General features: G+C 41.0%; 35 protein-coding genes and 1 pseudogene. 24 read left to right on the top strand and 12 right to left on the bottom strand.

What is annotated here, in order from left to right:
• Positions 1-111: 111 nt before the first annotated feature.
• Positions 112-390, bottom strand: coding sequence for a glutathione S-transferase family protein (locus tag L2764_RS11230; protein WP_248940306.1), 279 nt, complete (start codon positions 388-390; stop codon positions 112-114).
• A 201-nt stretch (positions 391-591) separates the two neighbouring features.
• Here L2764_RS11230 and L2764_RS11225 point away from each other — a divergent pair, with 201 nt between their 5' ends.
• Positions 592-1,158, top strand: a complete 567-nt coding sequence (locus L2764_RS11225; RefSeq protein WP_248940305.1) for a PhnA domain-containing protein — start codon at positions 592-594, stop codon at positions 1,156-1,158.
• Between the two features lie 127 nt (positions 1,159-1,285).
• Positions 1,286-1,738, top strand: coding sequence for a YaiI/YqxD family protein (locus L2764_RS11220; protein ID WP_248940304.1), 453 nt, complete (start codon positions 1,286-1,288; stop codon positions 1,736-1,738).
• Positions 1,739-1,838: 100 nt separating this feature from the next.
• Here L2764_RS11220 and L2764_RS11215 read toward each other — a convergent pair whose 3' ends face one another.
• Positions 1,839-3,110, bottom strand: a complete 1,272-nt coding sequence (locus L2764_RS11215; RefSeq protein WP_248940303.1) for a dicarboxylate/amino acid:cation symporter — start codon at positions 3,108-3,110, stop codon at positions 1,839-1,841.
• Between the two features lie 504 nt (positions 3,111-3,614).
• Between L2764_RS11215 and L2764_RS11210 the strand changes: the two genes are divergently transcribed.
• Complete coding sequence (locus tag L2764_RS11210) at positions 3,615-4,232, top strand: fumarylacetoacetate hydrolase family protein (RefSeq protein ID WP_248940302.1); 618 nt, start codon at positions 3,615-3,617, stop codon at positions 4,230-4,232.
• A gap of 21 nt (positions 4,233-4,253) precedes the next feature.
• Here L2764_RS11210 and L2764_RS11205 read toward each other — a convergent pair whose 3' ends face one another.
• Positions 4,254-4,943, bottom strand: a complete 690-nt coding sequence (locus L2764_RS11205; RefSeq protein WP_248940301.1) for a tRNA (adenine(22)-N(1))-methyltransferase — start codon at positions 4,941-4,943, stop codon at positions 4,254-4,256.
• A 73-nt stretch (positions 4,944-5,016) separates the two neighbouring features.
• Positions 5,017-5,244, bottom strand: coding sequence for a hypothetical protein (locus L2764_RS11200; RefSeq protein ID WP_248940300.1), 228 nt, complete (start codon positions 5,242-5,244; stop codon positions 5,017-5,019).
• Positions 5,245-5,455: 211 nt separating this feature from the next.
• Between L2764_RS11200 and L2764_RS11195 the strand changes: the two genes are divergently transcribed.
• Positions 5,456-6,184 carry a cytochrome b/b6 domain-containing protein gene (locus tag L2764_RS11195; protein ID WP_248940299.1) on the top strand — a complete coding sequence of 243 codons (729 nt, stop codon included), beginning with the start codon at positions 5,456-5,458 and terminating at the stop codon, positions 6,182-6,184.
• Between the two features lie 76 nt (positions 6,185-6,260).
• Complete coding sequence (gene rsmS / locus L2764_RS11190) at positions 6,261-6,455, top strand: pleiotropic regulatory protein RsmS (RefSeq protein ID WP_248940298.1); 195 nt, start codon at positions 6,261-6,263, stop codon at positions 6,453-6,455.
• 56 nt (positions 6,456-6,511) lie between these two features.
• Here the strand turns inward: rsmS and L2764_RS11185 are convergent, their stop codons facing one another.
• Complete coding sequence (locus L2764_RS11185) at positions 6,512-7,750, bottom strand: ArsB/NhaD family transporter (protein ID WP_248940297.1); 1,239 nt, start codon at positions 7,748-7,750, stop codon at positions 6,512-6,514.
• 502 nt (positions 7,751-8,252) lie between these two features.
• Between L2764_RS11185 and L2764_RS11180 the strand changes: the two genes are divergently transcribed.
• The 5 genes from L2764_RS11180 (at position 8,253) to aceA (ending at position 17,614) form a co-directional block, all read left to right on the top strand.
• Positions 8,253-9,479: an MFS transporter gene (locus L2764_RS11180; protein WP_248940296.1), complete on the top strand. Its 1,227-nt coding sequence runs from the start codon at positions 8,253-8,255 to the stop codon at positions 9,477-9,479.
• Between the two features lie 196 nt (positions 9,480-9,675).
• Positions 9,676-10,743 (top strand): glycosyltransferase family 9 protein, encoded by a 1,068-nt coding sequence (locus tag L2764_RS11175; protein WP_248940295.1) that lies wholly within the window; start codon positions 9,676-9,678, stop codon positions 10,741-10,743.
• A 550-nt stretch (positions 10,744-11,293) separates the two neighbouring features.
• A complete protein-coding gene (locus L2764_RS11170; protein ID WP_248940294.1) occupies positions 11,294-13,759 on the top strand; it encodes a zinc/cadmium/mercury/lead-transporting ATPase in 2,466 nt (821 codons plus the stop codon).
• An 810-nt stretch (positions 13,760-14,569) separates the two neighbouring features.
• Complete coding sequence (gene aceB, locus L2764_RS11165) at positions 14,570-16,204, top strand: malate synthase A (RefSeq protein WP_248940293.1); 1,635 nt, start codon at positions 14,570-14,572, stop codon at positions 16,202-16,204.
• Positions 16,205-16,273: 69 nt separating this feature from the next.
• A complete protein-coding gene (aceA, locus tag L2764_RS11160; protein WP_248940292.1) occupies positions 16,274-17,614 on the top strand; it encodes an isocitrate lyase in 1,341 nt (446 codons plus the stop codon).
• A gap of 192 nt (positions 17,615-17,806) precedes the next feature.
• On the opposite strand, the gene L2764_RS11155 is transcribed toward aceA, so the two are convergent.
• Positions 17,807-18,625 carry a M90 family metallopeptidase gene (locus L2764_RS11155; protein WP_248940291.1) on the bottom strand — a complete coding sequence of 273 codons (819 nt, stop codon included), beginning with the start codon at positions 18,623-18,625 and terminating at the stop codon, positions 17,807-17,809.
• Positions 18,626-18,819: 194 nt separating this feature from the next.
• On the opposite strand from L2764_RS11155, the gene L2764_RS11150 reads away from it, so the two are divergent.
• Together L2764_RS11150 and L2764_RS11145 are read left to right on the top strand one after the other, a co-directional pair.
• The gene (locus tag L2764_RS11150) at positions 18,820-19,038 is read left to right on the top strand and encodes a DUF3820 family protein (protein WP_248940307.1); all 219 of its coding nucleotides are present in this window, start codon (positions 18,820-18,822) and stop codon (positions 19,036-19,038) included.
• Positions 19,039-19,108: 70 nt separating this feature from the next.
• Positions 19,109-19,612 carry a GNAT family N-acetyltransferase gene (locus L2764_RS11145; protein ID WP_248940290.1) on the top strand — a complete coding sequence of 168 codons (504 nt, stop codon included), beginning with the start codon at positions 19,109-19,111 and terminating at the stop codon, positions 19,610-19,612.
• A gap of 72 nt (positions 19,613-19,684) precedes the next feature.
• Here L2764_RS11145 and L2764_RS11140 read toward each other — a convergent pair.
• The 3 genes and pseudogenes from L2764_RS11140 to L2764_RS11130 form a co-directional block, all read right to left on the bottom strand.
• Positions 19,685-21,368, bottom strand: a pseudogene (locus tag L2764_RS11140) (bifunctional metallophosphatase/5'-nucleotidase).
• Positions 21,369-21,714: 346 nt separating this feature from the next.
• On the bottom strand, positions 21,715-23,466 hold the full coding sequence (locus L2764_RS11135) for a bifunctional metallophosphatase/5'-nucleotidase (RefSeq protein WP_248940289.1): 1,752 nt from the start codon (positions 23,464-23,466) through the stop codon (positions 21,715-21,717).
• 152 nt (positions 23,467-23,618) lie between these two features.
• On the bottom strand, positions 23,619-24,665 hold the full coding sequence (locus tag L2764_RS11130; protein ID WP_248940288.1) for a CNNM domain-containing protein: 1,047 nt from the start codon (positions 24,663-24,665) through the stop codon (positions 23,619-23,621).
• 168 nt (positions 24,666-24,833) lie between these two features.
• Between L2764_RS11130 and rlmN the strand changes: the two genes are divergently transcribed.
• The 8 genes from rlmN (at position 24,834) to der (ending at position 33,695) form a co-directional block, all read left to right on the top strand.
• The gene (gene rlmN, locus L2764_RS11125; protein ID WP_248940287.1) at positions 24,834-25,955 is read left to right on the top strand and encodes a dual-specificity RNA methyltransferase RlmN; all 1,122 of its coding nucleotides are present in this window, start codon (positions 24,834-24,836) and stop codon (positions 25,953-25,955) included.
• A gap of 35 nt (positions 25,956-25,990) precedes the next feature.
• A complete protein-coding gene (pilW, locus tag L2764_RS11120) occupies positions 25,991-26,746 on the top strand; it encodes a type IV pilus biogenesis/stability protein PilW (protein ID WP_248940286.1) in 756 nt (251 codons plus the stop codon).
• A 61-nt stretch (positions 26,747-26,807) separates the two neighbouring features.
• On the top strand, positions 26,808-27,743 hold the full coding sequence (locus tag L2764_RS11115; RefSeq protein ID WP_248940285.1) for a RodZ domain-containing protein: 936 nt from the start codon (positions 26,808-26,810) through the stop codon (positions 27,741-27,743).
• 15 nt (positions 27,744-27,758) lie between these two features.
• Positions 27,759-28,871 carry a flavodoxin-dependent (E)-4-hydroxy-3-methylbut-2-enyl-diphosphate synthase gene (gene ispG, locus L2764_RS11110; RefSeq protein ID WP_248940284.1) on the top strand — a complete coding sequence of 371 codons (1,113 nt, stop codon included), beginning with the start codon at positions 27,759-27,761 and terminating at the stop codon, positions 28,869-28,871.
• 156 nt (positions 28,872-29,027) lie between these two features.
• Entirely contained in the window at positions 29,028-30,302 is a 1,275-nt protein-coding gene (hisS, locus tag L2764_RS11105) for a histidine--tRNA ligase (RefSeq protein WP_248940283.1), read from the top strand.
• Between the two features lie 14 nt (positions 30,303-30,316).
• On the top strand, positions 30,317-30,937 hold the full coding sequence (locus tag L2764_RS11100; RefSeq protein ID WP_248940282.1) for a YfgM family protein: 621 nt from the start codon (positions 30,317-30,319) through the stop codon (positions 30,935-30,937).
• 11 nt (positions 30,938-30,948) lie between these two features.
• Complete coding sequence (gene bamB, locus L2764_RS11095; RefSeq protein ID WP_248940281.1) at positions 30,949-32,136, top strand: outer membrane protein assembly factor BamB; 1,188 nt, start codon at positions 30,949-30,951, stop codon at positions 32,134-32,136.
• A gap of 86 nt (positions 32,137-32,222) precedes the next feature.
• Positions 32,223-33,695, top strand: coding sequence for a ribosome biogenesis GTPase Der (gene der / locus L2764_RS11090; protein WP_248940280.1), 1,473 nt, complete (start codon positions 32,223-32,225; stop codon positions 33,693-33,695).
• A 73-nt stretch (positions 33,696-33,768) separates the two neighbouring features.
• Here der and xseA read toward each other — a convergent pair whose 3' ends face one another.
• A complete protein-coding gene (xseA, locus tag L2764_RS11085; RefSeq protein ID WP_248940279.1) occupies positions 33,769-35,115 on the bottom strand; it encodes an exodeoxyribonuclease VII large subunit in 1,347 nt (448 codons plus the stop codon).
• A 123-nt stretch (positions 35,116-35,238) separates the two neighbouring features.
• On the opposite strand from xseA, the gene guaB reads away from it, so the two are divergent.
• Complete coding sequence (guaB, locus tag L2764_RS11080) at positions 35,239-36,702, top strand: IMP dehydrogenase (RefSeq protein ID WP_248940278.1); 1,464 nt, start codon at positions 35,239-35,241, stop codon at positions 36,700-36,702.
• 137 nt (positions 36,703-36,839) lie between these two features.
• Positions 36,840-38,417, top strand: coding sequence for a glutamine-hydrolyzing GMP synthase (guaA, locus tag L2764_RS11075; protein ID WP_248940277.1), 1,578 nt, complete (start codon positions 36,840-36,842; stop codon positions 38,415-38,417).
• 310 nt (positions 38,418-38,727) lie between these two features.
• On the opposite strand, the gene L2764_RS11070 is transcribed toward guaA, so the two are convergent.
• Together L2764_RS11070 and L2764_RS11065 are read right to left on the bottom strand one after the other, a co-directional pair.
• Entirely contained in the window at positions 38,728-40,185 is a 1,458-nt protein-coding gene (locus L2764_RS11070; RefSeq protein ID WP_248940276.1) for a hypothetical protein, read from the bottom strand.
• A gap of 284 nt (positions 40,186-40,469) precedes the next feature.
• Entirely contained in the window at positions 40,470-41,009 is a 540-nt protein-coding gene (locus tag L2764_RS11065; RefSeq protein ID WP_248940275.1) for a helix-turn-helix transcriptional regulator, read from the bottom strand.
• Positions 41,010-41,786: 777 nt separating this feature from the next.
• Between L2764_RS11065 and L2764_RS11060 the strand changes: the two genes are divergently transcribed.
• On the top strand, positions 41,787-42,545 hold the full coding sequence (locus L2764_RS11060) for a class I SAM-dependent methyltransferase (RefSeq protein ID WP_248940274.1): 759 nt from the start codon (positions 41,787-41,789) through the stop codon (positions 42,543-42,545).
• 422 nt (positions 42,546-42,967) lie between these two features.
• Positions 42,968-43,690 (top strand): hypothetical protein, encoded by a 723-nt coding sequence (locus L2764_RS11055; RefSeq protein WP_248940273.1) that lies wholly within the window; start codon positions 42,968-42,970, stop codon positions 43,688-43,690.
• Positions 43,691-44,534 lie beyond the last annotated feature (844 nt).

Genomic DNA, 44,534 nt, shown 5'->3' with positions numbered 1-44,534 from the left:
CAGTTCCGTAGAGTGGCTACGCGCTATGAGAGAAAGGCTAAGTACTATTTAGGGACGCTTCAATTAGCTGCTTCTATGATTTGGTTAGCGTAATTGTCAACGCCCCCTAGTTTAAGGAAAAATGGAGTGTTTATACGGTATTATTGATGACGTGGATAGCTGATCTTTGGTTGATTTTTTTATACCAATCATAACGGTAAGAGAAGGTGATTGATTCTCTAATGGGATATTGATTCTTTCTATAAAATTTATCATGACATAGGCTGCGATATCTGCCATAGGATAAGTGTGTCCAGCAAGAAATGCAGAGTGGGATAATCTTTCTTCTAATGTGAGTAAAAAGCTGACGAGATTTATCCCTTCAGGTCTCGATGCCGTTTTATCTGTCATCGTAAGTTTTAGTCTTTCAGTATCTTAATACCCCGCTTCGCGTAGCGAAGTTGAGCCAAAGGCGAGATAGCTTGATCTGCCACATTTCGATTGTAGCAATGCTAAAGCATTAGTAGAGCTGCTTAGCTTAGTTGAGTATTTCAAGTCCCTCAGTGATACGTTATAATACACATTAATTTTGTATGGATAATCGAAGATAGTATGACAACTGAATTACTTAAACGTTGTGAGCATAAATGCGAACTGTGCGGTGCAGCATCAGAATTAGCGGCATTTTCTTTACCCCATTCGGGTGATAATCATGAGAATGAACTTATGATTTGTCATACTTGTAACGAGCAAATCATGTCACCCGAAAAGATGGATACAAACCATTGGCGCTGCTTAAATGACAGCATGTGGAGTCCGGTATCAGCGGTACAAGTCATGGCTGCACGTATGTTGAAACGTTTAAATGCAGAAGGTTGGGCACAAGATTTAGCCGAAATGCTTTATTTAGATGACAATTTACAAGCATGGGTCGATGCTGAAGCTAACAATGTTGAAGAAGAGACCGTCGTGACTGTAGACAGCAATGGTGCTGTTTTAGAGGCGGGTGACAATATCGTTATTATTAAGGATTTAAATGTAAAGGGTACCAGTTTTGTCGCCAAACGAGGTACCGCGGTACGTAATATCGCATTAACCAATAACCCTGAACATATTGAAGGGCGCGTAAATGGTACCCGTATTGTCATCTTAACCTGCTTTGTAAAAAAATCGCAATAAAAGCAAACGGTTACTAAGGTGTAGGCAAGGCTTCATACTAAAGCCCCTCTCTTTATTATGGTCGGGGCTTTTCTATGATTATTGATAACATAAACAATATTGGTTTTAATTTAAAGAAGGTGCACGAATGAAAATTTGGGTTGATGCAGATGCCTGTCCAGCAGTCACGAAAGAGATTTTGTTTAGAGCTGCCGATAGAACACGGACTCATACCACATTAATTGCTAATCATGGGGTACGGATCCCCCCTTCACCTTATATCAACATGATCACTGTTTCGTCGGGATTTGATGTTGCTGATGATGAAATTGTGAAGCGTTTAGTGGTCAATGATTTGGTTATTACAGCTGATATTCCTCTTGCTGCAGAAGTGATAGATAAAGGGGGGCTGGCGTTAAATCCCAGAGGTGAGCTGTATACTCCCAATAATATTAAAGCCATTTTAAATATGCGTGACTTTATGGATACGATGCGCTCAAGTGGAGTTCATACTGGCGGTCCAGCGGCAATGAGTCAGGCAGATAGGCAGCAGTTTTCTAATCAGTTAGATAAAATATTAACTGCAAATAGGAAGAAATAAAAACGTCAATCAACTTGATTGACGTTTGATGTGTGCCAGTAGAACTGAATTGAGTGCTCAAGCCTTAAGAATAAACTCAAGGAGTTATCAGATTGGTCACTTAGATTATTTCAGCATTTGCCCGAGTCGTTGCTGCGGCTTGTTTTTGTTCTGTCGTTTTTTCTGAATGGTCCACTATGCTCACAACGGCGGAATCACCGACCACATTGGTACTGGTACAGAACATATCAATGACTCTGTCTAGTGCGGCAACGAGTGCAATGGCTTCGATAGGCAGCCCAAGTTGATGAATAAGCACACCTATCATCACAATACCGCCACCAGGTACGCCACCTGCGCCAACAGATAATAAAAAGACACTAAAGGCTAAAACAGGAAGCTGACTGACGGTGATGGGATGACCAAAGGCATTACCCACAAAGAAAGCGGCAACAGTTATATAAATGGCAACACCGCTCATATTCATGGTCGCTCCCATAGGCACGCCAAACCCAGCAATACTCGATCTTACGCCTAATTTCTCGGTAAGGGTTCGCATGGTAACAGGGATGGTAGCATTTGAGCTTGCGGTAGATAATGCAAACAGGAACTGCTCACGTGTTTTGCGACGAAACTCTGCAGCAGAAATGCTGGTGGTGAGTCCCACGACGATGGGGTAAACCACTAACGCCCAGAAAGCGAGTAGTGCAATAATTAATGCCATATAGCTAAACACGCTAATAAAGGCATCGGGCTCAAACGTGGCACCTAATTTTACCATTAAAGCAAAGACACCCAGAGGAGCAATACTCATCACCACAGTGATCATTTTAAGCATGACCTTATTGGCGTGTTGGAAAAAAATGACCACGGGCTTAACGTCATCACCTAAGGATTTGATGATCCCACCGGTGAGTAATGCCATGAAAATCACTTGCAACATATTACCTTCATAGAAGGCTTTAACGGGGTTACTTGGGATGATATTGACTATCATGTCAATGAAGCCGGGTAATTCAGTCGCAGACAAGGTGGCATTTTTAGCACCGGATAACATCATGCCTTCACCCGGTGATAACCAAAGCGAAAACGCGATAGCAACCACAATGGCTAACATCGTATTTACTAAATATAGGGCAAATGTTTTGCTGCCTAAACGGCCAAAGGATTTGAGATCTTGCAGTTCACTTATTCCTGTGACGATACTGCAAAAGACGAGGGGAACGACAAGCATCATGATAAGTTGAACAAACATGCTCCCTGCACCAGAGGCGATATGGATAAGTGTACCACTTGCAAAACTATTGTGAGGAAAGCCATATTGAATAATCGTGCCGATTATTAGGCCGGAAAACAATCCGATAAAAATGCGTGATGATAATGATTTAAACATGAGTTCTATGCCTTCAATTATGTTGTGTATCTCTTTCCCTAGAGGGTAATGTCCTTCTTTAATGCTAAAAATACTCTTCGATATCTCCCTTATTAGCAAGTCACTTTAACTATATTCAGCTAAAAAACAGGATAGGAATGATAAAATCATCCATTTAGCTCATTATTGTTGCGATAATGTTTTTAATTATTTATTTAAGTTGCACGTAAGGGTTGCATTTTTTTAGTTTGTAATCAACTTATTGTTTGTTTAACATTTTTACAATTTAAACACGAATGTTGGTCGCGACTTTAGTCTTGTTTTGAGTTTTTTATTGGCTGAAACTTGATTTATCTTCAATAGTGACCTCTTTCTTCTTTACTTCCTTCCTTTTGTTATTTCACTTCAGACATCAATTATTGGCTGTCTCTTCTTGAGACTGAGGTTGCACTTTGGGAACTTGCTTGTTACTGATTTTTAATGGATGATTTCATTTTTTGTTCAACCACTTTCAAGGGAAGCATTATGAAGCAGGTACAGTTAGGTCGATATTCCATCACGCCTTCTAAAATAGTGTGTGTAGGACGTAACTATGTCGATCATATAAAAGAATTAAATAATGACATTCCTGATGAGATGGTCATTTTTATGAAACCTAATTCTGCCATATCGACCCAATTATTGGCGTATCATGATGAAGCTTTACATTATGAAGCTGAATTGTGCTTTATGTACCAATCAGGACGTTTTTCTGCGGTCGCTATAGGACTAGATTTGACAAAAAGAGCATTGCAAAGCCAATTAAAAAACAAAGGACTTCCTTGGGAAAAAGCAAAAGCATTTGATGGTTCAGCTATTTTCAGTGATTTTGTGCCTATTAATGACATCGATGAATCTCTTTCTTTTTCATTATCAGTTGATGGTGAATTAATACAAGAAGGTCATGTCGGCCTGATGATCCATTCCCCTCAGTCAATTCTAGCGCATGTATTAACTTTTATGTCTTTAGAAGAGGGGGATATTGTGATGACGGGTACCCCAAAAGGGGTAGGGCAAGTGACGCTAAACAGCCATTACAGTGTGCAGATGCAGTCTAAAGGTGAGACCGTCATGACAAAAGAATGGATGGCTGTGAGCTCTTAAGTTAAATTAAAGAAGGTGGGGCTATTTAACGTTGGCATAAAGGGCTTGATAAGCATCAATAGGGTTATGTTTTCCTCGCTCTGCACCGCGAGCGATATTTTGATAGTGCTTAAGTGTTTTCGCTAAATAGTCTTGATGTGCTTTTAAGCTTAGATCCCACATACTACTGCCGACTGAGGATAAGGGTTTTTGATGTTGGGTGGTGACATGAATGATTTCATAAAAGCGCTGATTGTCTTGGATCAATGTTTCTTTGATTAACCCCAATTTGTGTTGTATTAACATCTGTCTGACCTTGTAATGATGATGAACGGGGCATAATATAAATTCTAATGGATGATCCGGATGGGCTTTTAGAATGGTGTCCATAATTTGAATAGTGAGATCGCCCCCAACACCGGCAATGATAATTAGCTGAGATTGTGATGGCGCGGCGAGCTGTAGAGCTTTAGCATTCAGGCAATGCAGTTGCCATGAGTGTGGTGCTTGGGGCTGCTGATAGGCTTCTTGCTGAGGAAAGAAGTGTTCAAGTTTACGGCGCAGCGATGCCATTAAATGAGGTACTGTATCAACAAAGTGAATAATAGAACCCGTTTGTTGTTTGAGTAATGCTGCACCGAGTAATCCATGATCACAACAGCAATCCCATATATGGTCGTAATGCTGACTTACCATGGTATTGATATGGGCTAAACGTTGACTTAGTTTCAATGAAAATACTCAATGTAGGACGAAAGTGATATTGCTTGTTAGCATGTCATCTAATGAATTGACTCATTAAAGGCTAGTTAACGTGTTCCATATCAAGTTCAAGATCGGTACAACCCTTTTTACAATATATCCCTGACAGGGTGGAAGGCTGATGGGCGACGGGTAATTTGAGCAATAATGCTTGGCCACAGACTTTACACAAAACACTTTGTCCTTTAAAAACGCGTTTAATCATATTTTTTTGTTCATTGTATGATTGGGTGGTTGTTTTATTAATAGTGGAGAAATCCATTTTTGTCATAATGTTTAGCCTTAACAACTCAGTTTTAGACTCTAGTGTGAATCTATAGCAATATTGAATGATGAAGCTGATTATACCTAAACCCGCTTTTATCTCACAAGTAGAACTCAATTTTAAATATTCATGTTTGTGGTTCGATTTTATAGGCATTAACAAGTAAGATGATCGCCGAAAAAAATATGCAAGATTAAGATCTATAGGAACAAATCTAATGAGTAGTCGTTCAGAAATACAGCAAACTTACACCGTCTGGGATCTACCTAGTCGAATTTTTCATTGGGTCAATTTATTGTTAGTGGTGCTCTTACTTTTTGTGGGTTTGATCATGCTATTTAAACCCGAATTAGGGATCACTGGCTTAGCGGCAAAAATAAAATTAAAAGAATTACATATTGTCATAGGCTACGGGTTCGCGATTAACTTAGCCATGAGGTTGTTATGGGGCTTTATCGGGAATAAATTTGCGAGGTGGGGAACGTTATTTTTTAACAAAGAAGATTTAAAACAATATATTAATGCAATGAAGAACAATAATACACCTCAATATATCGGTCATAATCCTTTTGGGAAAATAGCGATTATTTTGATATTATTAACCTTGCTTATCATTAGTATAACAGGGCTTATTCGAGCCGGAACAGATGTATATTATCCCCCCTTTGGCGGAATAACTCAGGAATACATTGCTCAGAAAAATGTCGATCCAGCAAGTATTAAACCTTATGATAAGACTGGGGTGGATGACAAAAAATATGCTGTGTTAAGTCCCTATAAAGGACTGGCGGGAAAAGTGCATCTTTATAGTGTTTATTTTTTGATATTATTAATTCTACTCCATGTTGTTGGTGTTGTGCTTGCTGAGATTAAGCATCAACCAGGCATAGTGTCGGCGATGATTTCAGGAAAAAAGTCTTTAAAATCATCAGACAAAAATGAGTAGTTAACCTAGTTATTTTATTGATATCAGGTTTAGTATCAGAATAAACCGAAATTCCACCCTTAATTTGAGCGATATAATGAACCAAAGTAATGATAATGAAGGCGGTGAGGAGGATGGTATATCTCATTTAGATTCTGCTCCGGCAGAAGTACAGTTAGCAGTTGATTTAATATTTTTATTTGAAAGTAATCACATTGATCCTAAAGTGGCCTTACTTGCTTTGGATATTGTGAAGCAAGATTTAGAGGTTAAAATTAATAAAAAAGCGTGATGTTACATATGAGGCTTAAGTGACTTGAATTTAACGTTTCAAGTCGCTTGGCTTGCTTAAGACATGACGTAAACTATCCATAAATAGCTAAAAAGCAAAGAGACGACTGTAATGGGGAGTAATACTAAAGCAAACTCCCAGAAACTAAAGGGTTTAGCGTTAAACTTTTCTGTTTGCTGTACGACAATGACATTACTTGCTGCACTAATAATAAACAGGTTCCCTGCTAAGGTACTGGTTGCAGAGAGTAGCATCATGGTTGAGAGCTCTTGCTTGGTCAAAAGTTGCAAATAAATTTCAATTAACGGCACATTTGAAAACAGCTGACTGCCCCAAAAACTGATAGTGGTTAATAAAGGTGGGTGGTCGAGTTCGTGTAACTTAGGGCCTAACCATGTTTGTAAATCTCCCGATGCAAGAACGGCCCCTGTCACCACAAACATAGCGACAAAGAATGTGAGTGTGGCCCAGTCGACTTCTTTAAAGACCGTTTTACGGTGGGGGTTAAAGAGGTAAACAGGTAAGCAAGCAATTAAGGCCATGATCCCAATAGGCAGATGATAATTGGGGTTGATGCTAATGAGTAGGCTATCGCCTAAAATCATACCAATTAATAAGCATACACTCAAATAGGCTGGCCAAGTACTGCCATGATTGGGTTGAGGTAGACTGACGTGTTGATGACACTCTTGCCCCCATTTTTTTTGAACATATAGTAACCAAAAAAAGGCAAACACCATTGAAAATAGGGTGGGGACGATTAACCACAGGGCAAAGCTACTCATGGGGTTAGTAATATGACCTTTGGCAGCAATTAAGATATTTTGTGGGTTACCGACTGGAGTCAACATACTGCCGATGGTAACGGAAGCACACAGAGCAATAAGCAATAATGTGGGGCGAATTTTTAATAATCTTGCTAAGGTGAGCGCGATGGGAGTACCAATGACGGCAGCGGCATCATTGGTTAAGACTGCAGCAGTGATACCAGAAAAAACCATGAGGAAAAGCAAAGAAAAAGGGATGCTAGGATGGCGTTTATTAAGGTAATCACACATGCGATCGGATATACCACTATCATACAGTGCTGCAGCAATAGAGAAAACACCAAATAAATAGGCGATAACATTCCAATCTATACCTAAAAAAGCGGCTTTAAGGCTAATTTCGCCCATAATTAAAATGGCGAGAGCCCCCATAGACATAATATGCCAGATCCGTAACCATGCTGGTAGCCATTGGCGCATAGAGATTAAAATAAAAATAAGAATGGTAACAATTAGACTAAATGACATAATGGAAAGACCTATTTATGTTTCATAATGTTTTTTATTAATGGTCATTATGTTAAGCGTATAAAGGTTCTGTTTATATATTTTTAATGATTATTGAAGTTATTTACTTAATATAATGTTTCTATTGTTTCTATTGTTTCTATTGTTTTAAATGGGTTTATTAATTAATTCTTTTACTTTCAATGTATTGCGGGGGTCTTGTTTAGCGGTGTTCAATACATGTTTTTCAGGGAAATGACTTGTTCTCTAAATAATTTTTTATATCAATTATAATTAAATGAGAAAGATAAATAAATTGTTATTTGTTTAAGATATTAATATATACCATAGTCATACTGGTTTTCTTTTGCAAGTCGAGCAGAATGAAATTTAATCACTATACTCATAGGTAAGTATTAGTGTAGTCGTTTTATCAGTATTAATGTTTATTCATGAAGTATGTATTTTCAATATTGTATGATTAGCCACTTATTTATTGCCCACTATAGGATTAAAATAATCTATGCATAAACCCCTACTGGGTATTAATTTTTTTTTAGGTGATGTGGGTGCCGGCCTTGGGCCCTATCTTGCTATTTATTTAATGTCTATTTTGCAGTGGGACCCAGGAAAAATTGGAGTCGCGTTAGCAATCACGTCTATCGCGACGGTTATTATGCAAACGCCTGCAGGCGGTTTTGTCGATACCACTCATCGTAAGCGATTATTGTTGATCGCCTGTGCAGTGATTATTGCGTTATCCACCGTGACCATCGCCTTGAATAATACCCCTTGGATTATTTATTTATGCCAAGTGTTAATTGGTGCCGCCGCCGCATTTTTAGGGCCAACTATTGCCGGCATCACTCTGGGAATAGTGGGTTCGCGTCGTTTTACTCGACAAACCAGTGCTAATCAGGCTTGGAATCATGGTGGAAATGTTTTTGCGGCTATCATTTCTGCAGTGCTGGCCTTGTGGGTCTCGGCATTAGGGGTTTTCTGGCTGGTGGCTATTATGGCTGTAGGTTTGATTATATGCACATTGTTAATCGACCCAAGGGAAATTAACCATGAACGGGCACGCGGAGCGATAGCTCAATCTCAAGAAGAGAACAAGCAACCGTCAGGATTGAAAGTATTACTGCATGATCGTCGTTTAATGATTTTTGCCTTCAGTATATTACTGTTTCATTTTGCGAATGCGGCTATGTTGCCTCTAGTGAGCCAAAAGCTCTCTTCGGGAAGTAATGCTGAGCAAGGTATTGCATTTACTTCTGCTTGCATTATTACGGCACAATTTGTGATGATTTTTATGGCGATTTTTTGTGGAAGGAAAGCGGATACTTGGGGACGAAAGCCACTTTTTCTCATTGCATTTGCTATTTTACCTATTCGCGCAATCTTATTTTCATTGACTGATACCTCTGTTTATTTAGTCATGATCCAGGCGTTGGACGGTGTGGCTAATGGTATTTTTGGTGTGCTTTTTCTGTTAATTGTTGCTGATCTGACCAAAGGTTCGGGAAGGTTTAATATTGTGCAAGGTGCGTTAGCCACATTATTGGGGATTGGTGTGTCACTGAGTAATTTAATTGCGGAGCAGATAGTCGAGATCAGTAATTTTGATACAGGTTTTCTTTTTCTTGGTGCGGTAGGTTTAGTGGGGCTATTTGTTTTTGCTGTCTTTATGCCTGAAACCTTGGATAAAACAACGGAACCGAATGTGAGCGTCGAAACTGAATTATCTTAATAAAAATGTAGATGAAAAAATAAAATATTGAGATCACATTATTTTTTTAGTCTTCTTAGTTAAATTAAAATCAATCTTGGGGTAGAATATCGTGATCATATGGCTATGGAATGCTGTAACTCTTTTATGAACATAGGGTTGAAGTTTAAGCATTGGAGGCTTATATATTTATTCATAGAGGTTTATCAAGTCGAGTATGAAACGAAAAATCATTAATAATAAAGATGTTATGGGAAATGTTTTAGTGGTGTTACCTAAATACATTGGTGATGCTATCAATACGACTCCAAGCATTGGAATGCTTAGGGCACATTTTCCGGATAAAAAAATCATTTTACTGGTAAGAGCTTATTTAGTACCATTATTTGAACGAGATGATCGCTATGATGTGACGGTTTTAGTTGATCACCGTTATACCGCCAAAAGCCGTTTGAGTTTGCTTAATCAAGCTCGGCTGATTAAAGGGCTTAATTGTGAATTGGCGATAGTGATGCGCAATTCATTTTCAGATGCCTTACTTTGCTGGTTATCGGGTATTGATAATCGAATTGGTTATGCAAATGAAGGACGTTCATTTTTATTAACGCATTCTTATCCTTTTAACTCTAATAGACATTACTTGCAACGATATGCTTATTTAGCCAATGAACCTTTTGGACGTCCCTTTAATCATATGCCTAATACTTATTTGTATTCGGACAAAATAAATACAGATAAGTACGCTAATAACATTAAAATAGGTGTGTATTTTGGCGGTAAATATAAATTGGAGAGGCATTATCCAAGTGATTTAGCTATTCAATCCCTGTTAACGATTGCAGCTGAGATATCTTGTGAGTTTTGTATTTTTGGCGATCAAAGTGAAGCTGACGATAATGCCATTTTAACGCAATCATTAGAACAGAATAACATCGAGGTTAGGGATTTATCTGGAAAAACCAGTCTATCGGGATTGGTCGATGCTATTGCAGCTGTTGATGTGATATTAACAATAGATTCGGGTCCTTTACATATGGCTGCCGCTATCGGAACGCCTTATGTTGCTATTGTCGGGTTGGGGACAAGCCCTTGGAGTTTAGTCGAACCGAAAACGTCTTTAGGGGTGAGTTTATTTGCTAATGGCCGCGGGCTGATTGACGCCGAGTTGATCCGTGAGATCTCTCCAGAATGTATTTTAGCAGCAATACTCTCTTTAAATTTACCTTTTAAAGAAAAAGAACATGCCGAAGAGCATTGGTTTCAAAAGAGACAATCTATCGGATAATGAATGTCATCTTCAATGTTAAATTTTATTGTACGACTCAAATGTGAGGCCGCTGCTTAACCTTAACTCAGGATGATGAGTTGTCATTCCTCTAAGTCTTAATTCCAGTAGAGTCTTGATAGACCCTACTGGTACTCTTCATGTCAATTTAGTCTTTCCGTTTTTGTGGGAAAAAATGCAATGTTTACGTTGACCTTAGACTGTACTCTAAGGTTTATAGTTAAGCTATAGAAAGTATTTAACCTGAACTCGGGATAATCCGCGTCGCTGAATACCGCTATTTTTTCCCCTATCTGTGTTGGAATGACGAGTAATAGCGGGCTATTACGGTCGAAACTCCGCCTTGATATCGACAATAATGTCGGCTCTCAGCAGGAAATGGGCGGGTAAACTCACTAGGTAATCCGTAATAGTATGATTTATAAATGAATAAAAGTAAGCCGGACACTCATTATCCCGAGTTCAGGTTATTTATGTAATGATTTTTTGGATCTCGTTTTATTTGGATAGACTTTATCTGAATAATAAGAGTGCTTTAGGAGACTAATAGATGTCTGTTAACAATTGTAATAGAAAAGAATCCCATATCCACCTTAAAGGGGATAAAGCTGAAATGGTGAGCAATAATGGTTGTTGTAGCCCTTCTGCCTCAGCAGAAACAGACAGTATTGAAACTCAGGCTTTGAGCGATTCAAAGGCGTTGAGTGAAAAAGAATCCTTTGGACAATCATCAGTGAAGCCTGTATTTCTTGTTCCTATTCATTCCTCATCTCAGGGGGATAAAGTACTTCAAGCCCCCCCTTTACCGGCGCATAAACATAGCCACGATCACAGCCAGAGTTGTGGAAGCGAAACGACGACTTTATCGGATACAAAAGCAGAAGAGCAAGCGTTAGAGGCAGCACTTAGTCAAATTAAATCTGGATACTCTCAAACGTGGACGGTGCTTGGAATGGATTGTCCAAGTTGTGCCAATAAGCTAGAAAAAGCCTTGATGTCGTTAAAGGGAGTGGATAGTGCAAAAGTCATGTTTGCCACTGAAAAACTCATCGTTCATTGCCAGTCTGAGAGTATGGTTTCGCAAATTGAAGCAAAGGCAATGGAAACGGGCGTAAGATTGGCTTCGGGTAAAGTATCAAAGGATAAAGTCGAACAGAGTTTTATGAAACAGAATTTGTCCGTCATTGTCATTGCTGTGATGATGCTATTCTCTTTTATTATTAGCCAATATTTTGTGGCTTTTGGCAGTATTGCTTTTACGATAACAACGGTGCTAGGACTACTTCCTGTTGTTAAGAAAGCCACTCTTTTGGCCCGATCTGGTACCCCTTTTTCGATTGAAACCTTAATGAGTGTTGCAGCAATCGGCGCACTGTATTTAGGCGCAACAGCTGAAGCTGGGATGGTGTTGCTACTCTTTTTGATTGGTGAGCGATTAGAAGGTTATGCCGCCGCCAGAGCACGCAGTGGTGTCAAAGCGCTGATGAATTTAGTCCCTGAAGAAGCCGTTGTCATTAGAGACGGTGGCAGTAAAGTCAATGTGTCTGTTGCTGATCTGATCAAAGGAGATGTGATTGAAGTAGCTCCGGGTTCTCGTTTACCCGCAGATTCACAATTAATTGATATTATTGCTAGTTTTGATGAAAGTGCATTAACGGGAGAGTCCATTCCAGTAGAACATGTCCCCGGTGATAAGATTATGGCGGGGTCTTTAGTGACGGATAAGGTGGTGCGATTAACCATTATCTCTGCTCAGGGAGAGAACGCCATTGATCGCATACTACATTTGATTGAGGATGCCGAATCACGTAAAGCACCGCTAGAGCGTTTTTTAGACAGGTTTAGTCGCTGGTATACCCCTGCCATGATCGTGTTAGCCGCCTTGGTTATTGTGATACCTCCACTATTTTTTGCACAAGTTTGGAGTGAATGGATTTATCGTGGGTTAACATTATTACTGATAGCGTGTCCTTGCGCCTTAGTCATTTCAACGCCAGCGGCTATCACATCGGGTCTTGCGGCAGCTGCAAGAAGAGGGGCACTGATTAAAGGGGGAGCAGCATTAGAACAGTTAGGGCGTATCAATACCGTCGCTTTTGATAAAACAGGGACACTGACGCAAGGTCAACCCGCTATGACTGACTTGGTTTGTTGGGATGGCGATGAAGATAAACTATTAAAGCAAGCTGCAGCTGTTGAAATGGGTTCCTTACATCCCTTAGCGATCGCGGTTGTCAATGCCGCCATTGACAAAGGTTGGCTTGTTGACGAAGCCGAAGAGCGAGAAGCATTACCGGGTTTAGGGATAAGAGGAATAGTGGCAGGTCAGCAAATTCAACTCTATGCCGCAGATAGACTTCCCTTACAAATAACGTTGACTGATAAGCAACAAAGTGAAGCCATTGCATTGGAAGCGCAAGGCAAAACATTAGTGATTGTATTAAGAGATAGCGTTCCTATCGGTATGATTGCTTGGCGAGATAACTTACGCAGTGATGCCAAAGAAGCGATACTGGCGTTAAAAGGCATGGGAATTAACTCACTCATGTTAACGGGTGATAATCAACGAGCTGCAGCAGCGATTGCAGCTGAGATAGGAGTAGATTTTCAAGCAGGGTTATTACCTGCAGATAAAGTCACTGCTGTGGAGCAAGCGAATATTGCGGCTAATGTTGCTATGGTTGGTGATGGGATTAATGATGCTCCCGCGATGAAAACGGCTTCTATCGGTATTGCCATGGGAGGCGGTACTGATGTGGCCTTAGAGACTGCTGACGCAGCATTAACGCATAATCGTTTGACGGAGTTGCCAGTAATGATTGAATTGTCTCAGGCGACGTTAGGTAATATTCGTCAAAATATTACCTTAGCGATTGGACTCAAAGCTATTTTATTAGTGACCACTTTACTTGGATTAACGGGACTGTGGTTAGCCATTTTAGCAGATAGTGGTGCCACAGCTTTGGTGACATTAAATGCCTTACGCTTATTACGATTTAAACCGAAAAAGCGTTAGTTTTTTAGACAAACAAAATCGGTAAAAAGCACCGAAAGGCAATGTGTCTTTTGGTGTTGTTGTTTATGGTGTTTATTGAATATTGCTAGTGCTTCTTAATTATTGACTCCCCCCCGAATTCAACATCATAAGTGCATCACAGAGGTTAACTTATTGAAGTGAGTGAGTCGACATAACGACTGTTAACTCAGTGATAAGCTTTGTGGCAAGAGTCATGGGGAAATAGAATGTTTTTTGACTTTTTTTAAATTAAACCAATATATTTTTTTGTGTTGATCGCTAAACATAATTCATATTTCATTTTTTTTATCGATACCCCTCGGTTATGTTGACGTAAACGTAAGCTTGAAACGATTGTTTACTTTTTTGCTGATTGTGATCATTTATAACATCTTGACTTTACGATATTTACTTTCTTTGCTTCGGCGGAAGTTCAAAACAAACCGTTAAATTAATAGACTGAAAAAAGCAATTTAAATACGTAACAAAATAATTACGCAATGTAATTTAATTACGTATTAACTTTCATTTCGGCATCATTGGTCAATTTGTCTGACAAATTATTAAAAACGGCTTTAAATCTAGAGTTATATATTAGAGTTATCTTGAAATATTATTATTTTTCAGTTTGTTGTTGGTTGATTTTTCTTTTGGTAAGACCAATTTAAATCTGGTTTTCGGGACTGAATTTTCTCTTGCAGTCATTACTTAGAAGGTTGCAATCATCAAGATTAAGCTTTAAGTTTTGTTGTAATTCAACATTTGGAAGTAAGTGCGCTTGCTGTCCCTTATTTATACGGAGCCGTCGAGATGGCAATAAATACAATAGATAAAATAACAACAGCTTCATCTCTTGTGATTAAAGGGAGCCATCAAGATCGGATCGTGGCAGAGCAGAGCGATGTGTTAATGCCGGGAACCTTCAGCTTAATTGAAAAAGTGTGTGAGAATTTTGCCGATGAAGTGGCTCATTTACTTAAAGCGCGCGCACAAAAACAATTGTCTATTGATAAAGGAGAGCTGCCTCATTTTTTACCTGACACCCAAAAGGTGCGTGGATCGGATTGGCGCATAGCGTCAATCCCTCACGATCTACTTGATAGACGGGTGGAGTTAGCGGGGCCGGTTGATCGTAAGAGAGTGATTAATGGACTGAATGCCAATGCCAAAGTCTTTATGGCTGATTTTGAAGATGCGTTAACGCCGAGCTGGCAGCAACTGATCAGCGGTCAAGAAAACTTACGTGATGCGATCAATGGCGATATGGATTATACCTGCCCAGAGACCAATCAATATTACCAATTAAAGGCTGATTCAGCGGTATTGATGTGCCGGGTAAGGGGCTTGCATATGTCAGAGATGCATATGGCCTTTAAGGGAGAGGCCATTCCTGCGGCATTTTTTGATTTTTGTGTTTATTTTCATAATAACTATCTAAAACTTTTAGAAAAAGGAACTGCGCCTTACTTCTATATACCTAAGTTAGAAAGCCATTTAGAGGCAAGGCTGTGGGCAAAAATCTTCTCCTTTGTTGAAGAGCGTTATTGTTTACGTCCTGGAACGATTAAATGCACTTGCTTAATTGAAACCTTGCCTGCCGTTTTTGAAATGGATGAAATTTTATATGAATTGCGCTCGAACATAGTGGCACTCAATTGTGGGCGTTGGGATTATATTTTTAGTTACATCAAAACACTAAAAAATCATAAAGATCGAATTTTACCCGATAGACAAGCGGTCACCATGGATGCATCTTTAATGAGTGCTTACTCAAGGTTGTTAGTGAAAACGTGTCATAAACGTGGAGCAATGGCAATCGGGGGAATGGCGGCGTGTATTCCTAGCGAGATGGCGGCAGACAATGAGAAAATATTAACGCAAGTCTTCAATGATAAACAAGTTGAGGCTCACCATGGTCATGATGGGACTTGGGTGGCTCATGAGGGATTAATTGATGTGTCAATCGCTGCATTTGAGCAGTACATCGGTGAAAATCATGCTAACCAGTTACATGTTACTCGTGATGTTGACGCGCCTATTTCAGCGAAAGAGTTACTCATGCCTTGTCAGGGAGAGAGAACGGAAGCGGGTATACGGTTAAATTTACACATTGCTTTGCAATATATCCAAGCTTGGATTAATGGACAAGCGAGTGTACCTATTTATGGACTCATGGAAGATGCCGCGACGGCTGAAATTGCGCGCACTTCTATTTGGCAATGGATTAAACATCAAGTGTCATTATCAAACGGGCAGATAGTGACTAAATTATTAGTGAAAAGTATGCTAATTGAAGAGCTTGCGAAGGTGAAGCAAGAAGTGGGAGTCAATGAGTTTACCCATGGACGATACACCGAGGCAGCCGTTTTACTGGAAAATATGGTGTTGGCGGATGAGTTAATCGGTTTTCTAACGGAGCCCGCTTCAAATTTACTCATTGCTTAAAGCCATGTGTTAGCACGACAGCAGGCTAATAAAGTACAGCCTGCTGAAGATAAACCTGAGGAGACGATTATGACCAATAAACTGGGTAACATTTCACGCCAGCAGCAAGTCGATGTGATTAAAAAAGATTGGGCTGAAAACCCACGTTGGAAAAATGTCAATCGTCCTTATAGTGCTGAAGAAGTGCTTGCATTAAGAGGCTCCTTAGTGCCTGAAAATACCATCGCTAAGCTGGGCGCCGCAAGGCTTTGGGAGTTGGTTCACGGTGAGGCGAGAAAAGGCTATGTGAATTCTTTAGGAACGCTTTCAGGTGGGCAAGCAGTGCAGCAAGCAAAAGCCGGCATTGAAGCCATCTATTTATCTGGATGGCAAGTCGCTGCTGATGCGAATTTGTCGGGCAATATGTACCCAGACCAATCTTTATACCCGTCTAATTCAGTACCTGCTGTGGTATCGAATGTGAATAATGCTTTTCGCCGAGCGGATCAGGTTCAATGGTCCAGTGGGCATAATCCAGGAGATAAAGGTTATGTTAACTACTTTTTACCTATCGTTGCTGATGCCGAAGCAGGATTTGGTGGCGTACTGAATGCATTTGAGTTGATGAAGAGTATGATTGATGCTGGCGCGGCTGGGGTTCATTTTGAAGATCAATTAGCCTCAGTTAAAAAGTGTGGTCATATGGGGGGAAAAGTATTGGTACCGACAAAAGAGGCGGTGCAAAAGTTGATTTCAGCAAGGTTGGCAGCAGATGTGTGCGGTGTTGAAACCTTAGTAATAGCAAGAACAGATGCCAATGGTGCCGATCTATTAACATCAGATTGCGATCCACAGGATAGAGATTTTATCACGGGTGAGCGCACCGAAGAGGGATTTTTTAAAGTGAGGGCGGGTATTGACCAAGCCATTTCTCGCGGCTTAGCCTATGCGCCGTTTGCTGATTTGTTATGGTGTGAAACGGCGACGCCTTGTTTAGACGAAGCCAGACGCTTTGCCGATGCGATACATGAACATTTTCCTGAACAGTTAATGGCTTACAATTGCTCTCCTTCATTTAATTGGAAGAAAAGTTTAACGGATGAGCAGATTTCTCACTTCCAGCAAGAGCTCTCTGATATGGGGTATAAGTATCAGTTTATCACCTTGGCTGGGATCCATAGCATGTGGTACAACATGTTCGATCTTGCTTATGATACCGCTCGAGGTGAGGGCATGACACATTATGTTGAAAAAGTGCAAGAAGCCGAGTTTGCTGCCGCCAAAAAAGGCTACAGTTTTGTGGCTCATCAACAAGAAGTGGGTACGGGATATTTTGATCGTGTCACTAATATTATTCAAGGGGGCCACTCATCGGTGACGGCATTGACCGGATCGACAGAGGAACAACAATTCTATGTCAATAAAGCGTAGATGGAACGCTATTTTAGTTTGGCTCGTCATGGTTTAAAGAGATCATTATTCGATGACGTATTGACTGGGGTGAGTGAAGATAAATAAAGTAGGATAACTGATTTTCGATTGTAATATTTACCGTACAGTCTCCAACCGAGCTGTACGGTCTTTTCTTTCATCCGAGTAAAGCTTACTTACTGATATAAAAATCTAATGCCAGTGGATCGGGTCTAACTTGTAAAAATGGCTCAGCTCTCGATAGAGCGCGGGATGTTGCTGAACAAAATCATGGGGCTTCTCAAAAAATACTTCACTAATCACAGCAAAAAATTCCGCTGGGTTGGTTGCACCATAATAGCTGAAAAGTGAGATTTGTTGATGTTTAGCTGCTGTGACTAACAACGCATATTCATCGGCTAACACCTTAGACCAAGATTGATAATCTTCCATTCGGTTTAAAATGGGGGCGCCATTAGCTGTGCCGTTTTCTTGATCCAGCTGATGAGCAAACTCGTGGATCACCACGTTATTGCCTTCAAATGGATGGGAGGCATTATCTTGGGTGGTTTGCCAAGATAAAATCACTTTACCATTTTGCCATGATTCGCCGGATAGTACTTTGGGTTTTGAAGAGACAATTTGACCAATTTGTTCTGGATGTTCGACAACAAAAATAGAGGGGTAGACTAATATTTCGGTCAGTTTAGGGTAAAAATCGGTCTTTCGATTCAGTAATAATAAACAGGCTTGAGCGGCGATGGTTACCTTAATATCATCATCAACTTTCAGGCCTTGGCAGCCTACAAAGGTTTTTTCTGTGACAAAAACTTGAATAAGCTGTTTAAGTTGCAGTTGAAGATCCGTCGGCATGGCATTGAAATAAGGAAAACGCTGTTTAAGGATCAGGCGCCAAGTTTTAGGAAAAGGTTGAGATTTTATTTTTCTGCGTTTTGTTTCGACACGCCAATTACGTGACCATATCCAAGTAATGGCGCAGACGCTGATTAACATGATAATGAATATGACCATACTGACATCCTTTCATTGTACTTATCTTAAAGAGATAGGGGGTCTTTGGGGAATATTCAAGGCCATGCTTGAGATATTGGAAAGGGATAACGCAATAATGATTGGCATTCAATGGTTGGATTGCCATAATGAGGACATTGAAAATGTGAGGTGATAAAGATCCAATGGAGTCGACTATGTTGAACAATACCAGTATGGACGAACAAGCATTATTCGAGGCCATTCATCAAAAAATGCCTTTTGGAAAATATGCTGGACGAAAATTGTTAACCTTGCCTGAGCCTTATTTAGTTTGGTTTCATGCGAAAGGGTTTCCTGACGGTAAATTGGGGCAACAGTTAGCCTTAATGTATGAGATAAAACTTAATGGATTGGAATCCATGTTACAACCCTTATTAGAGGTTAGAGGCTAACTTTTAATCTTAAAATGATTCGAGAAAAGATCGTTATGTCAGCGGATGGTTAAGGGTATAAAGGCCAACTATGTTATTTATTATTCCTTATACAAAAGAGTATGCCTCTTGTGTGAGCCAGCTATTTCATGATGCCATTCATGCCATTGATGACGATGTGTATTCAGTCTTACACCAACAAGCATGGTCAAAAGCGCCGCGATCGAATTATCATTGGCAGAAGCGTTTATCGAATAGTCAAACTTGGCTGATGTTAGACGATACTCAATTATATCAAGCTCGGCCAAGATGTTGTGGTTTTATCAATGTTGAAATCGGCTATGTCAGCCGAGGTTATATCGATAGTTTATACGTGCATCCTAATTATCAACATCGAGGCATTGCGACGCGTTTATACCTCTGCCTGCAAGATTGGGCCTCAGCACAAGGTTTTACTCGCTTGAGTGTTGATGCGTCAGTATTGTCTAAGCCTTTATTTTTATCTCAAGGGTTCAAGCAGGTGCATCGAAGCTATCAAGAAAAGTCGGGTCAAGTGATAATGGGTTTTTTGATGGAGAAAGGTTTACAACCTTAAGTATCAAGGGCATAGGCTACAGAACGATATAAAATATTCAGAATGAAAAGAGAGAGAAGATTTTATCTCTTTTCAATGGAGACTTAAGTGACTGGTATAGTGGACATTCGGTATTAATACTTTTTGTAAGTTTCTGGTATTACTCATATGTTGAATGAAGGCTTCAGGTAAGGTTAAATCGGATAAATCTTTCATCCACCTAGAATTGAGTAACGGATGATAACCTTCTTTTCCAGAGACAGTATAGTCAGATGAAACACCAATATAACATTGACTTCTATTGATTTTTTGCCATTGTTGTTGATTATGTTTATTAAATATTTCAATTTTTGTGATCCTTTCACCTTCTTTTGCTCGACCATCATAGAAATATCTCAATCCGTAAGCGTATGGGAAACCGCCTGCGCCAGAGCCTATCATGTTGTTGGTTGCGAGGTTAATGGCAGCCTCTAAGGTTTGAAATAAATATTGCCCCTCAATTTCATAAGTGACTAAAGGTAATTCAAAGGGAAGAATGCGGCCAATGACCTCAGCTAAGGTGAGCTGAGGATTAAGGGCTTTCACTTCATGGTACATACTGCGACAGACCCAAGGGCAAATTTCACTACCATGGGGTAATGAGGTGCTGGGTATACGAGTATGAATTAAGTTTTTGGGCAGAAATCCGAGGATCTTTTCTTGTAAGCGGGCAATGGTCGGGCGATATTGAGTACTGATGATCGCTTCCATTTCATGGTCTTCTTCATTCCAAGCAATATTCCTATGGCCTAATAATTGTTGATGTGCCCAGTCATGATCTTCCGGTTTGATTTTTTGAGGAGAACTTAAACTGAATTGATGATCCAGCATAAAGTGATTATGGCCATTGAGTGAGGTGACCTGCCCTGAACTATCGAATTCTATTTCTGCAAGGCCTAAGGTCTCTGCATGTTTTCCTGCATGTAAGATGCGGGTGTTGTTAACTTTTTCACCGTAGGGCGTAGCAGTGAGTCCTAATGAAGAAAAATCGCCTTGAAGGCTGTGGCTATGTCCACCGACAATCAGACTGATCCCTGGGACTTTTTCTGCGAGTAGGCGATCTTGGGTTATGCCGAGGTGACTTAAAATGATGATGTGCACAATACCTTGTTGTTTCAGTTTTTCGACGGTTGTGATTGTCGTTTGAATGGAATTTCTAAAATGCGTGTCGAGATCGGGCCTGGCAATATTATGCATTTCTTCTAATGTGATCCCTATAATCGCCATGGTCTTATCTTGTAGAGACTTGAATAATACTTTTGCTGTTTGAGTCTCTGTATCGTAATCCAGTAAGTTTTTATGCTGAGCCATTTTTTCGATTTTATTAGGCGATTCTTGGCTGAGATCCATATTACCTGCGAGTAAAGGAAATTGTATTTCATCTAGAAAAGCTTTTACGGGCGCGTTACCTGCATTCATTTCATGGTTGCCTAATACCATAGCATCAGGTTTGAGTATATTGAGTAAGTGTGAATTGGCTTTCCCTTTGAACTGACTGTAATAGAGCGTTCCTTCGAAACTATCCACCAGCATGCAGAAATAAGAACGCTTGTTGTTGCCGTTTGGCTTGTTGCTGAGCGCATTTGATATGATGACTCAGGCGAGAATATCCTCCACTTCGACTGTGGAGAGTTAAGCGTCTATTGTCACGAATGAGATCAAATTTTACATCGCTTGGATCAAAGTGCGAATGGGTATCATTGATGTGGGCAAGTATCAATGAATATGTCGGTGCCATATTTATTTAACCTAAAGATGAGTTTAATGCCGTTCAGGTTATAGGAGGCTATCTGTATATAAACTGAATTTTTATTTAGTGATTGCTCTAAAAAAGGCTTTTTTATCGATTATTTTTATATTCAGTCTACGTAGTGACAGTATTTATCAGTAAAGGTTATAAGTTATATTTATTAAAACAATAGGTTGAGTTTTATTTATCTCTTTCACATTTACTTATTATTTGGATTAAACCTTAAGATTTGGATGCACGGGGATGAAATGACGCGCTACTTCAAAAAATAGCGCTAAAAATATGATTTATTTAAAAATGATGATGACTTGATGAAAATCAGCCTAAAAGTGCATTAATGATGACTAGTATAATGCACTTGAAGAGGTAATGTTTGTTCTAAATCTTGCTCTTTTTGCATAAACTGAATAAAGGCTTGAGCCAATGACAGTTCACTAATCGGGCGTTGCCATTTGGCTTGTTGTAAGGCCTGATAACCCTCTTTACCCGATGCGGTATATTCAGATGACACTCCCACATAATAGTGGTCCACATTAACAGGTTTCCATGACTCTTGCTGATTTTTAGAGTGATGTTCTTCTTGTATCAGAATATCCAATTGCGTGATGCGTTGCCCCAATGGACGACGGCCATCATAAAAGTAGCGTAATCCATAAGCGTAAGGAAAACTGCCAGCCCCTGTGCCTATGACACTGTTATTGGTCGCATGGTTAATAGAAGACTCAATGGCTTGATAGAGATAACGACCTTGAATTTGATATTTAACTAAAGGTAAATCAAAGGGCAGTAGCCGGCCAACGACTTCGGCCAGCGTTAAGTGACCTTTTGCCAGCGATTGGCGCACACCGCCTGCGTTATGCAGGGCGAAGTCAATTGTTTCATCCAATATTCTTGTTTCATGGTAAATACTGCGGCTTATCCAGGGGGATATTTCACTACCGTGGGGGAGGGCTTTACTGGGTAGGCGAGTGTGAATAAGATTTTTGGGAACAAAATTAATAATCTGCTCTTCAAGTGCAATGAGTGTAGGACGATAAAGCGTGTCGATGGTCTGCCTTATATTGGCTGCTTCATCATCCCATAAGATAGAGGGATGAGCACTAAGTTGGGCATGGGCCCACGCATAATCATCAGTTGCTACGCCTTGAGCAGATTCAAGCATAAATTGCTTATCGAGCATGAAATAATTGTGGCCATTGAGCAGGGTGACTCGCCCTTCTGCGTTAAATTCTATATCGGCAATACCCAGTGTTTCGGCATATTTTCCCGCATGGAGGATAGGGATAGTGTTAACTCTTTCTCCGTAAGGCAGGTAAGGGAGACCAAATTGGGTAAAATCATCTTGTAAGCTGTGAGAGTGACCCCCAATGATGAGACTGATGTCGGGGATCTGTTGTGCTAAGGCTCTGTCTTGCGTTAAGCCTAAATGACTTAAAATAATGATATGGTCAATGCCTTGCTTTTTGAGCTTATCGACGGTTCGTTGAGTCGTTTCAATGGCGTCAACAAAGTGAGTGTCGGGATCAGGCCGCGCAATCTCTTTCATTTGATCGAGAGTGATCCCCACAATAGCCAAGGTTTTATCTTGGAGAGGCTTTAATAACACTTTGGCCGTTTGCGTTTGTGGATCAAAATCCAATAAGTTTTTGTGATCCCTTAATCGAGTTGTTTTGCCTATGTCCTCTTGGCTTAAGTCCATATTACCGGCCAATAAAGGGAAGTCGATATTATTTAAAAAAGACAACACCGGTCCATTACCAGCATCAATTTCATGATTGCCGAGTACCATTGCATCGGGCTTGAGTAAATTGAGTAAATGGGCATTGGCTTTGCCTTTAAACTCACGAAAATACAAGGTGCCTTGAAAGCTGTCGCCGCCATGGAGAAATAAGAAGGATTGCTGATCGTCTAAGGCTTGTTGGCGCGCTTTTTCTATTTGAAAAGCGAGTCTTGAATATCCGCCACTATGGGTATGTAATGATAATGCTTTATCTTTGTGCTCGAAATTAAAATGGATGCGATTGGGATCAAAATGAGAATGGGTGTCGTTGATATGAGCCAGTTTACAAGAATAGATTACAGTCATTATTACCTCTTATTAGTACAAGGATTATAGCCAAACCACTTAGGCCTTCAAGTGGTTTGCGAGGTTAATTCTTGTTAAGCTTGGTTTGTATGCCCAAGTGATATGAAAATGCGAGTGTTATTGAGATCTCGGGGGCTTGTCTATACTGTTAATTATTGCCCCGATATTCGGATCCCTTTTTGTTGTATGCGTTTTTGCCAGAGCTGTCTAGCGAGTTGCTGCATATCAGCCGCGGGATCGTTACTGTCTACAATTTCTAAACCGAGTAATGACTCAACAATATCTTCCAGAGTAATGATGCCTAAATCACAACCGTACTCATCAACTACCATCGCAATCTTAGTACTGCGCTTAATCATCAATTGAAATAAAGGTAAAATTTTGGCCGTTTCGGGCACAATTAATAGCGATTGTTTTAAAATGGCTACATATTCAGCGGGGGTGGTATTGGCGGCATTAATGGCATCATGACGATTAATAAAGCCTATGATATCGTCGGGGTCTTTATCATATATCGGAATACGAGAAAAAGGAGAATGCAGATGTTGATAAGTAAAATCTTTTAATGTCATTGACATCGGCAATTTAAATACCACTGTTCTAGGCGTCATTATGGTGGTGACAGGCATTTCTTTTACGTTAAGCATTTGAATGAGAATATGGGATTCTTGTTCGTCCAATTCTCCCGACTCTTTGCCTATTTGGGCCATAGAGCTAATTTCTTGGCGAATATACAATCCTTGATCGCCTTTACCCAATAATTGTGTTGCTCTGCTAGAGAGCCAAATTAACGGTAAGGTGGTTTTTTCCATCCATAAAATAAACAGCGATGTCAGTGGGGCTAGGCGGCGCCAGTGATTGGCCCCTAAAGTCTTAGGGATAATTTCTGACAAAAATAAAATAAGGAAAGTGAGTACAGCAGAAAAAACACCAAACATTTGATCGCCAAAAATTTTACTGGCTTGAGCCCCTGCGACTGCCGCTCCGACGGTATGAGACATGGTGTTGAGCGTTAAAATAGAAACCAAGGGGGATTCAATATTGTTTCTTTGCTTTTTCAGGCGAGCAGCAGAAACGGCATCACTTTGACTGAGTGTCGTAATATAGCTATTAGTCACAGACAGTAATACGGCTTCAAATATACTGCATATAAAAGAGACAGTTAATGCAAGTAAGACAATGATGACTAAGGTGAGCATAGTGTGGAGATCCAAGCTTGATTGGACAAACGGGTGAGCAGGATAACATTTATCGGTGAGTGAGCACTATTTGTGTTGACTTGCCGATGACGAAAACTAGCTAAAATATGCTGATTTCTGTATAATTTGCTGTCCTGCAGCAGGTACTAGGTTTTGAGGTTAGTTACAATGAGTGAAAAAAAGATCAATTTATTGGATCTTGATCGTAAATCAATGCGAGCATTATTTGCCGATATGGGAGAAAAACCCTTTCGCGCCGATCAGCTGATGAAATGGCTTTATCACTTTGGTGTAAGTGATTTCGAACAAATGACAAATATTAATAAGGTGTTGCGGGCTAAATTAGCGCAACGCTGTGAAGTGGTTGCACCGGGTATTTCCAGCTATCAAAAATCAGCTGATGGCACCATTAAATTTGCGATTAATGTGGGGCAAGGCCAAGAAGTCGAAACGGTTTATATTCCAGAAGATGAAAGAGCCACCTTGTGTGTGTCTTCTCAAGTGGGCTGTGCCCTTGAATGTACTTTTTGTTCGACAGCTCAGCAAGGTTTTAACCGCAATTTAACCGTATCTGAAATAGTGGGACAAATTTGGCGAGTCGCCGAATTTTTAGGTTTTCAAAAGGATACGGGTGAGCGTCCTATTACCAATGTAGTGATGATGGGAATGGGCGAACCGTTGCTTAATTTGAAAAATGTCGTTCCTGCTATGGATATCATGCTTGATGATTTCGGTTTTAGTTTGTCTAAGCGTCGTGTGACGTTATCCACTTCCGGTGTGGTGCCCGCATTAGACAAATTAGGTGATATGATTGATGTGGCATTAGCGGTCAGTATTCATGCACCAAATGATGAATTGCGTGATGTCCTTGTTCCTGTCAATAAAAAATATCCTTTAGAGGCGTTTTTAGCGGGGATCCGCCGTTATTTAGCAAAATCTAATGCCAATCGTGGTCGAGTTACCGTTGAATATGTGATGTTAGATCATATCAATGACAGTACAGAGCAAGCGCATGAATTAGCGCAGGTAATGAAAGATACTCCTTGTAAAATTAATCTTATTCCGTTTAACCCTTACCCTGGATCACCGTATGGACGTTCCTCTAACTCTCGTATCGATAGGTTTTCTAAGGTATTAATGAGTTATAATTTAACGGTCATCGTGCGTAAAACCCGTGGGGATGACATTGATGCTGCCTGTGGGCAACTGGCGGGTGATATTAAAGATAGAACTCAGCGTTTGGCGAAAAAACGCATGCAAGAGAATCAAATTTCAGTCACAATAGGCTAACTTTTTGATCAACTGATTAAAATGGATCTTGGCTCATGCGACAAGGAATGCGACAAGGAATGCGACAAAAATGGCGAAAAGGAATGGGCGGCTGGCGTATTTTGTTGCTGATATCCTTGAGTTTAGTGGGATGTGTGACACAGAGGACGTATGTTGGGACAGGTAAGCCTGTTTCGGATACGGTGTTTAATGGACTGGCAGCGGCGAAGCAGCGGGTCCAATTAGCACTGATGTATTTACACAAAGGTAATAACGAGCAAGCGAAATATAACTTAGATAAAGCCTTTCTTTACGCGCCGAAATTAGAAGCCGTTAATTTAGCTTTAGCTTATTACCATCAGTCTGTAGGTGATAAAGTGCATACAAAGCAGGCGTTTCAAGATGCATTAGATGCCGATGATGTCTCGGGTGATAGTTTTAATAATTTTGGCGTGTTTTTATGTCAGCAAGGCCAATATACTGAAGCTGAAAAGCAGTTTTTAAAGGCGGTGTCAGAACTCAGTTATACCGAGTTTTCTGCGACCTATGAAAATTTAGGGATCTGTAGCCGCAAAGCGGGAAAATTAGAAAAAGCGCGAAACTATTTCCATAAAGCGTTAAGATACAATCCGAGAAGAAAGACATCGTTACTTGAACTGGTTGAAATTGAAGTAGAATTAGGTGATTTTGTTGCCGCGCATGAGCAGTTGACTCGTTATTACAAGGTATTACCAAGAACAACGGAAAGTTTAGCGCTGGGGAGCAAAATTGGACAGGGTCTTGATGAGAGCGTGGCGACAAGCACATTCTAATGAATGATTGAGCGTCACAATCATCTGACATAACCATATAATATCGGGCTAGTATGCACTAATGAAAAAGAAACATATTGAGTTGCCCAACGATGGCGATAATGATGAAGCGGTGAATAAAGAGCCCACTTTAGGTGAAAAACTAAAAAGTGCCCGTGAAACGAAAGGTTTATCCGTTGCTGAAGTCGCACAACGGCTTAACTTAAGACCGATTATTGTGGAGAAAATTGAGGCTGATGATTTCTCCGAGCTTGGCGGAACGACTTACGTTAGAGGCTACGTTAAGAATTTTGCCAGAATAGTACAAGCCGATCCCGATGACATTCAAGCCTGTTTAAATACCATATTGGCGAATGATAAACAGCCCAATATGCAAAGCTTTTCTCGACGAACCACTCGTCAAGCCAGAGATGGTCGATTAATGCTGCTCACCTATCTGATAGCCATTGTGTTGTTGGCTTTGTTGGTTTGGTGGTGGATACAGAAATCGTCGATGGAAACCGAATTGGATATTTCTCAACCGACCGTTGAAGAAGTGGCTGAAGGTCATCAGATGTTAGATCAAAGCACTATCGATGCGACTCAAGCGAATGCAGCTGCTGTGAATAAGGATCTAATGACTTTAGATAATCCTTTACCTGCGACTCATAGTCTTTCTGCTGTCCCTTCAACCAGTGTGAACAATGACGCTGCGAATGCCAATAATGACATTCGTGTATCGACCAATGGCGATAATGGCGCCGCGTCCGCACAATCGACACTGGTGTTTAATTTAAGTGGTGATTGCTGGGTTAAAGTCACGGATGAGACCGGTAAGGTACTGACTTCAGGTCTTAAACAGGCTAATGATACGGTGAGTTTATCAGGACAAGCACCTTTTGCTGTGCTACTTGGAGCCCCCCAATCTGTAACGGTTTCGTTTAATGATCAAAATGTCAATTTAGCGTCTTTTCCTAGCGGTAAAGTGGCCCGTTTGACCATTCCGCTTGGTGAATAATAGAGCAAATTAATCATGTACAATGAATCTCCAATAATTAGACGTCCTTCAACCCGCATTTACGTAGGTGATGTGCCTATTGGTGATGGTGCGCCTATTGCTGTGCAATCAATGACCAATACCCGCACCACGGATGTCGCAGCGACAGTGGCACAAATTAACGCGCTTGAAAATGTGGGAGCGGATTTAGTCAGAGTGTCTATTCCCACCATGGACGCCGCTGAAGCTTTTAAACAAATTAAACTGCAAACGCAAATTCCCCTGATTGCCGATATCCATTTTGATTACCGAATTGCCCTCAAAGTGGCAGAGTACGGTGTGGATTGTCTGCGTATTAATCCGGGTAATATTGGTAATGAAGATCGCATTCGTAGCGTGGTTGAATGTGCTCGGGATAGTAATATTCCTATTCGTATTGGTGTGAATGGCGGCTCACTTGAAAAAGAGTTAATGGATAAGTACAAGGAGCCAACCCCCGAAGCGCTATTTGAATCTGCGATGCGTCATGTCGATATTTTAGACAGGTTGAACTTCGATCAATTTAAAGTCAGTGTAAAGGCATCGGACGTGTTCTTAGCGGTCGAGTCTTACCGTTTATTGGCTAAACAAATCAACCAACCCTTGCATTTAGGCATTACTGAAGCGGGCGGCGCGCGTGCAGGCTCCGTGAAGTCAGCTGTAGGTCTTGGTATGTTACTGGCTGAAGGGATCGGGGACACGTTACGTATTTCGCTTGCTGCCGATCCTATTGAAGAAATTAAAGTCGGCTTCGATATTTTAAAGTCGCTGCGGATCCGCTCGCGAGGCATTAATTTTATTGCTTGTCCTTCTTGCTCGCGTCAAGAGTTTGATGTGATTTCAACGGTCAATGCGCTTGAGCAGCGTTTAGACGATGTCACCACCGCCATGGATGTGTCGATTATTGGCTGCGTAGTCAATGGTCCCGGTGAAGCCTTAGTGTCAGATATCGGTTTAACCGGCGGACATCGTATGAGCGGTTATTATAAGGATGGCGTAAGACAAAAAGAGCGCTTCGATAATGACAATATTTTAGATTCATTAGAAGCCAAAATTCGCACAAAAGCGGCGTTATTAGAGAGTCGTATCCCCACCAAAGAAGTGAAATAATAACCCGTGTTCATAGAGCATTTGAAACACTGCAGCTCAAATGGCTTAGGGGACGTAGTGTTATTAATGGGGAACATCTTGAGTCAATGGCACCTACGCCTATATTAGGGGTTAGGGGCGTTTTCAATTTTATAGACTATAGAACGAGTTGATACAGTGGCAAAAACAATCCAAGCAATTCGCGGCATGAACGATATACTGCCGACACAAAGTCCAATATGGCAAAAAGTAGAGAATGTATTAAGAGAGTCAGTGAGTGCTTATGGCTACAGTGAAATTCGCACGCCGATTGTAGAAAGTACCGATCTTTTTAAACGCTCTATCGGTGAAGTGACGGACATTGTTGAAAAAGAAATGTACACCTTTGAAGATCGTAATGGCGATAGCTTAACATTACGACCCGAAGGTACAGCCTCTACTGTACGTGCAGGTAATCAACACGGCTTGTTATATAACCAAGAGCAGCGCTTGTGGTATATGGGTCCTATGTTCCGTCATGAGCGTCCTCAAAAAGGCCGTTACCGTCAATTTCACCAATTTGGTGTCGAAGTTTACGGTATTGCCAGCGCTGACAGTGATGCTGAAGTGTTAATGTTATCGGCGCGCCTATGGCAAAAGTTAGGCATTAGTGAACATGTTCGTTTAGAGATTAATACCTTAGGTGATAGTGATGAACGCGCGCAATATCGTGATGCATTGATCGCCTTTTTAGAAGACCACAAAGATGCATTAGATGAAGAGAGTCAGCGCCGGATGTACACCAATCCACTGCGGGTATTGGACACTAAAAATGCCAGTATTCAGGCCTTATTAGTGGATGCACCTGCGTTGAAGGATTATTTAGGTGAAGCATCTCGTCAACATTTTTCACATTTTTGTGAACTCTTAGACGCTGTGGGTATCCAATACACCATTAATCCTCGTCTCGTGCGTGGCTTAGATTATTATAATCGCACTGTTTTTGAATGGATAACCGATAGTCTAGGTGCTCAGGGTACGGTGTTAGCGGGTGGTCGTTATGATGGTTTAGTGGGTCAGCTCGGCGGTAAAGATACCCCCGCAGTGGGTTTTGCCATGGGCATTGAGCGTATTGTATTATTGCTTGAAACCTTAGCATTGACCAAAGACATTCCAGCGGCGGTTGATGTTTATGTCGCAGGGATGGGGGATAATTGCCGTATTGCGGCGGTAAAAATAGCAGAACAATTGCGTACAAGCTTACCCCACTGTAAAGTGATGACCCATTGTGGTGGCGGTAATGTAAAGAAACAAATGAAACGCGCGGATAATAGTGGTGCGAGTATTGCGCTCATTATTGGTGAAAATGAATTAGACAATAACCAAGTTGTGGTTAAGCACTTACGTGATGATAAAGGGCAAGCTGTGATTGCTCAAGATCTATTAGCGGCTTATATTGCAGAACTGATTTAATAGGGGAAGAGTACATGGAAATTTATAGCACAGAAGAACAACAAGTTGATGCTATCAAACAGTTCTGGAAAGATTATGGTACCTCTATCGTGATTGGTGCCGTGGTGGGTTTAGGTGGACTTGTTGGCTGGAATTATTATTCTGATCATCAAGTCACGCAAACGGAAACGGCCTCAGAGGCGTTTCAAGCGTTAACCGCGCCAAGTGAAACTGAAGCTCAATTGCTGACAGGTGCTGACAATTTTTCTAAAAATTACAGTGAGTCAGGTTATCAAGCTTTGATTGAGTTGATGGTCGCCAAGGCGGCTGTCGAGCAAGCGGATTATGATCGAGCCACTACAGCGCTCAAAAGTGTGATTGCCAGTAATCCGGACAAGAGTTTGGTGATGTTAGCGAGTATTCGTTTAGCGAGAGTGCAGGCGCAGCAAGGTCAATTTGCCGCGGCTATCGCCACCTTAGATCAAGTCAATGATCCGGCTTTTCTTGCTCAGCGAGATGAGTTAAAAGGGGATTTCTTGGTTCAGCAAGGTGAAGAAGATCAGGCTAAAGTGGCGTATCAATCGGCCGTTGATGAAGGTGGGATGACAACGAGCCCCGCTTTACAAATGAAGTTAGACAATTTAAATAAGGCATAAGGGATCTGCCCATGAAGTCTTGGTGCAAAGCGTTATTCGCGTGTAGTTTGAGTGTTGGTATATTGTCAGCGTGTTCATCGACCGATGTGGAAGAAGAACCTGTCAGTGAGCTGAAAGATATTCAAGCAAGCGTATTTCCGATGGTGAGTTGGAGTGAAAGTGTTGGCGATGGTGTGGGCAATTTTTATTCACGTTTAGCGCCTGCGGTGCGTTATGGCAAACTGTTTGTTGCCGATCGTGCGGGTCTAGTGAGGGCTTTTAATGAAGACAGTGGCGAGCCAGTTTGGTCTGTTGATTTAAATGACAGTTTCAAAGAGGAAGTGTTACCCACTAGTAAAGGTATACAGCTGTCAGCAGGCATTACCGCAGCACGAAATAAAGTGTTTATTGGCGGAGAGAATGGCTTATTAATCGCCCTTGATGCTGAAACTGGACAGATCCTTTGGCATGTGATTGCCGATGGTGAGTTATTGTCGGCACCCACTGTTGGCGATGACATTGTCACGGTGAATACGGGTAATGGTTCCTTACAAGCGTTTAATGTCAATGATGGTGCTAGCCTTTGGACTTATCATACACAACTGCCCAGCTTGACCTTACGGGGAACGGGCTCAGCGGCTTATGAAGCGGGCGGCTTTTTTGTCGGCACTGCTGATGGTAAAATAGCCGTTGTGATAAAAACCAATGGTCAATCGGCATGGGAGCAATCGATTTATACGCCCAAGGGCGGCAATGAGTTTGCCCGTATGGCGGATGTTGACATGAAACCATTATTACTGGGGGATAATATTTATGCCGTCAGTTATAATGGCAATCTGGTGTCGATGGAAATGCGTTCCGGCCGTATAGTTTGGTCACGTCAGTATTCAAGTTTCAATGAATTATCATACGCTGGCGCTAATTTGTTCGTTGTGGACGATCATAGTCGCATTTATGCCGTTGATAGACGAAATGGATTAGAGTTATGGAGCAACATTGAGTTGGCTAACCGTGATCTCACTTCGTCTGTGGTCTTTAAAGGCAATATTGTTGTCGGTGATTTTGAAGGTTACTTGCATTTTCTCGATGTTGCAACGGGAGAGATTGTCGGTCGTATTCAGGTTGATAGCTCAGGTTTGTACAGTCGTCCTATTGTGATTGGTGATAATTTATATGTACAAGCGCGTGATGGTGTAGTGTCTAAGGTCACCTTACCTTAAATAGATAAATATCAAAAAGATAGGGCCCCTAGCTGTGTAGCTTGGGGCTTTTTATTTCAAAAAATAGTAACAATAGAGGCAAATAAATGATCCCTGTAGTGGCCCTAGTTGGGCGTCCCAATGTCGGTAAGTCGACACTCTTTAACCGACTGACGCGCACCAGAGACGCACTTGTTGCTGACTTTCCTGGCTTAACTCGGGATCGTAAGTATGGCCGAGCACATTTGGCAGGCTATGAGTTTATTGTGGTTGATACGGGTGGTATCGACGGCACTGAAGAAGGCATCGAAACCCGCATGGCTGAGCAGTCATTAGCGGCGATTGAAGAAGCCGATGTTGTCTTGTTTATGACCGATGCCAGAGCGGGTTTAACCGCGGCGGATTTAGCCATTGCTCAACATTTAAGAAGTCGTGAGAAAACCACCTTTGTGGTGGCCAATAAAGTGGACGGTGTTGATGCTGACTCTGCTTGCGCGGAGTTTTGGTCATTAGGATTAGGTGAAGTGTACCAAATGGCGGCTTCTCAAGGCCGTGGTGTCACTAACATGATTGAATATTCGTTAGCCCCTTATGCTGAAGCCATGGGCATTGTCAAAGATGACGGTGAAGGGGAAGATGATGAAGAGCGGGAATACACCGAAGAGGAAGCAGAAGCCGATCAAAAGCGTTTGCAAGACTTGCCGATTAAGCTGGCCATTATTGGTAAGCCTAATGTCGGTAAATCGACCTTAATTAACCGTATCTTAGGTGAAGAGCGCGTGGTGGTTTACGATGAACCGGGCACGACACGTGACAGTATTTATATTCCTATGGAGCGAGAAGGGCGTGAATATATCCTGATCGATACCGCGGGAGTACGTCGCCGTGGGAAGGTGCATGAAACTGTCGAAAAATTCTCTGTGATTAAAACCCTTAAAGCGGTCGAAGACAGTAATGTCGTGCTGTTGGTGATTGATGCACGTGAAGGCATTGCCGAGCAAGATTTAGGCTTGTTAGGCTTTGCGTTAAATGCGGGTCGTGCCTTAGTGATTGCCGTGAACAAGTGGGATGGCATCAATCAAGAGATTAAAGACAGAGTTAAAAGTGAGTTAGACCGTCGTCTTGGATTTATTGATTTCGCCCGCATTCACTTTATTTCGGCGTTACATGGCACCGGTGTGGGTCATATTTACGAGTCGATCGAAGAAGCTTATGACAGTGCGACGAAGCGTGTCAGTACAGCAATGCTCACGCGTATTATGCAAATGGCACAAGACGATCATCAGCCACCATTAGTGAATGGTCGCCGAGTGAAATTGAAATACGCTCATGCGGGGGGTTATAATCCGCCTATCGTTGTCGTGCATGGGAATCAGGTGAAGAAGTTACCGGATTCTTATAAGCGCTTCATGATGAACTATTATCGCCGTTCATTGAAAGTGATGGGTACGCCTATTCAGCTGCGTTTCCAAGAAGGGGGCAACCCGTTCGAAGGTCTCAATAGCAAAAAATTGACAGTGAGCCAAGAAAGGCGTCGTAAGCGTATGACCAGCCATATCAGAGATAAAAATAACGATTAATCGCGTAAACGCAGCAGCTGAACGATTAAGTTGATAAAAAAGGGAACCGCAAGGTTCCTTTTTTACTTTTGTGCTAATCTGCTTGAGTGATCGCACTCACTTTTGACTGTACTTTACCATGACGTAATCGAGTCGTGAGGATATCGCCGACATTAACGTCATTAGTCTCCCTGAGCACCTGATCTAGGCTATCGAAGGTAATGCTGTAACCTCGACTCAAGGTGGCCAGTGGACTGACGGTATCGAGCTGTTGAGTCACATGTTTAAGCTGTTGCTGTTTGCGGCTTAATTGGGTATTGATGGTGTCGCTCAAGCGTCTCTCTAGATGGATTAACTGGCTAGCGTTTAATGCTAAGGTGTGCTGCGGCGATTGATTATTAAGCCGGTGAAACAGACCTTGTTGGGAAAGTGTCAGCTTATTTAAGTACTGATCCAGCGCATTGGTCAATCTTAATTGCATTTCATCAAAGCCTTGCTGAAAGGCTTGCAAACGACGCTTGGGATCGTGACGATGCAATTGATGATTGAGCTGATTGGCTGTTGCTTGCTTTTGCAGTAAAAAATGTTGCCAGCTTTGCTTTAAGCGGGAATGTTGTGCCAGCAGTTTTTGCTGTTTATTCACCGCATCTTTCGATAAAAGCTCGGCAGCAGCAGAGGGAGTGGGTGCTCTGAGATCGGCGACATAATCACTAATGGTGGTATCGACTTCATGACCGACGGCTGATACTAACGGAATGGCGCTATTATAAATGCAGTGAGCCAGCTTCTCATCATTAAAGCAGCAAAGATCTTCTAATGAGCCACCGCCTCGGGTCAGTAATAACACATCGACTTCATTGCGGGCATTGGCGGTGGCAATTGCTTGGCATAATCCATTGACCGCCGCAGCGCCTTGCACTTGCGTCGGGTAAATAATCACTTCAATGGACGAGTCTCGTCTGGCCAGCACATGTAAAACATCACGAATAGCGGCGCCGGTTGGCGAGGTAATGACGCCTATCCGCTGAATGGCTTGGGGCAATTCGCGTTTTGTATGGCTGGAAAATAAGCCCTCGGCGGACAGTTTGAGTTTCAATGCTTCATATTGTTGGGCCAGTAATCCGTCACCTGCGGGCTGCATGCTGTCAATTAATAATTGATAATCGCCTCTGGGTTCATACACGCTAATATTACCTCGCACCAGTACTTGCTGGCCATTGGCGGGGCGGAAATTAACCTGCTGATTACGGCCTTTAAACATGGCCGAGCGGATCTGAGAGCGAGCATCTTTTAAGGTTAAATACCAATGACCTGAGGTCGGCGATGAAAAGTTGGAGATCTCGGCATTGAGCCAAACGCGACTCAGCTGCCCTTCTAAAAGTTGACGTACTTCTCCATTGAGGCGAGAGACGGTATAAACATCGGTCTTATTATTTTTCATAGGCGCTTATCAATGAGAAAGGGTTATCAGCGCTATTTTCCATTTACTTGCATAGATATGCAAGGTATAATCTCGCCGCAATATTTACCCTCTTAAAATCCGACTCTCTTGGGGACATGTTGCATGCTTAGATTGAAGAAAGAAGCTCTCACTTTTGATGATGTGTTGCTGATCCCAGCGCACTCCACCGTTCTTCCCAACACCGCGACATTAAAAACGCGCCTGACGAATAAAATTAACCTCAATATGCCTATCGTTTCTGCGGCGATGGATACGGTCACCGAAGCGCGCTTAGCCATTGCCATGGCGCAAGAAGGCGGCATGGGTTTTATTCATAAAAACATGAGTATAGAGCAGCAAGCCGAAGAAGTTCGTCAGGTTAAAATTTACGAAGCGGGCATCGTGCAGCAACCTGTTACAGTGACGCCTGATACCAGTCTTGAAGTGTTAAAGTCATTAACGGCGAAAAATGGATTTGCCGGTTACCCAGTGGTGACTGATGCCAATGAATTAGTTGGGATTATTACCGGTCGTGATGTGCGTTTTATTACCGATTGGAGCCGTAAGGTTTCTGAGGTTATGACACCCAAAGCAAGGCTGGTGACTGTGCTCGAAGGAACGCCGCTACCTGATGTGCAAAAAATCATGCATACCAATCGCATAGAAAAAGTGTTAGTCGTCGATAGCCATTTTATATTGACGGGCTTAATCACAGTCAAAGATTTCCAAAAAGCCGAGCAAAAACCCAATGCCTGTAAAGATGAACGAGGTCGTTTACGCGTCGGTGGCGCAGTAGGTGCGGGTGCGGGTAACGAAGAGCGTGTCGATGCCTTGGTTAAAGCGGGCGTGGATGTGTTATTGATTGACTCATCGCACGGACATTCTGAAGGTGTGCTGCAACGTATTCGAGATACGCGTGAAAAACACCCTGAATTGCAAATTATTGGCGGTAATGTCGCCACAGCAGAAGGCGCTTTAGCGCTTGTTGAAGCGGGCGTCAACGCGGTTAAAGTCGGTATTGGCCCTGGATCGATTTGTACCACCCGTATCGTGACTGGTGTGGGCGTACCGCAAATTACTGCAATCTCAGATGCCGCAGTGGCCATTAGTCATTTAGATATTCCTGTTATTGCTGATGGTGGCATTCGTTTTTCGGGTGATTTAGCTAAAGCCTTAGCGGCGGGCGCATCATGCATCATGGCAGGCTCTATGTTTGCCGGTACCGATGAAGCGCCGGGTGAAACGGAGCTTTATAAGGGCCGTGCGTATAAATCGTATCGGGGTATGGGCTCATTAGGCGCCATGACCCAAGGCTCGTCAGATCGTTATTTTCAAAGTGATAATGCAGCCGATAAGTTGGTGCCAGAAGGCATCGAAGGTCGTGTGCCTTATAAAGGTAAATTAAAAGAAATCATTCATCAGTATATGGGTGGCCTACGTTCATGTATGGGACTAACAGGTTGCGCAACCATTAAAGATCTTAATGAGAAAGCCGAATTTGTTAAGGTGACTTCGGCGGGAATGGGCGAATCTCATGTTCACGATGTACAAATGAGTAAAGAAGCGCCGAACTATCGCTCTTCATAATCTAGTAGCGTTAGTGTAAAGCAGCGAAGAGGCGACCCATGAAATGGGCTGCTTCTCTGCTTTGTCATTATTAGCTGTTATAGCATTGCCAATATTTGTTTTTTATTTTATCCACACCAACAGAGAGTAAGCCTCCCATGAGTAATATTCATGAGCATAAGATCCTTATCTTAGATTTTGGATCGCAGTACACCCAGTTGATTGCCCGTCGTATTCGTGAAATTGGGGTTTATTGCGAGCTTTGGGCATGGGATGTGTCTGAAGAGCAGATCCGTGAATATGCCCCTAACGGTATTATTTTAGCCGGCGGACCTGAAAGTGTCACCGCAGCCCATTCGCCGCGCGCCGCAGATTATGTGTTTAATGCCGGTGTACCAGTATTAGGTATTTGCTATGGCATGCAAACCATGTCGGCGCAATTAGGCGGTGAAGTCATTGAAGGCGTGGGTGAAGGTGAGTTTGGTTACGCTCAGGTGAAATTGGAGACGCAATCGGCCTTCTTTAAAGATATTGAAGATGCCTTAAGTGATGATGGTGCCCCCTTGCTCGATGTGTGGATGAGCCATGGTGATAAAGTATCAAAGATCCCAGCAGGTTTTGTGACCGTTGCCAGTACCGATACGTGTCCGTTTGCGGCGATAGCCAATGAAGATAAGCATTTTTACGGCGTGCAGTTTCATCCTGAGGTGACGCATACTCGCCAAGGCCTGCGCATGCTTGAAAACTTTGCCTTGCGTATTTGTCAGTGTGAAGCGAACTGGAAACCGAGTTCGATTATCGAAGATGCCATTGCACGTTTAAAGGCGCAAATTGGTGATGATGAGGTGATTTTAGGCTTATCGGGCGGCGTTGACTCATCGGTTGTGGCGATGTTATTACACCGTGCCATCGGTGATAAGCTCACCTGTGTGTTTGTGGATAACGGCTTATTGCGCCTCAATGAAGCCACACAAGTGCTGGACATGTTTGGCGATCGCTTCGGTCTTAAAATTGTGCACGTAGAGGCTGAAAACCGTTTCCTCGATGCCTTAAAGGGCGAGGCCGATCCTGAGGCTAAGCGTAAAATTATTGGGCACGTATTTGTCGACATTTTTGATGAAGAATCGAAGCAATGCGCTAACGCCAAATGGTTAGCCCAAGGCACTATTTACCCCGATGTGATCGAATCTGCGGGCAGCGCCACCGGTAAAGCCCATGTGATTAAGTCGCACCATAACGTCGGCGGTTTGCCTGATGATATGGATTTAGGCCTCGTTGAGCCGTTACGTGAGCTGTTTAAAGATGAAGTGCGTAAGATAGGGCTTGAACTTGGCTTGCCTTATGACATGCTTTACCGTCATCCTTTCCCTGGACCGGGCTTAGGTGTACGCGTGTTGGGTGAAGTGAAGAAAGAGTATTGCGACTTACTGCGCCGCGCCGATGCAATTTTTATTGAAGAGCTGCATAACGCCGACTTGTATCACAAAGTCAGCCAAGCCTTCACGGTCTTTTTACCTGTGCGCTCTGTTGGCGTCATGGGCGATGGTCGTAAATACGATTGGGTGGTGTCCTTGCGCGCCGTTGAAACCATCGACTTTATGACCGCACATTGGGCGCATCTGCCGTATGATTTCTTAGGTCGCGTCTCGAATCGTATCATCAATGAAATCGATGGTATTTCACGGGTGGTGTATGATATTTCGGGTAAGCCGCCAGCCACGATTGAGTGGGAATAGGGTATTCCCACTGATGAGATGTCTAAGCTTCGTGTTCAAGTGTCGAAATTAGGTTGATCTGATAGCTCTAGTTTATGTTATGACAGTATTAGAGTGAAAATGAAAAATCCCTATTGGTTTAACTAATAGGGATTTTTTCATTTAAAAAATAAGGTTATTTTTAAATGGGAGGAGCTGTGGTGCAAGATAGTTAGGTTTATTGAGTTGTCGTGGGAAGGGAATGATTGAGTGTGGTTGAGTTGACATGTTTTTTGAGCAGCCCATAGCGATGGCAGGCTGCTCATTGATTGAGGGGAGGCTTGATAAGGTTTTATTGCGCCGATTTTTTCATAATAATGCCAAAATTGAGACCATCAACTTCATGCTTTAGGCTGATTTGAGAGTTATCAATCGTTTCTGTAAGCTTGCTGAGTTTATTGAGTTTATTGAGTTTATTGAGTTTATTGAGTTTATTGAGTTTATTGAGTTTATTGAGTTTATCAGTATCATCGAGATGTTGAATGAGGGTCAGTGACACGGCAAAATGCCCTAATTGGTTTAATGTTTGGCTGATATCCTCTGGAAATGCAAGCTGCTGCCATGGCTGACTGTTTGAGTTTAAAAAGGTGTGAATACGCCAGTTGAGCTTATTGTCATTGCAACTTTCATAGTGACGTTCATTACCTTGCTCATCACATACTTCTATTTCAATTTGTTGATAGTCGCTTGTAAAATTCATTAGATCAAGGTACAGCTTATTTTGATATTTGAATATCTGTTTAAATAATTGTTTTGATTGTGCTTTATGTAAAGGCGATAAGGTTAAACGATTAGGCGAGTGGCTAAGCTTAGAGTTGTGGTCAAGGTTACGAATACTGCTTGCAATGACCGTTAATGTAAAGTCTTGATTAGTATCAGCAAAAGCCTCTTCAAATGGATGAATAAACTCAACTTGGGTTTGGGGGTTCAATGTTGGGTAAACATAGTCTGGATAGTGGATAGGCAGTCTATTTTCTCGTGTGAGCTTATGATGATTGCCCTTAAGCGTGACATATTCCCAATCGTTCAAGGCACTTAAATCGGCATAAATACCTGTTTCGTTAAAGTCGGACAGGGATAAAGTGTATTCATTCAAACCTGTGAGTGAAATGAGTCCTGCTTTAGCGGTACTGTTATAAGGATTGATGAGCTGTATAGGCAATTGGGTTTGACTCTCACAATATTCAACGGCTAGCGTCGTTTCATCATTGGTTGGTGTAAGAGTGATGCTGTGATCGGTTTTGCCATTGACCACTAAGACTTCATCAATTGCTTCGTTATTGAGTGTGTCTATATTGAGTGTCAGTGTGACACTTTTACAGTTTTTCGCTTGATAGATGAATCGCTTACCTTGTATATCATCGGCAGAAATATTCATGAAACTTTGAAGTTTTAATACGTTGCCATCGCTTCGCGTAATGAAGGTTAAATGCGTGGCTTGCTCAGTCCAAGGTAATAGGGCCTGACCATATTGATTGACTTGATGTTGGCTGATAATATTGCCTGAGCTATCATGTAGCACGAAAATGGCTTGTGTGTCTTGGCCATTTCCTGATCCGGTTCGCCTTACAGCTTCGACATCAAGGTTTTTTTCTTGCTCAATCACCTCTTCTTTAGGCTTACCATTGTTAATGGGGCTATCGGTTTGAGGTGGCTCATTGGTTGTTGCTGAATTGCTATCGCTACCACCACAGCCCAAAAGTGTACTGCTGATTAATAAAGTGATAATAATTACTGTATTTGGTTTCATGTTATTTTTCTTTTTATTATAAATAAGGTTTAATTGTTACATTGTTGAGGGGTTTTTAAATTAGACCAAAGTGAAGTATTGAAAGTTAATGTGTGAAGTGGTCAACTAATTCTAACCACTTCAAAGATATGACCGCAATGGATAAAGGCTGAATCATCCATGCCCCTTTCAACATAGCTCGTGTACGAGATTGATAAAGTGGAGAAATTTTCTGGAATAATATCATCATGGTTAACGCTTACTGAATAAGTCATCCCAACAGATTAAATTAAACAAGCCATTAATTATCGTATGATATTGCCTATGGCCTTAGCGTACTTCCCCGGTGTCACCCCAAGGGTCTTTTTAAAGTGACGAGAAAAATGGCTCTGATCATGAAAACCACATTCTAAAGCCACATCCAACAAGCTAGCCCCCTGACTAATCAGCTGCTTGGCTAACCGTAGCCTTAACTGTATTTGATAGGTATGAGGTGGCAGACCAAAATGACGTTGAAATTGCCTCAAGAGATAACATGGATTCAAATTGACTAAATTAGCCAACTCCACTAAAGACACATTTGCTTGAGGCTGAGCATCTAAAAATTGTTTCACTAATAACATTTGAGGTGTCGCAGCAACACTAAACGGATTCTCTGGTCTGACTTTACTGTGGCGAGCAACTAATTTAATCAATATCGAATAGATTAATGTTTCACGTAATAATCGATTACCTGAAGTACTCAGTGTAGTAAATCCAAGCTGCAGCATATTAGCCATATGTTCGTCATAAACCACTGCTTCAGTGAAATGATAATCTGCGCGTTCTATATTGTTCTTTTTCATTAATAACAACTGCACGAAATAGGTATTTTTTCATCATAACGTAAACTTAATCGCTTGTTTTGTACAAAATTGCGTATATTGTTACTTATTCAAACCATGTTTAGGTAAAATACGATAGGTTTGTCAAACAAGACAAGGAGATAGCGCTAATAGCTGTTGCGTCCCTTTTTTTAATCGTTGCTCTAACGGACTGATTGGTGTTTCAATAGAAATAACATCATCATTTTTAGTCATTGCGATGTCTCTTTTGTTAATTGTTGATCCGCCAAGATCAATTAACAGGTTACATCGAAATACTTTATTCTCATACACCAGAAACGACTATAGTCCTTGGTGATTTAACACAAATAAATTATGAAAAATGAAAATTAAGGTGTCCAATTATGCTTGATCCATATAATCTCTTTAAAATAATAAGGCTATTTTGTTTTTTCACGTTCTATTTTCCTGATAAGATTATTTAACCCAATTCTCTAACGGTTTCTATTTTTAACTTTAGTTTAGTTAATAACGGAAAAAACTAATTTCCTTTCTATTAGAATCATATTTTTTCCTTGTTCCATAACTTTCCTTTATGTATAGTGTGCGTGTTACCAATATTACAGTGATTGTTGTATTAATAACTATAAGGCTAATAGTCGACATTAACTATTGCAGAAATATGATTATTAAATAATTAGAGTGCGTTTGCTCTAATGGTTTTTTATTTATAAGTTAAACAGCGTTAGTATAATTTATTTAACAAAGTAAATGTATAAATAACCACTAGGAGTAAAAATGTTGATTGGTTTATTACCCCGTTTTATGCAGTTTCATACAGCCACAGATTTAGTGAGAGTTGGTAGAGATTTTGATGGGGGTTATTTGATATCAAAAAGCGATATCTATGCTTCAGATGCATTAATTGGCTTAGGTATCAATGATGACTGGAGTTTTGAAAGTGACTTTTGTCAATATAAAGATGTACCGATTTATGCTTATGATGCATCAGTAAGTAAGAAGGTGTTTTTTAAGAATATTAAAAATTCTTTAAGGAAATTCCATAGACCAAAACTACTATTACACTGGATAAAAGTTTATTGTTCATATAAGAAATTTTTTACGGGTAATCGTAAACATATCGAGAAGTTTGTAGGTGTGAATGCGGGTGGAAATAACTGTTCTATGGAGGATGTTTTTGATGATGTTAATTATTCAAACATCTTTCTTAAAATAGACATAGAAGGTTCAGAATATCGAATACTTGATACCTTGATTAAAAACCAAGATAAAATTACTGGAATGGTTATTGAGTTTCATGATTGTGATGTTCATATAGGAATAATTGAGTCTTTTATAAAAAATATAAATATTAATTTAGTTCATATACATGCAAATAATTATGCTCCAATCATAATCGATAATTCATTTCCAATTACATTAGAATTAACTTTCAGTAAACACGCTAAAAGAGAAGATAAGGTCTCTATGCCACACAAACTTGATATGCCAAACAATGAAAAAATTGATGAGGTTGCTTTACGTATTCGAGATTAATTTTTTATCAAATATCGATTGGACTTGACCAGATCAGTTTCTATCTTGTGAAAGTTGCAGGTGCGGGAAGGTCCAAAATAGAAATTCTAGAGCTATTTTCATCTATTGTTGGGGATTACGCATATAAACTTGGAAATAAGTCTTAAGTATCAGCGTTCCACATCACGAAAACTACCAAGCGACCGGATTCAGCTGCGCTTGATGGGAGCGTTATCGTGCGTTCGATTCTCATACTTTTCCTAACCAAAAACTCACAAGTTAGATTCTAAGCACTATCACATTGCTCCATTTCTGAGTTGAACCTGCCAGTGATAATCCGGCTTTGTCGTCGGTGCGCATATTCTGGTCTGATCACTTTAGTTTAGGGAAGGCTAATATTTGGAATCAATAACTGAAAACAACATGCTAGTGTAAGACCAATAATGAGTATTGAAAATGAAAATCACATGACTATATCCACAGATGCACTCTCATATGGTTCTATTTATCTGTCTTTACCAGTAAATAAACCTCTTCAAGAACAAATGGATTTAGTATTTAATGAGACTTTCACTGATAAAACGTCCACAGATCAAAGGTTAGCTGATCTATTTTGGATTTTAGAACAGAAAGCTAAAAATAGTGACGCTGATAGTATCTCTATTTTACAACAAATTGCTGCTAAACCTGATTCGGGAGGACAAGCTGATTGCGCCGCTGAAAAGGCGGCTGAAATTTTGAACACACTCTTTGATCACTCAGCACTGGGTAGCCATACTAATAATTTAATTTCAGCGTCAGCAAAAGATTTATATGAATATACTGAAAATAAAATAGAATTACCCCATTTTATATTAAAAGCGGCTTTACAAGGTTACCTCAACCAAAATGAAATCATATTTGCATCTGAAGTCATGAATGTTATTCATCAGCAGTCCCTTAACACTGAGTCAGCACTTATTTCAACTGAAGACGTTATGAGTTCCAGTGTCGAAACGAGTGTCAGTAGTCTTACCCACGAAAATTTAATTTTACATGATAAGAAGATGGAACTAGCCAAGGATGCCCAAGCATTAAAGTCGAAAGAGATTAAGGATGCCCAAGTATTAAGGTCGAGAGGGCTAAATGATTACATATTTTCCTCAATATCAAACTCAGATCTTTAAGTGTTAATGACTAGGATCAGTGTGTTAGACAGTGAAGTCGAAGCTACTTCAAAAAGTGAGAAAAAAGGAATTGATTCAAGGAATGTGGAGTCAGAGTAAACCTGTCGTCGAAGTTAAGCGGTAAAATAAAGTGCCAAGATAAATCGCTGAGCAATTAACCTGAACTCGGGATGATGAGTGTCAGATAGACTTAAATTACATTTAAAATCATAATCTTAATACATTTCTTATTTTTATTTATTTTACTTTTTGCTCAATGCCGATATTTTTGTCGATATCAAGGCGGGGGTTTGTACCTAATAGCCTGTTATTAGTAGAAAGTACAACACAGATAGGGGCCAAAATAGTGATATTTAGCGGCGCTGCTTAACCCAAGTTCAGGTTATATTAGAGAATGGGAACAAGCAAGGGGAGGTGTTTGCTCCTGATTATTTCTTTATGGCTGTCAGCCTGAATTCATTTCTAAAATTTACCTATTAGCATCAACGTTAATCCAGTAGCGGTTTCTTGGCGGTTTAAGTGATGAAGAACATAGGTAATTAAGCTGAATCTGACTCATTGGGACTCGGCTACACATGGTTCCATTATCTTCTTTAGAGAGTTTTCAGCATATATATTATTAGCAATAGCTTTCTATATAATAATCAATTACACCTATCATATTGATTATTGTATAATAATACCTAGTTTTTAAGGCTGGAATTGCTAATGTTTATGTATAAAGTAACAGGTGACTAGGGGGCGTTGACAATTACGCTAACCAAATCATAGAAGCAGCTAATTGAAGCGTCCCTAAATAGTACTTAGCCTTTCTCTCATAGCGCGTAGCCACTCTACGGAACTG

The organism is Shewanella surugensis, from assembly GCF_023284005.1.
Classification (GTDB): domain Bacteria; phylum Pseudomonadota; class Gammaproteobacteria; order Enterobacterales; family Shewanellaceae; genus Shewanella; species Shewanella surugensis.
Note: the sequence above shows the minus strand (reverse complement) of the source record. Positions and strands in the feature narration are given on the sequence as shown.

Excerpts from the sequence above, each read along its gene's own strand:
- L2764_RS11230 (WP_248940306.1), bottom strand. The coding sequence starts at position 390 with ATGACAGATAAAACGGCATCGAGACCTGAAGGGATAAATCTCGTCAGC.
- L2764_RS11225 (WP_248940305.1), top strand. The coding sequence starts at position 592 with ATGACAACTGAATTACTTAAACGTTGTGAGCATAAATGCGAACTGTGC.
- L2764_RS11220 (WP_248940304.1), top strand. The coding sequence starts at position 1,286 with ATGAAAATTTGGGTTGATGCAGATGCCTGTCCAGCAGTCACGAAAGAG.
- L2764_RS11215 (WP_248940303.1), bottom strand. The coding sequence starts at position 3,110 with ATGTTTAAATCATTATCATCACGCATTTTTATCGGATTGTTTTCCGGC.
- L2764_RS11210 (WP_248940302.1), top strand. The coding sequence starts at position 3,615 with ATGAAGCAGGTACAGTTAGGTCGATATTCCATCACGCCTTCTAAAATA.
- L2764_RS11200 (WP_248940300.1), bottom strand. The coding sequence starts at position 5,244 with ATGACAAAAATGGATTTCTCCACTATTAATAAAACAACCACCCAATCA.
- L2764_RS11195 (WP_248940299.1), top strand. The coding sequence starts at position 5,456 with ATGAGTAGTCGTTCAGAAATACAGCAAACTTACACCGTCTGGGATCTA.
- rsmS (WP_248940298.1), top strand. The coding sequence starts at position 6,261 with ATGAACCAAAGTAATGATAATGAAGGCGGTGAGGAGGATGGTATATCT.
- L2764_RS11185 (WP_248940297.1), bottom strand. The coding sequence starts at position 7,750 with ATGTCATTTAGTCTAATTGTTACCATTCTTATTTTTATTTTAATCTCT.
- L2764_RS11180 (WP_248940296.1), top strand. The coding sequence starts at position 8,253 with ATGCATAAACCCCTACTGGGTATTAATTTTTTTTTAGGTGATGTGGGT.
- L2764_RS11175 (WP_248940295.1), top strand. The coding sequence starts at position 9,676 with ATGAAACGAAAAATCATTAATAATAAAGATGTTATGGGAAATGTTTTA.
- L2764_RS11170 (WP_248940294.1), top strand. The coding sequence starts at position 11,294 with ATGTCTGTTAACAATTGTAATAGAAAAGAATCCCATATCCACCTTAAA.
- aceB (WP_248940293.1), top strand. The coding sequence starts at position 14,570 with ATGGCAATAAATACAATAGATAAAATAACAACAGCTTCATCTCTTGTG.
- aceA (WP_248940292.1), top strand. The coding sequence starts at position 16,274 with ATGACCAATAAACTGGGTAACATTTCACGCCAGCAGCAAGTCGATGTG.
- L2764_RS11155 (WP_248940291.1), bottom strand. The coding sequence starts at position 18,625 with ATGGTCATATTCATTATCATGTTAATCAGCGTCTGCGCCATTACTTGG.
- L2764_RS11150 (WP_248940307.1), top strand. The coding sequence starts at position 18,820 with ATGGACGAACAAGCATTATTCGAGGCCATTCATCAAAAAATGCCTTTT.
- L2764_RS11145 (WP_248940290.1), top strand. The coding sequence starts at position 19,109 with ATGTTATTTATTATTCCTTATACAAAAGAGTATGCCTCTTGTGTGAGC.
- L2764_RS11135 (WP_248940289.1), bottom strand. The coding sequence starts at position 23,466 with ATGACTGTAATCTATTCTTGTAAACTGGCTCATATCAACGACACCCAT.
- L2764_RS11130 (WP_248940288.1), bottom strand. The coding sequence starts at position 24,665 with ATGCTCACCTTAGTCATCATTGTCTTACTTGCATTAACTGTCTCTTTT.
- rlmN (WP_248940287.1), top strand. The coding sequence starts at position 24,834 with ATGAGTGAAAAAAAGATCAATTTATTGGATCTTGATCGTAAATCAATG.
- pilW (WP_248940286.1), top strand. The coding sequence starts at position 25,991 with ATGCGACAAGGAATGCGACAAGGAATGCGACAAAAATGGCGAAAAGGA.
- L2764_RS11115 (WP_248940285.1), top strand. The coding sequence starts at position 26,808 with ATGAAAAAGAAACATATTGAGTTGCCCAACGATGGCGATAATGATGAA.
- ispG (WP_248940284.1), top strand. The coding sequence starts at position 27,759 with ATGTACAATGAATCTCCAATAATTAGACGTCCTTCAACCCGCATTTAC.
- L2764_RS11100 (WP_248940282.1), top strand. The coding sequence starts at position 30,317 with ATGGAAATTTATAGCACAGAAGAACAACAAGTTGATGCTATCAAACAG.
- bamB (WP_248940281.1), top strand. The coding sequence starts at position 30,949 with ATGAAGTCTTGGTGCAAAGCGTTATTCGCGTGTAGTTTGAGTGTTGGT.
- der (WP_248940280.1), top strand. The coding sequence starts at position 32,223 with ATGATCCCTGTAGTGGCCCTAGTTGGGCGTCCCAATGTCGGTAAGTCG.
- xseA (WP_248940279.1), bottom strand. The coding sequence starts at position 35,115 with ATGAAAAATAATAAGACCGATGTTTATACCGTCTCTCGCCTCAATGGA.
- guaB (WP_248940278.1), top strand. The coding sequence starts at position 35,239 with ATGCTTAGATTGAAGAAAGAAGCTCTCACTTTTGATGATGTGTTGCTG.
- guaA (WP_248940277.1), top strand. The coding sequence starts at position 36,840 with ATGAGTAATATTCATGAGCATAAGATCCTTATCTTAGATTTTGGATCG.
- L2764_RS11070 (WP_248940276.1), bottom strand. The coding sequence starts at position 40,185 with ATGAAACCAAATACAGTAATTATTATCACTTTATTAATCAGCAGTACA.
- L2764_RS11065 (WP_248940275.1), bottom strand. The coding sequence starts at position 41,009 with ATGAAAAAGAACAATATAGAACGCGCAGATTATCATTTCACTGAAGCA.
- L2764_RS11060 (WP_248940274.1), top strand. The coding sequence starts at position 41,787 with ATGTTGATTGGTTTATTACCCCGTTTTATGCAGTTTCATACAGCCACA.
- L2764_RS11055 (WP_248940273.1), top strand. The coding sequence starts at position 42,968 with ATGAGTATTGAAAATGAAAATCACATGACTATATCCACAGATGCACTC.